Genomic DNA, 52534 nt, shown 5'->3' with positions numbered 1-52534 from the left:
CCTGGCTGAGGTGGCCGGCGACACGCTGGAAACCGGTGCCCTCGGTGGGGTGATGGGCGGCGGCATCGCCGTGGCGCACCGCTGGGCCCAGGCCCAGGGCTTCCGTGATGCCGGCCGCCACGACCTGGCCGAGCAGGCCGAGGCGCAGATGGTGGAAGACGCCGCCAAGGGCGCTGTGAACGGAGCGGTGCGCGGCACCGCTGTAGCCGTGACCCAGGCGGTGCTGGGGGCCAATCCCCTCACCGCCGGCATTGGCCTTGTGGCCCCTGATGCGGTGATGCTGCTCACCCAGAAAGATCAGCTCAGCGAAGCCGAATACAACCAGAAGAGCCTGGAAGTGGTGGGCAAGGGTGCCCTGGCCACCGTGCTGGTGTGCGCTGGCCCGATCGGCTGGTTGGGGCTGGCGGGAATCTCGATCGCCTCGGCCTACAGCAAGGCCAGTGAGCAGGCAGCCGGCAGCCACCGCACGGCTTGAAGCTCCTTGGAATCACCGGCCCATGCCCGGAATCAGCGGGCCAACGCCGGAACGAGAGGAGCTCACGCAGGCGCGCTGCTCCTGCACTCCCTTCCGCAATCACTCTCCCTTTCTTCCCGATTCAAGTCGCACTTCACGTTCCCATGATCTTGTTTCCTGTTTATCTCATGGCCATGCAGCGCCGGATCGAACGGTATCTGCTTGAGGCCCAACTCCAGGACGTCAAGGCCGAGAACGCTCGGCTGCGGTCCCGACTGGCTGACCAGCACAAGCCCGCTTCCCCATCCCACTGAGCGGTCCATGGCCGCAGCGCCAGGAGAACCGCATCCCATTCCCACCATTGCCACCGATGTCCGACACCCACGATTCCTATCTGAGCAACCTCAGCGATGAGTCGCTGCAGGTGCTCAAGCACTTCGGTCCTGAGGCCCCATCCAGGCTGAACACCTACGCCAGCAAGCTCGAAGACTTCCTGCTGGAGGCACTGGAACACAAGAGCCTCGATGAGAAGCAGCTCAAAGCTCTCGAGATCGAGCATCAGGCCATGCAGGCCATTCTCACCGACCCTGATCAGCTGCTCGATTACGTGAGTGGCTTCTTTGCTCCGGGAGGGCCCTGTCCAGGTGGGGCGGTGATCTCACGCTGCCGCAACCAGGCGGCGACGGTGTGACGTCACGCCTGTGGTCCTCCGACCTGTCTTCCTTCTCTTCCCTTCCGACCATTTGTTTCCATGCCCATCTTCAACGACGCCTCCGGCTCCATCTGGGAGAACTGGATGCGTGATCACGGCGAATGGATCAACGATTCCAAAGATCCCCTAGAGGCCATCGGAAAGGTCCTCTGGACACCCTTCGGAGCGGCCTCCACCGGGGTGGCGGCCTACGTCGATGAGTTCGAACGACACCCCGGAGGCACCCTGGCCAAGTCCGCCGGTGTCGCCGTCTCGATGCTGATCCCCGGCGCTGGTGCCCTGGCCGTCGCCGCCGATGCCGCCGCCATCGCCGGTGGCCATGTCGTCGGCGGAGAGATCAACCGTCAGCAGGACGGCCAGGACGCTGACCAGCGCCTGCAGGAGCAGACCCGCTCCTCGGTGCAGCGCAATGCCGGCGCCCGCAACGAACTCGATTCCCTCTTTGGTTGAAGTCATCCCCATGTCCCGTTCCACCTATCCCCTGATCGCAGCGCCCAAGGGCGACCACGCCTCGATCGCGTGGCTGATGGAAAATCCAGCCATCGCCAATGTCGTGACCCAGCAGCCGGACCTGGGCGCGCAGTTTCTCGGGGCCTTTGCCACCAGCGCCCTGCTGGGCGGCCTCGGTGAGCTGTTTGAGCACGTCGACCTTGTGAGCTTCGATCTCAGCGCCCTGGTGGGCGCCAGCGGTGGCCAGATCGCCGAGGCGCTCAACATCGCCAATGGCTGGGATCCATCCCGCACCTTCGCGGCCTCCCAAAGGGTTTTCACCGAGGAGTTCCAGGGCACCCGCCAGGGCCGGACCGTGCCGAACTTCAGCCAGGCGCTGACTGAAACCCTCTCCCGCCTGTTGGGACCCCACAGCCATGTCTACCGGGAAGTGATGTTCCACGGCACCAAAGCCCACAACGATTGGCTGCGCCGCGGCAGCGATCCCACCTATGCCTCCGGCTACGACATCGTGGTGGTGGCGGGCAAGGCGAGCCAGATCCTGGCGATCGAGATCGATGAGCCCTGCAGCATTGACAACGGCCAGAGCTTCCACTCCACCCCGGAGCAGAAGCGCAAGGACGACGCCAAGGACGCCGATGCTGCGCGGCTCGGCATCCCCGTGCTGCGCCTCAGCGAGGCGCAGGTGTGGCGCCAGACCGACGCCTGCCTCGGGCTGGCCCTGCGGCTGCTGGATGTGTTCACCGACCTGGATTTCCCCGAGGAGGTCTACCGCCGGCTGAACTACAAGGCCGTGCCTCGCCATGAGCGCTTCACCGAGGCGAATGTGAACGACCAGCGCGCGCCCCGGGGTTGGCGGCCGGCGATGGCCATCGCCTGATCCCACCAGGAACCGCCGATGACCGCCGATTCACACGTGCGCTCATCACTCCCCGGGATGGGGGATGGCAGCTGCTGCCGTGCCGCAGAGGCTGGAGTCAGAGAGTGAACAGTCATGACAACCCGCTCGCTCGCTTCCCTGGCTGCCACCGGCCTGGTGGCGCTGGCCCTCAACGGCTGCGTGATCGTCGCCGGCGGCGGCCGCGCCCCGGCGGAGTCGTCGGACTGGCGGCAGCCGGCATCCCAGCCGGCCCGGCCAAGAGCGCCAGCGGCATCACCCCGCACAGAGCCTGCCGCCTGCAGCGGTTCAGCCCGCAGCGCCCAGGAGATCTTTGCCGCCTCCCGCGAGGCGGTTGCCGTGGTGCACACGCCCGATACTCAGGGCAGCGCCTTCGTGGTGAAGCACGAGCGTGGCCGCACGCTGCTGCTCACCAACTCCCATGTGGTGGGGCCCTACGGCCAGGTGCAGCTGAACTGGAGCGATGGCCGCAGCGAAGTGGCCGCCGTGGTGGCCGATGCCGGGAACAGTGATCCCGGGGTTGATCTGGCCCTGCTGGAGGTGAGCGGTATCCACGGCACGCCGCTGGCTCTCGCCTCGGCTGCACCCGAGGTGGGCCAGAACGTCTTCGCGATCGGGGCCCCGAAGGGCCTCGAGTTCAGCCTCAGCCGCGGGGTGGTGAGCCAGCTGCGCGCCGATGGCGACCTGGTGCAGACCGACGCCGCTATCAACGGCGGCAACTCCGGCGGCCCTCTGCTCGATGAGCGGGGCTGCGTGATGGGCGTGGCCACCTTCAAACGGGTCGACGCCGAGGGGCTGAACTTCGCCCTCTCCAGCCAGCTGATCGCCCCCTTCCTGGTCGCCTCCGGCAGTGCCCGCGCCCCGGCTCCCGCCTCACCTCCGAGCGGCACCGGCATCGGCTCGGGCCCCGAGGCCGCCAGCAGCCGCTGCGTGTTCCAGAGCTACAAGAAGCCCCGGGCCGAGGAGATCGGCTGCAGCATCAACGCCCGCCTCAACAACAACGGCCACACCGTCTACGACGTGGCCTGGGCCGATGGCTACCGCAGCTCATACGTGTTCTGGCGCGACGGCGACGTGGAGATCCTCAGCAAGGGCGGTGCCGGCCAGCCCGATACCCACCAGGGGGCCTTCGAGTCGTTCCGGGATGGCGTGGCGATCTCCAGCAACGAGGGCAGCGTGACCTTCCTGCCAGGCCTTGAACCTTCCCTCAACTGAGCAGGGTGGGGGGTGTTTGCCGGGTCGGCCATGAAACAGCCAGCAAGAGCCCCCAGACCGTTGCCTCGGAGGTGATCTCGATCTTCACCAGCCTCAGCGGCCGCCGGATGTGAATCACGGCCGGTCCGACGGAACGATCCCTTGGTGTCCGCCCCTTCCGATCCATGAGCCAGACCCTGACCCCCGTTCGTCCCCGCCGCCGTGTGTGCGGGCCGCTGCGCCGCCTTGATCTGGCGGCGCTCCAGGGTGAGGTCCACCGATTCCGAGGCATCGTGGATCGCTTCGGGAACTTCGCCTGCGGCGAGCAGACCGTGCCCACGATCTGCATCCGTTCGCTGCGGATGGAGGAATCGGGTGCGCCGATCCAGCCCGATCACTGGTGGTTCCCCCTCCGCGAGGTCTGGAGCGAGGCCGGTGTGCGGGCCGGTGACACGGTGCTCTTCACCGCCAAGGTGCAGCACTGCACCAAGGGTTCGCTGGATCCCGACGCCGCCGACCAACCCGAGGGCATCAGGGGCCGCCGCTGCTCGCGCCCCCGTGAGCAGGTGATCGGCTTCGGCAGGACTCCCCGCTCGGTGGTCGTCATCGCACGGGCCATCGGCAGCCGCGCCGTGGTGCAGGAGGTGCTGAACGAGAAGGCCGCCATCACCCGCCATCTGGACGATGCCCGCGCCGAGCTGGAGCGAAGCACCCAGCACCGCGATGCCCTGCTCGCGGACATCCAGCACCTGCAGGCTCAGCTCCATGAGCGCGACGACCGCCTGGCGCACAACGCCCGGGCCATCACCCGGCTGCTGCAGCGGATTCAACGCCGTTGCCACAGTGCCCGCCGCAGGGCGGCGCTGGCCGCGCTCCTGGCCCTGGTTGTCGGTCTTGGCGGCGGGCTGGTGATCGGCTCCGGCATCTCCGGCGGCCCGCAACGGCTGCCATCCCCGGACTGGGGGCGCAGCTCCGAGTGAGCGTCGTTGACGAGGTGCCCGTTGTCGAGGAGGTCGCTGCCTAGTGCATCGATGCCGAAGACCAGCAGGAGGACGCATGAGCTTGCATCCATCCCGTTCCCTGTGGCTTCACTCCTCCTCGATTCGGGGATCGAGTGGCGTGATCAATTGTCGTTGGGTCCCTGCTCCTGCCGGCGCGGTGACACCCCGATCCAGCACCAGCTTTTGCTCCGGGTTTGCTCACGTCTCCGCTCCAAGCAGTCCTGGAGGGGGTCCGCCCAGGCCGAGGTTGAGCAGATCACTGATCCACAGGTCAGCGATGACTCAGCGGGTTCGCCAGAGCCCATGTCCGAGGCGGGGACTGGAGCGGGCGACCCAGCCAAGTGAGCACAGCGGCGATTTGCTCACCTGTTTGCTCACATCCCCCTTGGCCAATCCCTGAAAAGTCAGTCGGGGCGACAGGATTCGAACCTGCGACCTAGTGCTCCCAAAGCACCCGCGCTACCAAGCTGCGCCACGCCCCGTCGCCCGGGATCATAGGTGCCGCCCTGGGCAGCGGGCCGGCGGTTGGGGGTGGGCTCAGCCCCTGTTCGCAGAGTTGCCGTCGCTGCCGTGCTGCCCTGGGGAGGGCTCCCCCGCACGGTTTTCACCGCGGCCCTGGGCCTCCGGTCCGAACAGGGGCCCCAGATCCTCCAGGGGGGAGTGGCTGCGGAGGCGCCGCCGCATGGTCTCGAGCGTCCCCTGGAGCGGATCGGGGACTGGGTCCGAGGTCGTTGCCATGGCCTGTCTCAAGCGGAGGGGGCTGAGGGCAGCACCTGGTGAAAGCCGCCGGCGTGGATCACCTGCAGGGGAGTCTCGAACAGAGCGCTCAGTGGCGCATCCTGCAGCAGCTCATCCACCGGTCCATCCCCGACCACCTGGCCCGCTCGGAGCAGCACACAGCGGCTGATCTCCGGGATGATTGCCTCGATCTGGTGGGTCACCAGCAGCAGGGTGGTGCCGCTCCGGGCCAGCTGGCGCAGCAGGGCCAGGAACTGGTGGCGCGCCTTGAGGTCGAGGCCGTTGGTGGGTTCATCCAGCACCAGCACCTCAGGCCCATGGACGAGAGCACGGGCGAGCAGCAGGCGGCGGCGCTGGCCATCGGAGAGATGCCGGAAGGGTTGCCCGGCCAGACCGGTGAGCCCCAGCTCCTGCATCAACTCCGCCACCCGGGCCTGCTGTTCCGCCGTGGGCACCTGGCTGCGGCCGATGCCCACCGAGCCGAAGAACCCGGACAACACCACGTCCCTCCCCAGCACACCGCCGCTGTAGTGGCTCTGCAGGTCCTGGGAGACCAGGCCGATGCGGCGGCGCAGCTCCCACAGGTTGACGCGCTCGCTGCCGAAGATCCGCAACCAGGAGCCCGCCTGGACCACCGGGTAGATCTCGCGGCTCAGCAGCTTGAGCAGGGAGCTTTTGCCGGAACCGTTCGGCCCCAGCACCACGGTGTTCTCGCCCAGATCGAACCGCAGGCTGAGATCGTGGAACACCCGGCGCGGCCCGAGGTGGGCGCTCACGGCCTGCAGCTCGAGATAGGGGGGAGCCATCGGTTGGCGAGCTGGGCCCGGCGCGGCGGCGCCCAGTCTGGCCCGCAGGGTTTCGCGGCTTCCTAGGGTGGGGCTCCGCCTGCTGCGGCCATGGCCCGGCCGAGTCTGCGCCTTGCCGGCAATGCCCCCGGCCCCTTCTACGTCGACTCCAGCTGCATCGACTGCGGCACCTGCTGGCAGTGGGATCCCGACCATTTCGCCCCCACCGGCTCCAGTTCCCAGGTGTCCCACCAGCCCGTCGGAGCGGCCGAGACCCGACGGGCGCTGGAGGCCCTTCAGGCCTGCCCGGTCGCGGCGATCGGGGCCCCACGGCAGGTGTTGGCTCAGACCCCGGCCGACGCCTTCCCGGCCCTGCTCACCGAGCACCCGGCGGGTGCGGTCCACTACTGCGGCTGGGCGTCGCGCCGCAGCTTCGGGGCCAGCAGCTATCTGGTCGTCCGTGCGGGCGGCAATGTGCTGATCGACAGTCCCCGTTTCAACGCCCAGCTGGCCCGGAGAATCGCGGCGCTCGGGGGCCTGGCGGCCATCGTGCTCACCCACCGGGATGACGTGGCCGACCACGACCGCTGGGCTGGTCACTTCGGTGCTCCCCGCTGGATCCACGCCGCCGATGCCGATGCCGCTCCCGACGCCGAGCATCGGGTGATGGGCGCCGCACCGGTGGACCTCGATGCCGATCTGCGGCTCATCCCCACGCCGGGACACACCGCCGGCTCGATGGTGGCCCTGCTGGGCGAGCAGATCCTGTTCAGCGGCGATCACCTCTGGTGGAATCCGGCCCACCGGGCGCTGGTGGCCTCCCGCACCTTCTGCTGGTGGGACTGGCCCACCCAACTGGCCTCGGTGGAACGGCTCGCCGATCTCGACGTGCGCTGGCTGCTGCCCGGTCACGGCGGTCGTCATCGCTTCGAGGCCGGCGGCTGGGCGACGGCGATCGCCGCCACCCTGGCCGAGGCCGGTCGTCACGGCCGTTCATGAAGCTGTTTTGCCCGGCGTGAAGAGCGATGTCGACCCGGCCTCCGCCCCTGGCCACTGGTGCGCCCATGGCCCATGGTGGAGGCATCGGATCTCGGAGGCTCCCTTGGACGACACTCCGCCCAATCAGGTGTAAGGAGCGAACTGACGTTCGGACCCTGCTCCAACAATCTCAAAGGATCACTGGCTTTCTTCGGCCCTCGGACGAGGTCTTCACCTCTCCGCCCCAGCCCTCCAATGCACCGCTCACCGGCAGGATCTGATCCCGCTGCCAGGTGCCCCGGAGTCTTCGGAAAGCCCCACTAGAGCCATGGCCCCAGGTGCCATCGCCAGGCAGCTCCGCCCCCCAACTGAAGACCCCAACATCAGACGATCTGATCGACCGCACAGCTGCGCCCCAACCTCCCGGTGGGCACCACGGCTGAGCAGACAAGAGCCCGGAGTTTCCACTCCGGGCTTTGTTGTGTCCGGCGCCGGGAGCCGCGGCCGGGCCCGGGTCACGCTTTGTTGGCAGCTCTGCCAATCGGGCTGCCGCTGGTAGCGGTGGTCACTGCGTTGCAGCGGTCCGTATGGCCTGACCTGGCCCTTGGGTGCATGACAGTGATCTGGTTCCTGATCCTTGGTGTGGTGGCTGGCTGGCCGGCGTGCTGGTCAAGGGGGGCGGTTGCGGCCTGATCGGTGATCTTGTGGTGGGGATCATCGGCGCCCTGATCGGCGGTCTGCGGCCTCGCCGCTCAGCGGTTGAGGCGCTGCATCTGCCAGGTGACCAGGGTGCCCACTGGGCTCCACAGCAGGTAGGGCACCAGCAGCAGCCAGCCCGGTGCACTCACGGGGCCCACGGCGATGGTGAGGGCCAGGCCCCACACCCAGCCGGCGAACCCCACCACGGTGCCGTTGCGGAGGCTGCGGGTCCGGCAGATCAGCAGCGTGTAGCTCTGCACGAGCAGCAGCAGCACCAGATAGCCCAGCATCAGCGGCCAGCTGCCGCTGGCGCGCCAGCTGAGCAGCGCCGATCCGTAGAAGCATGCGTAGATCGCGATCCAGATGAACGGGATCAGTCCCTCGAAGCTCAGCCAGGCCGGGCGGCGCAGGCGCAGAAACCAGGCGAAGTCCTCGCGGCCGGGGTTCAGCAGGGTGGCCACCAGGGCCATCACGGCCAGGATCGACAGGGGAGCGAGCACGGCGGCTGGCGCGGTGGACCCTCACCCTGCCGGAGCCACCGCCCCACTGTCCGCCCCACTGTCCGGGGGACTGGGCCGGCCTGGTCCCCCGCGTGAGGGTCCATGCAGGCGGTGGGATGGGGAGATCTGCTGCGAACGCGGCGACCAGAGCGACCTGGGCCTGTGACATCGGCATGGCTGTGTCAGCGCGGCATGGCTGTGTCATCGTGAAACCGGCCTGCCGCTGACGGCACGCGCAGAAGCTCGGTGGGGCGGCCACCCCTCCAGCCGATGAACCGTCCCCATCCCATCGCCCTCAGCCTCTGGGGCCGTCTGGTCTTCGCCCTCAACCGGCTGGGGGAGAAGCTCTGGGTCAAGCCCCTGCTGCTCTGCCTGGTGTCCCTGCTGGGGGTGGCCCTGGCGGCGCTGGCCGACCACCTGGCCCCGGCGGCCCCTCTCCCGGAGATCAGCGCCGACACGCTCGAGACCCTGCTCAGGATCATTTCCTCGAGCATGCTCGTGATCGCGGTGTTCGCCGCCGGCTCGATGCTCTCGGCCTACGCCTCCGCCGGCACGGTCGCCACCCCGCGGGCCTTTGCCGTGGTGGTGGCCGATGACATCTCCCAGTACGCCCTCTCCACCTTCATCGGGGCGTTCATCTTCGGCATCGTCGCGCTGATCGCCCTCCTCAACGGTCTCTATGGCCGCACGGGGCGTTTCGCCCTGTTCCTGCTCACGGCTCTGGTGTTCGCCGTGGTCGTGCTCAGCTTCGTCACCTGGGTCGACCGCATCGCCCGACTGGGGCGGGTCACCCACACCATCGCCCAGATCGAGGCCGTGGCCTGGCGGGTGCTGGAGGCGCGGGGATTGCAGCCCAGCCTCGGGGCCCTGCCCACCACCCCCGATCCCGGGATGGCCAGCCCCGCCGGGGTCGGGGCGATTCCCCTCTGGGCCGCCGAGGTCGGTTATCTGCAACGCATCGATCTCGGGACCCTCCAGCTGCTGGCGGAGGAGATCGATGGCCAGGTGGAGGTGGCCTCCCTGCCCGGCGCGTTCGTCACACCGACCCGGGTGCTGGCCTACCTCCACAGCGACCACTCCCCAGCCCCGGCGGATCTCGAGCGGTTGGTGAGCGCCTTCCTGGTCGGAGATCGCCGCACCTTCGATGACGATCCCCGCTTCGCCCTGGTGGTGCTTTCGGAGATCGCCAGCCGTGCCCTCTCCCCGGCGGTCAACGATCCCGGTACCGCGATCCACATCATCGGCACCCTGGTGCGGCTCTTCTGCCGCTGGGCCGAGGTCTGTGCTGAGCGGCAGCGGCAGACCCCGCGGCCGCCGCGCTACGACCGGGTCCGGGTGCCGGAGCTGGACCTGGAGGATCTCTTCGAGGATGCCTTCCAGGCCCTGGGACGTGATGGGGCCTCGACCCTGGAGGTTGGGCTGCGCCTGCAGAAGGGGCTCTACCGCCTCAGCCTGCTGCCCCTGGCGGGTGTGGGCGAGGCGGCCCGGGCCCAGGCCCGGCTCGCCCTGGAGCATGGCCAGCAGGCCCTGCGGATCGCCGCGGAGCAGGAGAGGCTTCGCCAGGCCGCCGGCTGGGCCCAGCCGGGCTGAGCCCCCCTGCTGAGCTCCCTGCATACGCCTGCGGCCCTACCAGGGGGCAGGCCCCCGTCCGGCGCCGACGTTGCAGCCCACCTGGGAGCCGAGCAGGGCACCCAGCGGCACGGCCCAGGCCCTGCCTTCATCCTGGGAGGCGACGTAGCCGGCGCCACCACCCAGCAGGCCGCCCACCAGCCGGCCGGTGTTGCAGCGGCGGGCGTCCTGCTCCAGGTCGGCCTTCAGTTGGTCGATCCGCGATTCGCGCCGGTAGGGAACGGTCTGAACGGCGTAGGTGTCGTAGCGCTGGGGTGCCCTGTTGACGTAGCGCCTGTCGTCGTAGCGCCGGTCGTCATAGCGGGTCTCGACGTAACGGGGCTGCACGTAACGCGGTTGCGCGTAGCCCGGTTGCACGTAGTCAGGTTGCACGTAGCGGGGCTGGGGGTAGCGCTCCACGGTCCGCACCACGGTGCGGGTGGGCACCGGGCGGGCCGGCAGCAGCACATAGGCGGGCTGCTGGGCTGTCCGCCAGCCGCCGGGGCCCGCCAGCGCCGCCGAGGGGGCGGCGATCAGGGCCAGAAGCCCGGTGCCGCCCAGCAGGGCCAGCACACGGGAGCAGAGGGTTGGGTTGGTCATGGTGGCCATCGCGTGAGGACGATCTCCCCGCTTGGGGATGACCCCAATCAAGCCAGCGTGTGTGTCTGCTCCATGACTGGCGCTGAACCGAACTGTGACCAGATGCATCCCTGGAGAAGCACGTCCGCAAACCCCGGAGTCGGTTTAGTGTGGATATCAGGACATGGGCGGATCCATGGATGACCAGCGTCGCCCCCCAGCCGTTCCCGAGCCGGTGGATGGCACCTGCCTCGGCAGCACCTGCATGAAGTGGCAGGGCGATGGCGAGCTCTCGCCGCTCGACCTCCAGGCGATCCTGGCCCGGCTCAGCCAGGTCGATCAGGTGGCCTCCACCCTGATGGAATGCCCGGTCGAGCCCCAGCCCCAGGCCGACGGTTCCTGGGATCCCTCCTGAGCCCTGCTCCCTGGGCTCAGCCCAGCACGGCGATGCAGTCGATCTCCACCCGCGCCCCCTTCGGCAGCGCCGCCACCTCCACGCAGGCCCGTGCCGGCGCGACCGGACCATCGAAGGTGTCGGCGTAGATGGCATTGACCGTGGCGAAGTCGCCCAGATCGGCCAGGAACACCGTGGTGCGCACCACCTGGGCCGGGCTCGCACCCGCCGCGGCCAGCACCGCCACCAGATTGCGCAGCACCTGGTGGGTCTCCAGCGCCACATCGCCATTGCCCACCATCGCGCCGGTGGCAGGGTCGAGGGCGATCTGGCCGGAGCAGAACAGCAGACCTCCGGCCCGGACTGCCTGGTTGTAGGGGCCCACCGGTGCGGGAGCCGCGTCGGTGTTCACAGCAGTGTTCACGGCCGTGTCGACGGGGCTGTGCTCCGCAGGAGTGCTCCGCTGCTCAGAAGAGGTCATGCCACGTCAGGATGGGGCCTGAGCCTATGGTCCGCCGCGGCCGTCCGCCGATCGCCACGCCCCTTGCCGAGCTGATCCCCGCCGATCTGCAGCAGCGCGAGCACGTGCAGCTGCAGGCCCTCTGGCACCGCTATCCGAACAGCCCGGCCGACGGCTGGACCCTCCAGGGCATTGACCTGGCCCTGCGCCAGGGTGAGCTCATGGGGCTCCTGGGCCCCTCCGGCTGTGGCAAGACCACCCTGCTGCGCCTGATCGCGGGGTTCGAGCGACCGGAGCGGGGGGCCGTCCTGATCGACGGCCGCCAGGTGGCGGGGCCCTCCCGCTGGCTGGTGCCCGAGCGACGCGGGGTGGGCATGGTCTTTCAGGACTACGCCCTCTTCCCCCACCTCGACGCCTGGCGCAACGCCTGTTTCGGGCTGCGCCGCGGTCAGGACAGCAGCCGTGCCGCCTGGCTGCTGGAACTGCTGGGGCTGGAGGGCCTGGAGCACCGCTACCCCCATGAGCTCTCCGGCGGCCAGCGCCAGCGCCTCGCCCTGGCCCGGGCCCTGGCGCCGGGCCCTTCCGTGGTGCTGCTCGATGAGCCCTTCTCCAACCTGGACGTGGAGGTGCGTCTGCGGCTGCGCAGCGAGCTGCCGGCCGTGCTCAGCCAGTGCGGGGCCAGCGGCCTGATCGTGACCCACGACCCCGAGGAGGCCCTGGCCATCTGTGACCGGGTGGCCGTGCTCAGGGAGGGCCGTCTCCACCAGTGCGACAGCCCCCGCCAGCTGGTCGATCATCCGGCCACTGCCTTTGTCGGGCGGTTCGTGCTCCAGGCGAACCTGCTGCCCGCCGAGCTGCGGCAGGGTCTGGTGCGCACCGCCCTGGGCGATCTCCACCCTGCGGAGGGCCAGCAGGCGCCCGACGCCGGGCTGGGCGGGCACGGTGACCACGAGGTGCTGATCAGCCCCGAAGCCATCGAGCTGGTGCCGGATTCCATGGGAGAGGCCTGGGTGCTGGGCCGGGAATTCCTGGGCCGCGAGTGGCTGTACCAGCTGCAGTGCGGCAGCGACAAGCTGCGCCTGCGGCTGCCGCTGGAATTCGAGTACGGCCGGGGGCAGCGCTGCCGCCTGCGGCTGCGGCGCGGTCACCCTGCTCTGCTGTTTCCCCTGCGCCTGCCCCTCCAGGTCGCCTGAGCTGGCCCCGGCCTCACCCCCTCCAGTGGTCCTTGTGCTGCCGGAGCGTGGCCAGCGCTTCCGGAGAGGCAGCCCGCACGAACAGGTTGGTAGCCCGCTCTTCGCCCACCCGTGTCGGCACCGTGGCCTGCCCCTGCGCCCGGAGCTGCCGCACCCGTGCCAGGCGCTGGGCAATCGCCGCTGCGGCCCCATCGGCTGGGGAGATCACGGCCCTGGCCCAGCGCAGGTTGGCTTCGGTGTACTCATGGGCGCACCACACCTGGGTGGCCTCGGGCAGGGCCGCCAGCCGCTGCAGCGACCCATGCATCTGCGCGGGCGTGCCCTCGAACAGCCGGCCACAGCCTCCGGCGAACAGCGTGTCGCCGCAGAAGAGGTGGCCGCTGGCCGGCAGCCAGTAGGCGATGTGGGCCCGCGTGTGGCCCGGCACGGCGATGACCTCCACCGGCTCCTCCAGCAGGGTGAAGCGATCGCCGCCCTTCACCCCCCGGGTCTGGAAGGGGATCCGCTCCCGGTCGGCGGCGGCGGCGATCACCGCGCAGTCCGGCCAGCGCCGCAGCAGCGCCGGGGTGCCGCCGATGTGGTCGCTGTGATGGTGGGTGTGGAGGATCGCCTCGAGCTCCAGCCCCCGCCGCTCCAGTTCCGCCACCACCGGTGGGGCGACGGCCGGATCCACCACCGCGGCCCGGCCGCCCCGGGCGAGCACGAACACATAGTTGTCGTGCAGCACCGGCAGCAGCACCACCTCCAGGGGCTCTCGGGGGATCGGGCCCATCGTTAAAGTCCGCTCTGCAGCACCATTCCATGATCCCTGCTGGCCATGACCATCGCTGGAGGGCCGCCATGATCGGGATGCCAGCCATGACCGGGGTGCGAGCCGTGACCCGGGTGCCAGCCATGCCCTGGGTGCGAGTCCTGAACGGAGGGCAGCCATGATCACCGTCGCCCTCGCCAAGGGTGCCCTGCTGAAGGATTCGGTCCGTCGCTTCGCGGCGGCGGGCCTCGATTTCGCGGCGGTGCTCGAGCCTGGCAACCGCCAGCTGATGGTGCCCAGTGCCTGCGGCACCGCCCGCGCCCTGCTGGTGCGCAACGCCGATGTGCCGGTCTACGTGGCCTACGGTCAGGCCCAGCTCGGTGTGGTGGGTTACGACGTGCTGCGGGAGCAGCCGTTGCCCGTGGCCCAGCTGGTGGATCTGGGCTTCGGCGGCTGCCGCATGAGCGTGGCGGTGAAGGCCAGCAGCCCCTACCGACGGGCCGCCGATCTGCCCGCCCACTGCCGCATCGCCAGCAAGTTCACCCGCTGTGCCGAGGCCTACTTCGAGGCCCTCGACCTGCCGGTGGAGCTGATTCACCTCGCCGGCTCGGTGGAGCTGGGCCCGATCACCGGCATGAGCGAGGCCATCGTGGATCTGGTGGCCACCGGCCGCACCCTCGAGGAGAACGGCCTGGTCGCCATCGAGGATCTGTTCCATTCCACCGCCCGGCTGGTGGGCCATCCCCTGGCCCTGCGGCTCGATGGCGGCGAGCTTCAGGCCATCGTCGACCGGATCGCCGCCGTGTCGGTGGCCCCGGTTCCCGCGGCGGTGGCCTGATGGCCCGGCTCGATCGCCAACGGCTGGCCCGCCTGCTGCCCTACCTGGGCCGTGACCGCAAGCGGTTGCTGTTCACCCTGCTGCTGCTGATCCCGGTGGCCACCGCGGCCGCCATCCAGCCCCTGCTGGTGGGGCAGGCCATCGCCGTGCTGCGGGGTGAACCCACCATGGCCTGGCTCACCGGCATGCCGGTGGCCCAGGCCCTGCGCCTGCTGGTGCTGCTCCTGCTGGGGGCGGTGCTGCTGCGGCTGGGCCTGCAGGGTCTTCAGACCTACAGCGTGCAGGCGGTCGGACAACGCCTCACCGCCCGCATCCGCGACGACCTGTTCGCCCATGCCATGGCGCTGTCGCTGCGCTTCCATGACCGCACGCCCGTGGGCAAGCTGCTCACCCGGCTCACCAGCGATGTGGACGCGCTGGCCGAGGTGTTCGGCAGCGGCGCGGTGGGGGTGCTGGCCGATCTGGTCACCCTGCTGGTGATCGCCGTCACCATGCTGAGCATCGAGTGGCGACTCGGCCTGCTGCTGCTGGCCTCCCAGGTGCCGGTGGTGCTGGGCATGCTGTGGCTGCAGCGGCGCTACCGCCGGGCGAACTACCGCGTGCGGGAGGAGCTCAGCCAGCTGAATGCCGATCTCCAGGAGAACCTCCAGGGTCTGGAGGTGGTGCAGATGTTCCGGCGGGAGGCCGTCAACAGCGCCCGGTTTGGCCGCACCACCGATGCGTACCGCAAGGCGGTGACCGGCACGATCCTGTTCGACAGCGCCATTTCGGCTTTCATCGAATGGGTGGCCCTGGTCGCCGTCGCCCTGGTGCTGGCCCTGGGGGGCGCCATGGTGAGCGGCGGACTGATGGGCCTGGGCACCCTCACCACCTTCATCCTCTATTCCCAGCGGCTGTTCGACCCGCTGCGCCAGCTGGCGGAGCGCTTCACCCAGATTCAGGGCGGTCTGACGGCCGTCGAGCGGATCGGCGAACTGCTGGAGCAGCCGATCGAGATCCAGGACCTGCCGGCCGCCGAGCGCTCGGCCGCGGCGGTGCGCTCGAGCCGCCAGCGCAGCAGCGCCGGCGAGGTGGTGTTCGAGAACGTCTCCTTCGCCTACCGGGAGGACGATCCGATCCTCACCGATCTCTCCTTCCGCATCACCCCAGGTGAGCACGTGGCCCTGGTGGGTCCCACCGGCTCCGGCAAGACCACCGTGATCCGGCTGCTCTGCCGCCTCTACGAGCCCCAGCGCGGTCGGATCCTGCTGGATGGGATCGACATCCGCGAACTGGCCATCCCCACCCTGCGCCAGCGGCTCGGGGTGGTCCTGCAGGACACCTTCCTGTTCAGCGGCAATGTGGCCGACAACCTGCGGCTGGATGCCCCGATCACGACCGAGGACCTTGAACGCCTCTGCGCGGAGCTGGGGCTGGTGGAACTGCTGCGCCGCCTGCCCGATGGCCTGGCCACCGAGTTGCGCGAGCGGGGAGGCAACCTCTCCTCCGGTGAGCGCCAGCTGCTCTCGGTGGCCCGGGTGGCGATCCGGGACCCCTCGGTGCTGGTGATGGACGAGGCCACCGCCTTCATGGATCCCGCCACCGAAGCCACCCTGCAGCGGGATCTCGATCGCCTGCTGCAGCAGCGCACCGCCATCGTCATCGCCCACCGGCTCGCCACCGTCGAGGCGGCCGATCGCATCCTGGTGCTCAAGCGGGGGCGGCTGATCGAGCAGGGCAGCCACGGCGAACTGCGCCAGGCGGGCGGCCTTTACGCCCAGCTGGCGGACCTGCAGGAGCGGGGCCTGGCGGCCCTCTGAGCCCCCGCGGGGTCAGCGGAAGTCAGGATCTCCGACCGCGGCCTGCTCCCTGCAGCCGAGCACGGCTTCCCCATGGGTGTAGTGCTTGAACTCCAGCCAGTTGCCGCTCGGGTCCCGCAGAAAGAAGCTGCGGTGCTCGAGCGGGCCTCCCGGATAGCGGCATTTCGGCTCCACCGCAAAGCTCTCCCCGGCAGCCGCCACGGCATCGCGCAGCTGCTCCCACGCCGACAGGCTCGGCAGGACCAGGCCGAAGTGCCGGGGATAGATGCCCCGCTGGTCCTGTTGCGGCGCCTCCACGCAGCGCTGGGCCACCAGCTGGTGACCGCCGAGATCGAGGATCAGGGCGGCCTCGCTGCGGCGTCCCGGCACACACCCGAGCACCCGCCCGTACCAGGCCGCGGTGGCATCCAGGTCTTCGGCCGGGATGGAGAGGTGAAAGCAGGGCAGCTCCATGCGGGCCGGATCGGATCGCCAGGGCTCCATCATGCTGAGCTTCGGCTCAGGGCCGGCCCCCGCCGCCATCCAGCGGGCGCAGGGCACTCCAGGGTGGAGGCAGCTGTTCGAGCCACGGCCGCATGACGTCCCCCAGATCCCGGACCCGCGCCAGCATCGGCAGGTGCCCGGCACCCTCGAGCATCGCCAGGTCGTGCCCCTGGGCATAGCCGGCCAGATGGCGCACGTAGCGCGGTGCCATCACCTGGTCGCGGCTGCCGGCGATCCACAGGCTGGGCACCCGCAGGGCCGCCGTCAGGCCGGGCAGCTGCTGCACGGCGCTGCGGCGCATGCTGCAGGCCAGCAGTCCCTGGGCCGCTCGCCGATCGGCCAGCAGCGGACTCCGGATGGCATCGCTGCCGGGGACATGCAGCAGCCAGCGGGGGCGAAGACGCAGGAAGGCTGCACCGCCGCGACGCACCTGGGCAAAGGGCCGGGGCTGGTACACCCCGCCCCCCACGGCGATCTGGATGACCCCGGCGAGCTGACCATCCAGATGCCCCGCGGCATGGAGGGCGACACTGCCCCCCAGGGAGTGGCCGATCAGCACGATCGGCCGTCCGTCGCCAGCCCTGCGGCGGCTTTCCGTGGCCGCCCAGGCGCCGTAACTGGCCAGGCTCGGCTGCAGACCCTTCGGCCGCTCCCGACCCCCGAATCCGGGAAGGTCGGGTGCCCACAGCTCCCAATCGGGTTCGAGCTCGGCGGCCAGCCGATCCCAGAGGCGGCCGGCCAGCAGCCAGCCGTGCAACGCGACCAGCAGGGGCCGCTGCCCGGCCGGAAACCGCCCTTCGGCGATCTGCAGTTGCGCGGAAGCTGCTGCCATCAGGCAGGATCGTGGCATCCCGCCCTCCACTTGTCCGTGGTTCCGGCCGAGCTCCTCACCACTCTCTACGGGGAGCAGCATCGGCTCTGTCCGACGCCCAACCCCCAGATCGATCTGGTGCTCAGTGCCGAGCGGGAGATCGATCTGTACGAGCTGGAGCAGCTCTGTGATGCGGTGGGCTGGAGCCGCCGCCCCCTGCGCCGGGTGAGCAAGGCCCTGCAGCACAGCCTGCTGAGGGTGGGGCTCTGGCGCCATGATCCCCGCCTGCCGAAGCTGGTGGGCTTTGCCCGCTGCACCGGCGATGGCGTGGTGGAGGCCACCGTCTGGGATGTGGCGGTGCACCCCCACTACCAGGGCGTCGGGCTGGGCAAGGCGCTGATGGTCTACGTGCTCGACCAGCTCCGCGCCCTCGAGCTGGATCGGGTCAGCCTGTTCGCCGATCCTGAGGTGGTGGGCTTCTACCAGGCCCAGGGCTGGGAACTGGAGCCCCTGGAGCGCCGCTGCGCCTTCTGGTACGCCCCCTGATCTGGTACGCCCCCTGAGTCCAGCTCCCTTCAAGGGTCCCGGCCGTCACGGTGTCCCGTAGTAGCGCCGGGCGAGGGCCTCCGGATCTTCGCCCCGCCGCCAGGCCCTGCGCAGCCGGGCGTTGGAGAGGGTCGTGGTCCAGATCCCCCGCTGCCGCCAGCGCCGTCCGTCCACCTGCAGGGCGGTGCCGAGGCTGAGCAGCCGGCCCCGCCGGCGCAGGCGCTGCACCAGGTCCAGATCCTCCATCAGCGGGATGGGGCGGATGCCGCCGCAGGCCCGGTAGTGCGCCAGGGGGAGCAGCAGACCCTGGTCGCCATAGGGCAGTTGCCGCAGTCGGCTGCGCAGGGCCACGGCCCCCTCCACGAGCCGGAGGGCGGGGTGGCGGTTGCCGATCGCCAGGTCGAAGTACCAGACGACGCCGCTGCGGCGACCCCGCGCCCGGCCGACCCGCGGGGCCCAGTCGGGCGGCAGGCGCACGTCCGCATGGAGCAGCAGCAGCCAGGGCCCCTGCGCCTCGCGGGCCCCCAGGGCCAGCTGACGGCCCCGACCGGGCGCACAGCGCAGCAGCCGCGCGCCGGCGAGTCGGGCCAGCTGCTCGGTGCCATCGCTGCTGCCCCCGTCCACGACCAGCACCTCCCGCACCAGCAGGGACTGGTGGGCCAGCTGGGCCAGCAGGGCCGGCAGCCGCTCGCGTTCGTTGCGGGCCGCGATCACCACGCTCAGCCAGGGCTGGGGAGTGGCCATGGCTCAGCGCCAGGGAGCCAGGTCGATGGCCCGGTCCAGGTCGTGCCGCTGGCGCAGCAGCCGCGGGCTGAGCTCCAGATCCCGCGCCGCCGCCAGGGTGTGCGCCAGCACAGCCGGGCTGCCCCAGGGCATCCCCGCCATCAGGCCGGGCCGCGGTCGGTCCAGGCCGATCAGCCAGTAACCCCCATCCGCCGCCGGTCCGAGCACCAGGGAGGCGGCCGTGAGCGCCTCGAAGGCCGCCTCCAGATCGGCACTCTCCAGGCAGGGCAGGTCGCTGCCGATCAGCACCACCCGCCCCGCCCCCTCGCCCTGGGCGCGCAGCATCTGCCGCTGCATGCGCAGGCCCAGCCCGCCGCGGCCCTGGGCCACAGCCCGATCGCAGCCGAGCTCCAGGCCCCAGCGCCGGCTCGCCCGGGCACCCAGGCCATGCACGGCCAGCACCAGCTGGCAGCCGATCCGCTCCCGGGCCCGGCGGGCGACCGCCAGGGTGTGGTCGCTCAGCTGCCGCTGGATGGCGGCGGCGCGGCCTGCTCCGAGGCCTGCCGCCAGCCGGCTCTTGCACCGCCCCGCGGCCGGCCAGCGGGCCATCACCACGAGCTGGGGGCCCCCCAGGCGGGCCCGTGGGCCCGTTGTGATCACTCCTGGCGGGGCAACTCGGCGGGCCGCAGGGTCAGGGTGGTGGTGCCGCTGCCGCGCCGCACCACCACGGCCAGCGGTTCGCCGACCCGGCCCTGATCCACCGCCAGCTGCACCTCCGAGGGGTTGCGCACGCCGCGGCCGCCCACCTTCTCGATCAGGTCGCAGGGCTTGAGCCCCCCCTGGGCGGCGGGGCTGCCGCGCATCACATCCACCACCACCACCCCGTTCACCTCGGGCAGGGTGCACTCGTCGGTGGTGGCGTTGATCTCGCGGGCGAGCTGGGGCGTCAGCGCCTGGAGCCGGACCCCGATGTAAGGGTGACTGGCGTAGCCCCGCTCCACGATCTGGGCGGCGATCTGCTTGGCGACGTTGATCGGGATGGCGAAGCTGAGTCCCGCCCCCGGGGCCTGGCGGATCGCCGTGTTGATGCCGATCACCTTGCCCCGGTCATTGATCAGCGGGCCGCCGCTGTTGCCGGGGTTCACGGCGGCGTCCGTCTGGATGTAGGGCACCCGCTGGCCCTCGCCCACGGCGTTGGTGCGCTGGATGGCGCTGATGATCCCGGCCGTGACGGTGTTGTCCAGGCCGAGGGGGTTGCCGATGGCGATGGCCCATTCCCCCGGCCGCACCCTGGTGGAATCCCCGAGCGGCGCGACGGGCAGATCCGTGGCCACCACCTTCACCACCGCCACGTCCGTGAGCGGGTCGCTGCCCAGCACCTTGCCCGTGAAGCTGCGACCGTCGGGGAGGGTCACGCTCACCTCGCTGGCACCCTCCACCACGTGGGCATTGGTCAGCAGCACCCCGTCGGAGCGGGTGATGAAGCCGGAGCCCTGCCCCTGCTGCTGCTGGATGGTGGGCCCCCGGCCGAACAGGCCGCCCAGGGGGTTGATCACCCGCTTGGTGGTGTCGATGCGCACCACCGCCGGGCCCACCTTCTCGACGGCGTCCACGATGACGTTGTTGCTGGGCTGCAGCGGCGGTGCCGGCGGGGCGTCGCTGATGCGCACATTTCCCCGTTCCTGCCGCCCCGGCAGGCCTGGCAGGTCCGGCAGTCTGGGGAGGCCATTGGCACAACCCGACAGCAGCAGCAACGAGGCGATCAGACCGGCGCTGGGCCAGTGGGGACGGCGGTGCATCGGGGGTGGGACGTCCGGGTGGGATTGCGCCATTTAAGACCGCTCAGGCCCGCTGATCTGCGTATATTCGGCACCCGGGAAGGGGGCCGTCGGTGCAGCAGGGAGATCAGCTGTGGCACCAGGTTCAGGAGGCCCTCCAGGGCCGTTTCAGCAAACCCACCTTCGAGACCTGGATCCGGCCCGCCCGCTGCCAGGGCCTGGAGGGCAGCCGGCTCCAGCTGCTGGCACCCAACAGCTTCGCCTGCGGCTGGCTTCGCAAGAACTACCTCGACACGATCGAGGCGGTGGCCAGCGAGATCGCCGGGCGTCCCCTCCAGGTCACCGTGGCGGCGGCGGCGGATCCCGACGCCTCCGCCGGCCTGATCGTTCCCCCCCCGGCCATCGGCACGCCCTCCGGCAGTGGCCATGCAGCCGGCAGCGGCCATGCCCCCGGCAGCGGCAATGGCCATGGCGGTGTCAACGGGTCCGCCGGCCGCCGGGTTGGCGAGGGGCGCCCGGCACCCGGCTCGGGCCTGAACGGCCGCTACGTGTTCAACCGGTTCGTGGTGGGCCCCAACAGCCGCATGGCCCATGCCGCTGCCCTGGCGGTGGCCGAGGCTCCCGGCCGGGAGTTCAATCCCCTGTTCATCTGCGGCGGCGTCGGTCTGGGCAAGACCCACCTGATGCAGGCGATCGGCCACTACCGCCTGGAGATCAATCCGGAGGCCAAGGTCTTCTACGTCTCCACCGAGACCTTCACCAACGACCTGATCCAGGCGATCCGCCAGGACGGGATGCAGGCCTTCCGGGATCGCTACCGGGCCGCGGACCTGATCCTGGTCGATGACATCCAGTTCATCGAGGGCAAGGAGTACACCCAGGAGGAGTTCTTCCACACCTTCAACGCCCTGCACGAGGCCGGCCGGCAGATCGTGATCGCCTCGGACCGCCCCCCCAGCCAGATCCCCCGCCTGCAGGAGCGCCTGATCTCCCGCTTCTCGATGGGCCTCATCGCCGACATCCAGTCGCCGGACCTGGAGACCCGCATGGCCATCCTCCAGAAGAAGGCCGAGCAGGAGCAGATGGCCCTGCCGCGGGAGCTGATCCAGTTCATCGCCGGCCGCTTCACCTCCAACATCCGCGAACTCGAGGGGGCCCTGACGCGGGCCGTGGCCTTCGCCTCGATCACCGGGCTGCCGATGACGGTGGAATCGGTGGCCCCGATGCTCGATCCCGCCGGCCGCGACGTGGAGGTCAAGCCGGAGCAGGTGCTGGAGAAGGTTTCCGATGTCTTCGGTGTGGGCCCGGACGAGATGCGCAGTGCCAGCCGCAAGCGGGCCGTGAGCCAGGCCCGCCAGGTCGGGATGTACCTGATGCGTCAGAACACGAACCTGTCGCTGCCCCGCATCGGTGAGGTCTTCGGCGGCAAGGACCACTCCACCGTGATGTACGCGGTGGAGCAGATCGAAAAGAAGCTCAATGCCGATCCGGTGCTGGCCCGGCAGGTGCAGCAGGTCCGCGACCTGCTGCAGATCGACTGCCGCAAGCGCCGCTGAGCCCGCCGGGCGCGCTCAGGCCGGCCCGCGGCCCGCCTTCCTCAGAGGCAGCCCTGCACCGAGATGCGGTAGCTGAACCCGAGGGCACCGGGATCGCTGCTCGCCCCCACCTTGAAGTTCATCTGGCTGGCCTGCTTTTCCGGCACGGCCTGGAAGGGACCGAACTCCTGCCCTTTGCCGATCGGCGGATTCATCGTGGTGTTGATCACCTGCAGGTTGGAGCCATCCGTGAACTTCATGTACCCCTCCACCGGGTATTCCGCGCTCGCATCGGAGGAGTTGGCGGTGAAGAAGAACTTGTAGCTCGTGTAGGGCTGGTCCACCACGAAGTCGGTGTTCCAGTTCGTCTTGCCGAGCAGCTTGGCCCTACCCACGGTCTTGGACACGATGGGACTGGTGCCATCGCCACCGATCGGCTGCAGGAAGGTGCAGGTTTCCGCGTGGGAGGCTGCTGCGCCGGTCAGGACGACGGAGGCGCCGGACAGGGCCACGGCCAGCACCAGGGAGAGGCGGGACGGCTGGAACACAGGACTGTTGGAAAATCCTCCCGACCCTAGAGGCCCTTTCCGGCCGTGCAGGCGGGTAAGGTCAAACCCCGTTTTTCCCTTCTATGCGCAGCCTCGCGACCGTGCTGTTGGCCTGGGCCGGCCTGGCCCTGTGCCCACTCAGCCTGCTGGCCCAGAGCCAGACCTGGCAGCGCCGTGGCGCGCCGCCACCGGCCGGCGCCCGGGTGGAGCCCGAGAATTGCCGTACGAACAGTGATGGCGGCATCACCTGCGGTACCCGCATCGAAGGGGGCACCCGCCGGCCGCCCGCCTATCCGAGCGTCAATCCCTTCCCCAACTGATCCGTCAGCTCAGGTCAGCGGTTGGGCGGGGTCGAGCCCCTCCACCTCGCCCTGAAACACCCGGGAGGCGGTGATGTCTTCGGCTTCCAGGGTCATCAGATCCTGCCGGGTGAGTGCCGTTCCCATCCGGGAGAACAGACGGTTGGCCTGGCGCATCCGGGCCCGGTCGATGGCGTTGCGGATCGAGCGGGCATTGGCGAAGAAGGGGAGCTGCATGCGCCGCTGGATGTATTCGGCGAAGGCGGCCCGGGCGGAGTCACTGAAGCGATAATTTTCCGAGGCCAGGATTAGCTGGGCGATCGCCAGCAGTTCCCCGGCGGTGTAGTCCGGGAAGTCGATGTGGTTGGCCACCCGCGAGGAGAGCCCCGGGTTGGAGTGGTAGAACACGTCCATCCTGTCCTTGTAGCCCGCGAAGATCACCACGAGGTCATCGCGGTTGTTCTCCATCACCTGCAGCAGGATCTCGATCGCCTCGGCGCCATAGTCCCGCTCGTTCTCCGGTCGGTAGAGGTAATAGGCCTCATCGATGAACAGCACGCCGCCCATGGCCTTCTTGAGCATCTCCCGGGTCTTGGGTGCCGTGTGGCCGATGTACTGGCCCACCAGATCATCCCGGGTGGCCGTCACCACATGCCCTTTGCGCACGTAGCCCAGGCCGTGCAGGATCTTGCTCATCCGCTCGGCCACGGTGGTCTTGCCGGTGCCCGGTCGCCCCGTGAAGGACATGTGCAGCGAGGGGGGCGCCGTCTCCAGCCCCACCTGCTGGCGCGCCCGGTTCACCACCAGCAGTGCCGCAATCTCGCGGATGCGGGCCTTGACCGGCCGGAGACCGATCAGGTCCCGGTCGAGTTCGTCGAGCACCTCCTGGACACCGGCCCCCTCGTAGGCCTCGCGCAGATCCACGCACCTGCCGGGGTCGGGCGGCTGGGCGGCGCTGGGGCGGGGGGCTCCGTCAGTGTCCATGGGTGGGCCCAGCGGTGGTGTCAGGGGCAGTGTCAGGGAGTGGTCAGGGCGTCGATGGCGGCGGCGAAGCGGTGTTCCTCCTCTCCGATGGGCACGTCGTCCCCATCCGGCCGGAGCGTGAGGTTCACGTAGGTCCGGCCGAAGCTGATGTCCGGAAAGCGCTGTTCCGCCTCGCAGAGGTCGTTCAGCCGCTCCAGGAAGTCACGGGTGGCCGGATAGTCCGCGAATTCAATGCGCCGCTCCAGCCGCTCGGCACGCTCGGGTTTGGGACGGGGAGTCCAGGTCTGGTCCATTCCGAGACCCTAGGCCAGCGTTCGGGTCAGGCCCGAGAGGCAGTTGGTGCGGCTGGAGGCGAGCCGGGCAGCCCAGGCGGCGGCATGGGCGCGATTGGCGGCCCGGTGGGCCGGATCGGGACTGTCCAGCGGATGGGGCATCGTGCCGTTGATGGCGGCATTGGTCACGCAGAACATCGATTTCTGGAAGCTGCAGCAGATCTTGACCCGGATGTCACCTTCCCCCCGGGTGCGCTCGAGGTACCAGTCATGCAGCGGCTTGGGCAGGTGGCGGTACATGTCCTGCATCAGCAGGCTCGGCGGGATGCCGGCGCCCATCGTGGGCAGGGGATCGGCGTAGAGGGCGCCGTAGGCGAACTGGGCCTGGTCGGGGGAGATCTGCTGGGCCTGGGCGTTGAAGCTCACCGTGCCGAAGAAGGGGGTGCCGCGCAGGAACACCGCCTCCACGTAGGGCACGGCCACGTCCACCAGGAAGGTCAGGCCGGCCTCGGGCGGCAGCACCCACAGCCGCTCCCCGTCGAGCTCCACCGCGTAGGTGATCGGATGGGCGGCCGCTGCCACCAGTCCGTCACGGATGAAGTCCACCACCGCCGCGATCGAGCGCACCGTGCCCTGGCGCTCGGCCCGGGCCAGGTCGAGGAACAGATCGCTCATCACCCGCCAGAACTGGCCCAGGGCATGGGTGGTGGCCGCCGTGCGGATCAGTTCGGGCAGGAAGGCCGGAAACAGCGGATCGAGCAGGGCCAGCAGCGGATCCCGCCGCCGCTTGCGGGCGATGATCATGCGGCAGCTGGCGGCGAACGCCTCCGAGTCGAGGTAGCCGTCCAGGCCTCCGGTGCCATGCCAGAGCATGGTCTTCATGCAGTATTCGGCGTATTCGAAGTTGATCCGGTCGTGGTTGAGGTTCCGCCAGATCCGCCGGGGACTGGGATCGCCATCGAGATACTTGAAGATCGGGAAGGGGTTGAGGAACTGCCGCTCTGCCTGAAAGATCAGGTTGATGCTGTAGGCATCCAGCACCTCGCCATAGCTCTCCAGCACCCCCACCACCTCCAGCAGGTGATCGCCACGCTCGGCCAGCAGGGTTTCGCCGCTCAGCAACTGACGGGTGAGTTCGGCGGCCGTGGGCATGCCCCCATCGAAGGTGAGCTTGGCGGGAATCACCGGCATCAGCCCACGCCTCCGGTGCTGAGGGTCGCCGCCAGGGAGGGCAGGGCGGCCATGGCGGCCGTGGTGGCCTCACTTAGCCGGCCCAGGGCGGCGGGGGCCAGGCCGATCACCACAACCCCGGTGGCGAGGGCAATGGCGGGCACCGTCTCCCGGGGGGCCACCGGTACCAGCTGCACGTCCAGCCGCGCGTCCTGGACCGGATCCCCGGGGGGGGTGATGGCCAGGCGTCCGAAGAAGGCTCGGTTGACCAGCAGCAGGAAGTACACCGCCGTCAGGCCCGATCCCACCATGCAGACCAGGGTGGGCAGCGGATAGGTGGCGATGCTGCCGCGGAACACCAGGAACTCCGAGATGAAGCCGGCCATTCCCGGCATGCCGGCGCTGGCCATCACCCCGAGGATCATCAGCGACCCGGTCAGCGGCAACCCCCGCTCCGGGTTCAGCAGTCCGCGCAGCACCTCCAGATCGCGGGTGCCGGTCTTGCGGTAGACGATGCCCACCAGCAGGAAGAGCAGGGCGGAGATCAGCCCGTGGCTCACCATCTGAAACTCGGTGCCCAGCAGGCCCACCGGGCTGGCGGCGGCCGCCGCCAGCAGGATGTACCCCATGTGCCCCACCGAGCTGTAGGCCACCATCCGCTTCATGTCGCGCTGGGCGATGGCCGCCAGCGAGCCGAACACCACCGAGACCGCCGCCCAGATCGCCAGGGAGGGGGACAGGGCTGCCCAGGCCTCGGGGAACAGGCCCATGCCGAAGCGCAGCATCCCGTAGGTGCCGAGCTTGAGCAGCACCCCGGCCAGCAGCACCGACACGGGGGTGGACGCCTGGGTGTGGGCGTCGGGGAGCCAGGTGTGGAAGGGAACCAGCGGCATCTTGATGCCGAAGCCCACCAGCAGCGCCACCAGCAGCACCAGCTGGCTGCCCATCGCCAGCCGCTCCGTGGTGACCGGCGTGAGGCTGAAGTCGACGTTGCCGGTGAACAGCGCCAGCCCCAGAAAGGCACCCAGGATCAGCATTCCGGACACCGCCGTGAAGATCAGGAACTTCGTGGCGGCATAGGCCCGCTGGGCCCCGCCCCAGATGGAAATCAGCAGCCAGAGGGGGATCAGTTCGAGTTCGTAGAACAGGAAGAAGAGCAGCAGGTTGTCGGCCAGGAAGGCCCCGTTGACCGCCCCGCTGATCAGCAGCAGCAGGGCGAAGTAGAGCCTGGGGCGCCGGCTGAACTCCCGCGTGCACACCGCCGAGACCAGGGTGAGCCCCGCGTTGATGATCACCAGGGGCAGGGAGAGCCCATCCACGCCCAGCCGGTAGTCCAGGCCGATGCCCGGCACCCAGCGGTGCACCTCCTGGAGCTGCAACCCCCCCATGGCGGGGTTGAACCACAGCAGCAGCGCCAGGCTGAGCAGGAGCTGGGCCACCAGCAGGGCGATGCAGCCTGCGCGCAGCCTGGCGGCGCTGACCTGGCCGGGCCAGGCCAGCAGGGCGAGGCTGCCGAGGAAGGGCAGCAGCAGCAGCAGCGTCAGCAGTGGAAGTGGTGGTGGGGTCATGGCAGCCCCCCGGCCAGCCAGCTCAGCGAGGCCAGCAGCAGCACGATCGCCACGATCACCGTGAGCACGTACGACTGCAACTGGCCGCTCACCCCCAGCTTGAGGTTCTCGGCGCTCTGGAGCGAGAGCCGCCCCACGCCGTTCACCAGGCCGTTGACCAGCCGCTGGTCCACCCAGTCGGTGAGCCGCGCCAGCCCGCTGACCAGGGCCACGATCGTGGCCCGGTAGAAGCGCTCGGTGTAGAAGTCGAAGGCCAGCAGGTCCTGAACACGGCGCAGCGGCTGCACGATCGAGCGTGACCAGAACTGGTCCTGGGGGATGGCGGTGCCGATGCCCACCCCCAGCAGACCGCTGCCGGCAACGGCGACCCCCACGGCCGGGGAGAAGGAGGCGATCCCCGGCACCGGATCGAGCCGGGCGATCAGCAGGGGCGTCAGCAGCACCAGGACCGTGAGGCTCACCATGGGTAGGGCCATGAGCCAGTTCACCTCCGGAGTCCGGCGGGTCTTGGGCAGCGGGTCCCCCAGGAACACCGAGCGGTAGACCCGGGTGAGGTTCAAGGCCGTGAGCAGATTGGTGAGCAGCAGCACGCCGGCGAACGGAGCGGCACTCGCCAGCAGGGCCTGGACCCCAAGGCCATAGCACCAGAAGCAACCGAGCGGCAGCAGGCCCACCAGACCGGCCGAGGCGACCAGGTAGGCACTGCAGGTGGCCGGCATGCGGGTTCCGATCCCCCCCAGCTCGGTGAGGTCCTGGCAGTTCGTGGCGGAGATCACGCTGCCCACGCTCATGAACAGGAGCGCCTTGGCCAGGCCATGGGAGAACAGCAGCAGCACGGCGATGCCGGGCTGCTGGAGGGCGATGGCGATGAACACCAGCCCCAGGTAGGAGGTGGTGGAGTAGGAGAAGGCCCGTTTCAGATCGACCTGGGCCAGGGCCACCAGCGCCCCGGCGATCGCGCTGATCGTGCCCACCGCCAGCAGCACGTCGGTGGCGACCGGCGAGAGCTGCAGCAGCGGCATCAGTTTGAGCAGCACCAGGGCGCCGGCGGTGACCACCACCGAATTGCGCAGGATCGAGGCGGGGTTCGGACCCTCCATGGCCTCATCGAGCCAGAGGTGCATGGGGAACTGGGCGCACTTGCCCATCGGACCGGCGATCAGTCCCAGGCCCACCAGCGTGCCCGCCAGGGGGGTGATGCCGCCCGTGGCCCGGGCTTCGGCCGCCCAGCTGTACAGGTCGGTGAACTCCATCGAGCCCGCCCAGGCGGAGAGGGCCACCACCCCCATCAGCAGCAGCACATCCCCCACGCGCTTGGTCAGGAACGCATCCCGTGCCGCCGTCACCACCAGGGGCTGGGCGTACCAGAAGCCCACCAGCAGGTAGGTGGAGAGGGTGAGCATCTCCAGCAGGAAATAGCTCATGAACAGGTTGCTGCTCAGCACCACACCGGAGAGGGCCCCCTCGAAGAATCCGACCAGGGCGTAGAAGCGGGCCAGGGCCCACTCCTTGTCGAGATAGCCCAGGGCGAACACCTGGGCGATCAGGCTCATCAGCGTGACCAGCTCCAGGGCAGCCAGGTTGGTGAGCGAGAGATCGATGCCGATGGCCAGGTGGAGATCCCCCGCCGTGAACCAGGGGATGCTCAGGTGGGCAGGGCCCTGCAACTGGACCATCCGGGCCACCACGCTGCCGTGCAGCACGGCCAGCAGGGTGACGAGAATGTTGAGGTAGGCCGCCGGCCGCGGCCCATTGCGCTTGATCCAGCCGCTGGCCCAGGGCAGCGACAGCGCCATCCCACTGAACCCGTAGAGGGGGATCAGCCAGGCCAGCTGAACGGGAAGGGGCAGGGGGGCGTGCAACGGCGTGGGAGGGGAATCCTCAGGGTCCGAGGTGCTTCCGAGGTGCTGGCGAGCGGCGGGGCCGGCCGGAAGGCGCCATCAGCGGCACCGGGACCTAGAAGGTGGCGCGTTCCAGAACGCGGTAGGCCTGGCTCTGGAGGCTGCGGAGCCAGGCCTCGAGCTCCTCGCCATGGTGCTGTTCCTCAGTCCAGAGGGTGCGGAAGAAGGACTCATTCTCGCTGTCGCCGATCAGCAGACAGAACCGGACCGCCTCGGCGTAATGATTGATCAGCTCCGCTTCCAGCACGGCGTCGTGGCGCAGCAGGCCCGCCAGATCACGGGCATGGGCCACGGGCTTCAGCTGGGAGGCGGCCGGAGCCACCCCCAGGGTCAGCATCCGCTGCACCAGCTGTTCGGCATGGCGCATCTCCTCGACGGTCTCCTCGCGGAAACGGCCGGCTGACTCGGTGTCTCCCCAGAGCTCCAGCAGGGAGGCCTGGGTCATGTACTGCTGGACCGCGGAGAGTTCAAGGCTCAGGGCGCGGCCCAGATAACCCAGGACGCGCGGATGCACGGCGTCCATGGGGATCACAGGCGACGGGTGGCGTCAGTGCCGCGGATCGCAGGCTCCACTTCGGTGTGGGGGCGGGCAATGATGTGGGCGGCCACCAGCCCGTCGCCCACCCGTTCACAGGCGTCGGCGCCGGCGCGCACCGCGGCGTTGACCGCGCCGGTCTCGCCCCGCACGAGCACGGTCACGTAACCGCCGCCCACGAACTCCCGGGCCACCAGGGTGACTTCCGCTGCCTTGGTCATGGCGTCAGCCGCCTCGATGGCCGGCACCAGGCCCCGGGTTTCGATCATGCCGAGGGCGATGCCGTGTACGGAAGGGGCCATGGAGGTGGGGGCGGTGTTGGAGGGAGGACGGTTGGAGCCTGAGCCTGAGCCAGAACGGCTGGACCGACCGGCGGAGGCCCCGCTGGCACGGGGTGTCGCAGACGAGCGGCGGGTGGTGGTGCGTGTCGGGCGGCTGGAACTGCTGCTGCGGGCAGTGCTGGAGGCCGGAAGGGCCTTGGCGGGCGCCGGGGCCGGAATGGCTGCTGGTGCTGGCGTGGCCGCTGCGGCGCTGGCCGGCGGTGGGGCCGGCGTGGTGGCCGGCGGTGGGGGCGCGGCGCCTGCCGCTGCAGCGGTGGCCTTGGCGCTGGAGCTGGGTGTGGGTGTGGCCATGGCGGTTCGCGAAGGGGACGGGAAGGGTGACTGGGGAGAGCTGGAGGGCAACGGGAGCGACCAGCTGGGAGGGGGTCAGTCAGCCATCGGGTTCCCAGAAATCGATGATTCCTCCGATGGTGAGATCGGTGTGGGTTTCAGGGTCACCGCAGGCGAAGCGGGCGGCGGACCCACTGGCGGTGAACACCCAGTTGCCGGGTGAAGCTCCGACCGGGTCGACCGCGACGCTCAGTTTGCCCTTGACACTGCGCAGAACCCTGAGGTTCCAGTGCATCAGGCCGCTGACCCGCTGGGTGCAGATCAGGGAGCCGGTGACCTGCATGATCTCCATCAGCTGCCACCTCCGGCCCTGGGGCTCTGGGACGGTGGAACCTGCTTGCCGGCGTCGGGATCCCAGTGGTCGATGATTCCCACGATGGTCAGATCACTGGGATAGGACTTGCTGCCCGCCGCTTCCCTGGCGGCCGAGCTTCCCACACAGATGACCCAGTCGCCCGGGATGCAGCCCACGGCATCGACGGCCACCTTCTGGGTGCTGCCATCCAGCACGACCTGCAGATGCTTGTGTTCGAAGTCCGGGATCCGGTTGGTCGAGACCAGCGGCTTCACCACCTTGCAGATCAGCATCTCAGTGCCCTCCTCCGGTCGCGAAGGTGATCGTGGAACCTACCGCTTCGGGCGGGGTGTGGCGATCCTGGTCCCGCACGGTGAGCAGGGCATGGAGCAGGCCCTGCTGGAACAGCTCGGCGTAGCGGTTCTCGATCGCCGCCTGGACCCGCTGGCAGTGGCGCACGGCCCGTTCGCGGGCGCCGGGCACCTGGCCGTGGTAATCGAAGCGCACCACCACCGGGACCGGCAGGCCGCGGGAGACATTGAGGCCGGTGAAGATCTTCACCCCCACGTCGAGGTCGGCTGCCCCCTCCTCCACGGTGTCCATGTAGGCGAAGTAGGTGAGATTGCGCAGGTGGATCTCCTTGAAGCCGATGCCCACACCGATGAACCGCTCCGCATGGCCCGCATCGCTGTAGGAGCCGCCATGGAACCGGCGCACGTAGTCGATCTGGGAGAGGTTGTGCTCGAGCAGCCGGGCCACCAGCGTCACCATGCCCGGATCCGGTGCGGAAGCCGCCGCCTGCCGCACCATCTCGGTGATCCGCTCGCGCGCCTCGGCGGCGCCGAGCCGGCGGGTGGTGGCATAGACCTCCTGGGCATCGAGCCAGCGCTCCAGGTTGGTGCTGCCGTCCATGCCGGGCACGTGGACCCGGATCGCATCCGTGTCGGTGTCGATGCCGATCAGCAGGAGATCCACCGAGGCGCCGCAGCAGAAGCTGTTCTCCACCGCCTGCTGGAAATCCTGCAGTCGGCTCAGGCCGCAGGAGGCTGCCAGGGCGTCGTTGCTGCCATGGGCCGCACAGCCCTCGTGCTGGGGATCACGGGAGCTGAAGTGGTACAGCACCACCTTGAGGTAGCGGGTGTCGGCGTGGGCCGGGTTGGGCTGGGCCTCGCGGTAGCGGAGGTGTTCGGTCTTGACCCAGCGGTTGACGGTGTTCTCCACATCGAACAGCGCACCGGCATGGGGCCGGCGGCGCACCGAGCTGAAGGGCAGTCGCAAGGAGAAGGCGATGGCATGGGCCAGGCGGCCATCGGCGCAGGGGGTGATGTCCAGCAGGTGGAACCCGCAGGCGAGCAGGAAGCTGTTGAACGCTTCGGCCGAGGGGCTGCCGGGTTGACCCTCGAGCGGGTCCTGGCAGAAGAAGCCCTGGCTCACCTGCTCGTAGGTCTGGAAGACGCACCAGGCGAACAGGGTGCGCATGTCGAGCTGGCTGACCCAGGCCGTTTCCAGGATCGGCAGGGGCAGATCGAACCCGAGCTCGCGCCGGGCGATCTCCTGGGCCTTGGTGACGAAGTCATCCTCGTGCTGCACCGCCGAGAGATGCTTCAGCACCGGGACGATGCGATCGAAGGCGTCCTTGACAGCCGTGTCGTAGGCCTGGAGGGCCAGGTTGCCGCGGCTGTCGGTGAGGGGGTGGTCACCGCCATCGGCCCCAGCCAGGCTCTGCTGCCGGGGTGCGGACGCTGCGGCCCGCGACGGGGTGCCTGGCTCGTCGCGTCGGGCCACGGCCGCGCTCCGCAGCACCCGGCGGCGACCCATCGGCCGGGCTCCGGGTGCGCTCAAGGAGCGCTCCGACTGAATCGCCGCCTGCATGGCGGCCCGGGCTCGGGTTCCTCGCAGCACGGGGCCGGCTGCGGAGAGATCTGCGGCACCGACCGGATCGACGGGGCCGGGTTGGGCCTCGGCCATCACCGGGCGGCGACGCGGTGCCGTGGGGGCCAGCGGCTGGGGAGCGGTGGTTCGGGTGCGACGGGGCATGGGCTGATCAGCCTCGTGCGCCGCCGGAGACCGTGATCAGGGAACCGGCCTGGGTGTTGCCGCTGGAGCCGGTGACGCGGCTCACCGGTTCGGGTACCTCTTCGTTGCGCTTGGGCTGGTAGCCGGGCATCGCGCTCATCGGGCCCACGCGGGTGGGGTTGCGACGACGGGCGGAACTGCCTTCGGTGCCGGTGACCCGTTCGCCGCGGTCCCAGTCATCCCCGGTGATCTTGAGGCCGGCTGAAATGCCTTCGCCCGTGACCCGTGAGGTGGGCCTGGCGTCTTCATCGACGCTCACCGGCGCCGGGGACATGACGCTGGTCTGGATGGGACCGCGGGAGAGCTGAGGGCCGCGGCGATCGAAACGGAACTGCTCGGTGCCGGTCACCTTGTCACCGGCCATGTCAAAAGGGCCGGTGATCCTCCCCCCCTGCTCGTAGCTGTTGCCGGTGACTCCGGATCTCGACTGGCGGGCGATCTGCGCTGCGCGAGCGGGGGACTGAACACTGAACTGCTGCCAGGGCGCACTCTCGAGCGGCTGGGGGAAATCGGCGTCGCCGGCACCGGCGGCGCCACAGGCGGCGGCCTGCTGGTCGGCCCCCACATAGGGCGTTCCGGTGACGGCTTCACAGGCGCCGCGCTCGGCTCCGGTCATCACACCGCCGATGCCGGGCTGGATGCCACTCATGCGGTTGGAGCCACGTACCGGCGTGCGCTCCCGGATGCTGCGCACCGCGGGCGTGGGGCAGTGGTCCGAGGCCTGCTCGAGGCCGGCGTAGGGGGTGCCGGTCACGGCCTTGCAGGTGCCTGGCTCGTCACCGGTCACCTTGTCGCTGCGGCCGGTGCGGGTGCCGCTCACCACCTGGGCCCGGTTGGTGATGCTGAAGCCCACCTTGGGGGCTTCAGGCTGGGGCTTGGTGCCGCAGAAGCCGGCGTACTGCTGTGTTCCGATGTACTCATCGCCGGTGATCAGACGGCAGCTGCCCGGTTCATCGCCGGTCACCCGCTCGCTCCGGCCCACATGGGTTCCGGTGATACCTGTGCCGCGCAGGGTCTGGAGACTGGCCACCTTGGTGGGGGCCCGACCGGGGGCCGGCGGTTCGGCCCCGAGGTACTGGTCACCCGTGAGCTGGAGACCGGACCCCGGCTCGTCGCCGGTGACCCGCTCGGAGCGGCCCACCATCACACCGGACACGGGTTGGCCGCCCAGTGTCTGGCTGCGACCCACCTTGCGGGGGGCTGGGTTGGTGCCGCCGCAGTAGCTCGCCGACTGGTTGGCGGACACGTACTCGGTACCGGTGACGTTCTTGCAGGTACCGGGCTCATCCCCCGTCACCTTCTCGGAGCGTCCCACCTCATTGCCGGTGACCCGGTTGCCGTGGCTGGTGGCGGTGACACGCACCTTGGCGGGCTGGAGTTTGGGGGCTTCGCTCTGGCAGAAGGTCTGGAACACCTCGGCACCCAGATACTCCGTGCCGGTGATGGCGCGGCAGGTGGCGGCCTCGTTGCCCGTGGTCTTGGGCGAGCGGTTCGCCTGGGTGCCCGTCACCACCTGACCGGCACTGGTTTCACTGGTGCCCACCTTCCAGTGGGCATCGGCGGCTGCGGCCTGGCGGGCGCCATGGCGGTTCGGGCCGCTGGGGCGGCTGCAGCCGCTGCGGCTGGATCCGGCGCTGCCCACCTTGGCCTTGAGCTCCCGCACCTTCCGGGCGAGATCGCGGGTGCTGATGTCGGGATTGCCCTGACGCGCCACCGAGGCGGCCGTGGTGTTGGTGGGGGCGTTGGCGGACTTGCCGCGCTTGGAGAGGGCCTCACGGCGGGCCAGCACCAGCGACCGGCTGGGGTTGTGTTGAGCCTGCACCTTCCGATGGGTCGGACGCTGGCCTGCCTGGCTGCGGCCTGCGGCGCCGCGGGCGTCCCCAAGGCTGAGGCTGAGCGTGTCGCCCCGGCTGGCCCTGCGGCCTGCGGAAGGGGTTTCACGTTCACGGTCCTTGCAGCCGCAGGGCTTGTCGGAGCTGGCGGGGGTGGCGGCTGCCTCGCTGGAGCCGGTGCCCCGTGTGACCGCACGGCCCAGGTCGGTGCGGGTTCGGTCGCGGGAGGTGTCAGCCCGCTTGCCCTTCTGGGTGAGAGCTTCTCGGCGTGCCAGCACGAGCTCGCGGCTGCGGTTGATCACGCGCTTGGGCTCGCTGCGGTGATTCGGGGATGGGGCGCTGAGGCTCAGGCTGCTGCGGCTTCGCGACGCGGCGGCCGGGGGGCTGGCTGCGGCGGAGGCAGTGGTGGCTGAGGAAGCGGCGGCGGCGGTGGCGGTGGGCTCGCCAGCAGGGCGGCTCAGGCGCACATCAGCGGCGGTGCGCACCCGGCTCGGGCTCGAGATGAACCGGCCTGCGGCTTTCTTGCCGCCGTTGGTGAGAGCCCGGCGGCGCTCGAGTGCTGCTTCCCGGCTGGATGTGCTGGCCATGTCCGCCCGTCGTCGAAGGTCGCTGTGGTTAGGCCGCAGTTCCTGAGGCGATGCCGACAGATGACGTCTGTGGGCGTTCGTGATTCGGAGTGCCTGAAACCCTGGCTGTGAGCGGATTGGCTCACCGCCAGGGGGTCAGACCTGCGGGGGGAGGGGAGCGGTTCCGGAAGATTCAGGAACCGCCGGTGGTGATGATCCGAAAGGGCTCAGCGGCCCTCGAACACCACGAAGCAGGCACCCTGGCTCTGGGTGTAGGCGTCGTAGCCCACCAAGCGCACGTGGTGGTCGGGGTAGGCGCGGTGGCAGGCCTCGAGTTCGTTCACGATCACGCCGAGATCCTTCTCACCGAAGAAGGGCAGCTTCCAGTACGACCAGTAGGTCGCCATGGCGCGGCTGGGGTGCACGTGCTCGATCAGCGGGCTCCAGCCCTGGGCAATGATGTAGGCGATCTGGTCATAGATCTCGTCCTGGGTCATCGGCGGGAGGAAGCCGAAGGTCTCCAGGGTGGCGACTGTTTGGTAGTCACCCACGGTGCTCTTGAAGGGCATGGGGATCCTGAGATGGATGGGATGGATGAAGGCTGTTGCCGATCACGTGGGGAGGCAGGTGAGCCAAGGCCCTCCTGCCGATCCCCTCAGTGCACGATCACTGGACGTCGAGCTTGTCGACGGTGTCGAACTCGAACTTGATTTCCTTCCAGGTTTCGAGAGCGATCGCCAGCTCGGGGCTGTGCTTGGCGGCTTCCATCAGGATGTCGCGGCTCTCCTTCTCGATTTCACGGCCGGCGTTGCGGGCCTTGACGCAGGCCTCCAGGGCCACCCGGTTGGCGGCAGCACCAGCGGCCGAACCCCAGGGGTGACCGTGGGTACCACCACCGAACTGGAGCACCGAGTCGTCGCCGAAGATCGCCACCAGGGCCGGCATGTGCCACACGTGGATGCCGCCGGAGGCCACGGCGAACACGCCGGGCATCGAAGCCCAGTCCTGATCGAAGAAGTTGCCGCGGCTGCGGTCTTCGGGCACGAACGATTCACGCAGCTGGTCGATGAAACCGAGCGTGGTCTGGCGGTCGCCTTCCAGCTTGCCCACCACGGTGCCGGTGTGGAGCTGGTCACCACCGGAGAGGCGCAGGCACTTGGCCAGCACCCGGAAGTGGATGCCGTGCTTGGGATGGCGGTCGATCACCGCGTGCATGGCGCGGTGGATGTGGAGCAGCATGCCGTTCTTGCGGCACCACTTCGCCAGGCCGGTGTTGGCCGTGAAGCCACCGGTGATGTAGTCGTGCATGATGATCGGCTGGCCCAGTTCCTTGGCGAACTCGGCCCGCTCGTACATCTCCTCAGGAGTGGCGGCGGTGCAGTTGAGGTAGTGCCCCTTCTTCTCGCCGGTTTCTTCCTGAGCCAGCTGCACAGCTTCCGCCACGAATTCGAAGCGGTTCTGCCAGCGCTGGAAGGGCTGGGAGTTGATGTTCTCGTCGTCCTTGGTGAAGTCGAGACCACCACGCAGGCATTCGTAGACCACCCGGCCGTAGTTCTTGCCGCTCAGGCCGAGCTTCGGCTTGATGGTGCAGCCCAGCAGGGGACGGCCGTACTTGTTCATCCGGTCGCGCTCGACCTGGATGCCGTTCGGGGGACCCATGCAGGTCTTGATGAAGGCCAGCGGGAAGCGGATGTCTTCCAGGCGCAGGTGGCGCAGGGCCTTGAAGCCGAACACGTTGCCGACCAGGGAGGTCAGCACGTTGGTGACGGAACCCTCTTCAAACAGGTCGAGGGGGTAGGCGATGAAGGCGTAGAACGACTCCTTGTCGCCGGGCACGTCTTCGATGCGGTAGCAGCGGCCCTTGTAGAAATCGAGGTCGGTGAGGAGCTCGGACCACACGGTGGACCAGGTGCCGGTGGAAGATTCAGCGGCCACGGCGGCAGCCACTTCTTCCTTGGGCACACCTTCCTGGCCGGTGCACTTGAAGCAGGCCAGCAGGTCGGTGTCGAGGGGGACGTAGTCAGGAGTCCAATACGTGTCGCGGTACTCCTTGACCCCGGCGTCGTACTTCTTGCTCATGGAGATTCTCCGGTTGGGTCGGTAAGGGAAAGACGAGGGGAACGCCTCAGGCGCTCATCGGCCTCAGTCCTTGGAACCCACGAAACCGGCGCTGCCGCTCAGAGCAGGCTCCACTTCGCGGTGGGGGCGGGCAATGATGTGGGCGGCGACCAGGCCGTCACCGACCCGCTCGCAGGCGTCGGCACCAGCACGGACGGCAGCGTTGACAGCGCCGGTCTCGCCGCGCACCATCACCGTCACGTAGCCGCCGCCGACGAACTCGCGGGCGATCAGACGCACTTCGGCGGCCTTGGTCATGGCGTCCGCCGCTTCGATGGCGGGCACCAGACCGCGGGTTTCGATCATGCCGAGGGCGATGCCCATGGTTTCGTTAGCCATTACCTGCTCCTGGAGGAGGGGGTGGAATGTTCGGAGGTAACCATGCTCCGTCGCGAAACCCCCCGTCAAGCGATTGGGCCCGGCTGGGTCATCACCGTTTGCATCGTCGCTGATAAGCGAAGCTGATCAGAGCAACACATTTCGTTAGCTTTTGCTTGGCGTTCCAGTGCTGGCCGGCGTTTGGCCTGCTTGTCAGGGCTTGGTGATGCGGCTGCCCGGGTCGTGGAGGCCGTCCGCCGTTCTCCCTACCCTTGCCGCGGAACCGGCACCCCTGGAGTTTCTCCTGGGGGTGGAATGTTCAACCCGGCCGGTTCCACCCCTTTCGGTAGCCCCGATCGCCGACCCACTTCAACGTCGACCGAGCCCTCCCCTCGCCTGGGTGCCGCTGCCCGCAGACGGCGGTCCTCCGGATCGGGAACCCTGCTGCGACACAATGCCCGTCGCGAGCCCTGCCTGCCCTTGCCGACCCTGGTGATCGCCAGTGGCAACCCCCACAAGGTCGCCCAGATCGGCGCCATGCTCGACAGCCTCGCTCTCGAGGTGGTCAGCCAGCCCCGTGACCTGGCGGTCGAGGAGACGGGCAGCACCTACGCGGCCAATGCCCGGCTCAAGGCCGAGGCCGCAGCCCGACGCACCGGGCACTGGGCCCTGGCCGACGATTCCGGCATCGAGGTGGATGCCCTTGGCGGGGCTCCAGGTCTGTATTCGGCTCGGTACGCCCCCACCGACGCCCAGCGGATCCAGCGGCTGCTCCACGAACTCGGCGACAGCCTCTACCGCGGGGCCAGTTTCCGTTCGGCCATGGCCCTGGCGGATCCCTCCGGGCAGACCGTTCTGGAGTCCGAGGGGATCTGCCGCGGCCTGATCCTGCGGCGCCCCCAGGGGCACGGCGCCGGTTACGACGCAATCTTCTACGTGCGGGAGGCGGGCTGCTCCTACGCCGAAATGCCGGACCACCTCAAGAGCAAGCTGGGCAGCCGAGGCAAGGCGGCCCGCCAGCTCGCCCCCGAGCTCCTGGCCCTACTAGGTGTCGCCTGAAGAGTTCCCCTGGGGGCTTTTGCTTGCTTGAGACTCCCCTGAGCGCTTGCTTGGGGCTCCCGGGGCCCTTCCTGCCCCCGCCGGCCGCTGGGTTGGTGCCCCTTCTCAGCCCTTGGCCGACGCGTTGATGTGGTGGATGGCCCGCATGGCCGCCGCCGCCGCCTCCTCCACGTCCCCCTCCCGGCCCGCCAGGGTGAGGCGGCCAAAGGCTCCGACGGCCTTCACGTCGACCACGGTGATGTTGGAGGCCTTCTCGGCCTCGTTGGCGGCGATCAGCACGTAGCCCGCCGGTTCGGTCTCCAGGATGAACATGCTCATCCCGGCCTGGATCATCGAACCGCGCCGGTTCTGGCGGTTGATCAGCACCGCGTGGTCGGGCGTGATCGCTCGGATGATCTCCGTCCAGCTCACTTCGCAGCGGCTGCGCTGTTCGACGCTGCTGGCGATGGCCTCGAGCACCACATCACCGGAGTGGAGCACGTTGCTCTGGTCGCGGTGGTAGAGGGCCAGCGACCCGAAGGCCCGCTCCACGATCATCTGGCCGAGGCGCACGGTGCTCGCCTTGAGGGCGATGTCGGTCACCCGATGCACGGCCATGCCGGGGGAGACTTCCAGCCACAGGCAGGCGTCCCCGGGAATCGGCAGGAACCCCTGGCTCACCGTTCCCATGTAGGCGGCCAGCTGGGGCTGCAGGGAGTCGAGAAAGACGTAGGTGCGCAGCTCGATCGACTGCACGTGGCTGGACTGGCGTGCCAGCCGGGTGCCCTCACTGTCGGTGGTGATCACACAGCTCGCCCCGGAGCTGTCCGGATCCACCGCCGTGCCGGTGATCAGGCGTCCTGCGCCCGTGGCAATCCCATCCATGCGGGAGGTCCGCCGCTGCCGAAAGGCCCGATCGTCTGGATTGAGCGGGCTGGAGGGCATCAGGAGGGCAGAACTCCTCAGACGGTGGTGGAGGGAAGAGGGGTGGAGGGAGAGGACTGAAGGGGCCGGGCTGGGTTCGTCGGCAGGGCGGGCGGTTGCAGAACGCTTCCGGGCAACCGACGGCGTTGGGCTGGAGCTTGGGGCGCTTGAGCCAGCCGCTCGGGACCGGGGTGCGCCCTGTCGGCCACCTGGAGCCTCGGTGGGGCTGACTTTACCCTCACCGCCCCCTGGCAGGGCCGGGAGGCTGGCCTGCCAGGGGCTTGCCCGCCTCCCGGAAGCCGATACCGTCCGGGCACCGTTGATGCGACGTCCATGGCCCCCAAGAGCACGTCCTCCACAACCGCCTCCCCCGCAGCCTCTGCCAAAGCCTCGGCCGCAACCTCGGCCCAGGTCGATCAGGCCGATCCCAGCCCCCGGGGAGACCAGCCGCGTACGGCGATGGGCGACTGGATGGCGGCCGCCTCAGCTCAGGGGGTCAAGCCCGAGCAGGCCCTGGCCTTCATCGGCCTCGGGCTGATGCAGAAGATGGCGGCCTCGGGCCAGGACCTTCCCTGGATCTGGAACGAGGTTGAGGATGGTGGCAGCGCCGACCTCCCGGGCCTGCGTCAACGGCTCGAGCTGGTGCAGCTGGCCCTGGAGACGGGAGCACCGCTGAGCACCGCCGAGGTCACGGCCCTGCTCGGTGCCCGGCCGGGAGCCGCGGTGGTGGAGCGTGGCGGTCTGAGGGCCAGGCGGCTCAGCCGCAATGTGTGGAAGCTCAGCAGGGCCGACAGCGCGTCCAGCAGCTTCGGCGACGGTTTCCGCCGTCGTCTCTGATGGACCCTCTCTGAAGGAGCGTCTCTGATCGACTGTCTCTGATTCTCAGACGCTTTCTCAGACGCCGATCCGCGGCCCCGCATTCCGTCCAGCCGACGGGGCCTGGCTCAGGCCAGGCCCACCAGCTGCATGGAGTGCTCCCATACCTTGCGGGCGGTTTCGGGGTTGCTCGCCTTGTCGGAGAGCTCCTGGCTGAACTGTTTGCCCCCCCGCTTCTGGCGGTTGCCCCAGCTCCAGTGCACCCCGGACACGGCGAATTCGGGATCCGCCACCACCTGGGCCACCCGTTCGCCGGCCAGGGCCTGGGTCACGTAGCCCCCGGTGATGTTCTTCTGGAACCAGGGGAAGATCTTCTGGAAGAGCCTCGGCGTGTTGCGGAACAGGGGGGTGTCCGCCACACAGCCGGGATACAGCGAACTGAACACGATTCCGGTCTCCCTGTGCAGGCGCCGGTGCAGCTCCTGGGTGGTGATCATGTTGCAGAGCTTGCTGTCCTTATAGGCCTTGCCGGGCTTGAAGGGCTTGCCGCTCGCCATCGCGATCGGTGCCTGGAAGCCGGCTGCGAAGCCCGAGAGGTCGCCCAGATCGGCCGGGGCGGGAATCGGGATCTTGCCGCCCAGCTCCTTGGAATTGGCGGTGACGGTGCCGAGGATCACCACCCGGCGGGACGGGTGGCTCGAGCGCTGCAGATCCGGCAGCAGCAGCTGGATCAGCAGGAAGTGGCCCAGGTGGTTGGTCGCCATCGAGAGCTCGAAGCCCTGGGGCGAGCGCTCCGGTTGCTTGAGCCTCGGCTTGTACACCGCCGCATTGATGACCAGGGCATCGAGGGGCTGCGCCAGGGAGGAGACCAGGGTTTCCACGCCGACCCGGACGCTCTCCAGGTCACCGAGGTCGATCCGCAGGTGATGGAGTCGGCTGGCGTCGATGCCGAGGGTCTCGGCAGCGGCAGCGGCGCGCACCGGGTCCCGGTTGGCGGTCACCACGGTCCAGCCGCGCTCCACGAGGGCCTTGGTGGCGTTGAGCCCCACTCCGGAGGTGGTGCCGGTGATCAGGACCGTTCCTGGCGAAGCGGCATCGGCCATGGGGCTGGGCATCAGGGCAGGCGCCCCAACCTACGGAGCGGGGCCTCGATTGCTGGAGGCTGATCAGCGCTGCTCAACAGACGGAAACGGGACGCTTGGCGACGTTCCTGTCGGTTGCCACACCACCCTCAGGCGGTTGGGGGCGATCCACTGGTTCTGCTCGCGGAGCAGACGCTGCTCCCCTTCGACCGAGAACAGCTGGTCGAAGCGCTCGCGGGCCTTGCCGAGCTTGGCCTCCTCGATCTGGAGCACGGCCGCCAGCTCTCCCTGACGCTCCATGCGGTCCTGGTAGGCGATGGCGAGGCGGGTCAGGCTGACCCCGGCCACGATGGCCAGCCCGGTCTTGACGGTGAGGCCGATGACGCTGCAGATCAGCTCCCGCCGCTCCACGGAGAGGTTGGCGGCGGACCCGGTGACCAGCAGCGGTTCGCGCATCGGCGACGGCAGCGGAGCCGCTGTGCTGTCCGGCCTGGCCGCCTGGCTCGATGCGGGCCAGGGATGCCTGGATGGCTCCACCGGCCTTGCGGGGGGAGCCGGGGCCCGGGCGGGGCTGGGGGCGGCAGGGCGTCCCGTCACCGATCGGGACTGAGTGGCTGGCCGGGAGGGGATTGCCAACGGTGGAGGGGCTTGGTTGTTGATCGCTTCTAGCGGGCCGACGGCTGGCTGCCAAGGGCGGCGGGCCATCGGCCGGAATCCCGGCCCGGCGATCAGGCCTTGTAGAGGCTGAAGCAGAGACGCACGGCCAGCACGCCGGCGTGGGCGGCCACCACGAGAGCGATCAGCACCTGGGCCTGGCTGAGGGTCGAAACCATGGTGGAAGGTCCATGCACACAACGGCACCATTCTTTGCCGTGGCCTCGCTACGGTCCAGCCCCGCACGCCCTGCTGTCACAGCTCTTGATGCCCAACACCCCGCTGGCCGGCAACCCCAGTCCCGCTCCCGTGCTGGTGAGCTCCACGGCGATCGGCAGCCTGGATCTCTCCCCCCTGGCGGCCTGGGCGGCGCTGGCGCCGGAGCAGCTGCTGACGTTCACGGGCACGCTGGAGATCAGCCTGGACTGGCCGCGGGCCGATGACGATCCCCGGGAGCTCTCGGAGATTCCCGAGGTGCGGCTCTGGTGTCTGCGCGCCGACGCCGTCCTGCCCTGGCTTCCCCTGCTGATCGAACGCAGCACGGGCCAGCTCACCCGCCATGTCGCCATGCTTCTGCCCCATGGCTTCAGCCGTGGGGAGGGCATCCGTTTCGCCCCGGAGGCCCTCGAGCTCTGGATCACCCACCGGCTGTTCCTGCTGGACGACTGGGCCAGCAGCCGGCAGCTCAACTGCCGCCAGGGGTTGGTGCAGATGGCGGCTGTCCTGGGTCTGGAGGTCGATGCCGCCTTCTGGGATTCCCTCGGCCCCGGCGTGAGCCTCCCCCGCTAGAGCCCCGGCGACACCAGGCCGAAGGCCCGGCGACCGCTGTCGATCGCCAGGATCACGGTCAGGCCGCGCAGCATCCAGACCAGTCGCCCCTCCCCGACCCTGTTGAGGCGCCGGGCAGACCACTGGGCCGCCAGGGCCGCCGTGGCGCCGAGCGCCAGGCCGATCGGCCAGATGGCCCGTCCATCCGCCAGGAACGTCAGCGAGGCCATCGCCGCGGAGGTCAGCACGGCCAGGGTGCTGAACCGGATCGCCAGGTGCACGGCCACTCCGAGCCCCTGCACCAGCAGGGGCACCATGACCAGGCCGCCCCCGACCCCCAGCATGCCGCTGGCCAGTCCGGCGACGCCACCGACGCCACCCAGGGCCGCCCAGGAGGGTGCCGGGCCGGCCGGCAGGGCAGCGTCTCGGGGGCGGATCAGCAGGGCCAGCAGCGCGTACATCAGCGCCTGCAGCGTCAGCAGCAGCCAGCCCGGCAGGCTGAAGCCGATCCGGCTGCAGGCTGCCCCGGCCAGCCCCGCGCCCAGGGCGATGGCCAGCGCCCCCCTGCCGGGCAGGCTGCGGCTGCGCACATGGGCCCAGGTGCCGCCCAGGGTGGTGGGCACGATCGCCAGGGTGCTGGTGGCAAGCGCCTGGTGCGGCTCCAGTCCCATCAGCAGCAGCAGGGGCGAGAACACCAGCCCACCGCCGATCCCCAGCAGCCCCGAGAGGAGGCCGGCCACCAGCCCCAGGGGCAGGAAGGGCAGCAGCTCCAGCGGGGCAGGCATCAGGCTGGGGAGATGGCCAGCGCCCCAGCATCCCCCATCGCTCCGGCCCGCTGGCTGCCCACCTGCCGTCTCGGGGGGGGCTGGCAGATGGCGATCGACAGCTGGTTGCTGGATCAGGGCCGTCCGGCCTTCCGGCTGTACCGCTGGCAGCGGCCCACCCTCTCCCTGGGTCAGCATCAGCACGCCCTGCCGCCCCACTGGGGTGAGCTGGCCCGCGCCGGGGTGATCGATGTGGTGCGACGGCCCAGCGGCGGGCGGGCCGTGCTGCATGGCGGCGACCTCACCTATGCCCTGGTCTGGCCGACTCCGCCGGCCTCCCGGGTGGAGGCCTATGGGACAGCCTGCCGGTGGCTGCAGCAGGCCTTCGAGCGGCTGGGCCATCCGCTGAGCTTCGGGTCCCAGCGGGCCGTCCCCTCCAACCCCAGCTGCTTCGCCCTCAGCACCGCCGCCGATCTGGTGGAGAGCGACGGGGCCAAGCGCATCGGCAGCGCCCAGCTCTGGCGCCGGGGCCGTCTGCTCCAGCATGGCTCCATCCTGCTGGCCCCCTCGGCGGAGCTCTGGGAGAAGGTCTTCGGTGATCCTGCCCCGCGGTTGCGTCCTCTGCCGCTGGAGGGCCAGGACCTGGAAACCGAGCTCCTCGCCGCGGCCCGGAGGGCCCTGCCCTTTCCGCTGCAGGCTCAGCCGGAGCCGTTGCGGGCGGCGGAGCTGGCGGCGATCGCCGCAGGCCTGGACGCTCAGCGGCCCGGGTCCGGGCGGGCCGTCGCCACGCGGGGATGGGCTTCGCCCGCGGAGACCATGCCGCGGACCACCATCGGCAGGGCCAGTCCCAGCGGGTAGGTGTTCTGTCGCCGCGCCGCCTCGAGCAGGGGGGCCGGCAGCTTCAGGCCCAGCTTCTGGAGCACGGCCTCGCCCAGGTCGGGGCGCTCCAGGGTGCCGCTGGGCAGGCCTGCGGGGCTGAGCACCAGCAGGCGCACGTTCTGCCCGTCCTCCAGGAGCTGCACCGCCTGCCAGAGCGGCGCCGACTCGCTGATCGCCGGCAGGCTCGCCAGGGGCTGGAGATGGTCGCCGAGCCGATCGGTGTCCCAGCGCTGCACCGGGACCTGCTGGAGGGCCTGATCATCGATGACCCCCTTCCAGCGACCCCGATCGCAGACCAGCAGCCAGTCGGCCGCACCCACGGGACTCTCGTCGTTGAGGCGGATCCGGCTGATGTCCCGCAGGGTGGCGCTCGCTTCGAGCACCCGGAAGCGTCGGGCGGCCGCGTCCTTCACCTGCAGGGTGTTCAGGGCGTTCTGCAGGATCAGCACCTGCTGCTGATTGCGGACGGCCCCCAGGCCGAACCAACCCAGCAGCATCAGCCAGGCTCCCCCGATGCCCCCTCCCCGCAGCAGCAGGACCGCCCCCAGCCCTATGGCCAGGTAGGCCAGAAAGCGGCCGCAGCCATTCGCCACTTCGGTGCCTCGCCGCTGGCTGCCGCTGGCCTGCCACACCAGCGCCTTGACGATCAGGCCCCCGTCGAGGGGCAGCCCCGGCAGCAGATTGAACAGGGCCAGCACCATGTTCAGGGTGCCGAGCTCCGCCACCATCGCCCCGAGCCAGGGGGCCAGATGGGCGGCCGCATGGGTGCTGGCCAGCAGCCCCCCCCCGAGCAGCAGGCTGACGGCCGGACCAGCCGCGGCGACCATCAGGGCGCCGATCGCTGTGCTGCATTCCCGCTCGACGCTGGCCACACCCCCCAGCAGGAACAGCGTGATGCTGCGCACCTTCACCCCCTGGCTCAGGGCGACCAGGGAGTGTCCGAGCTCGTGCAGCAGGACGGACACGAACAGAAGCAGGGCCGTGGCCAGTCCCAGGGCCCAGATGGCCCCCTCCCCCAGCTCCCCCCCCTTGAGGCTGAGGGCGTAGTGCTGCTGGAAGGCGGCGGTGGCCACCAGCAGGATCACGAACCAGCTGGGATGGATGCGCAGGGGGATGCCGCGGATCTTCAGCAGCTGCCATCCCTCACCCACGTCGTCGCTCTCCCGGGCCGGCTGCGCACCGGCTGATGATGGAGCTGATCCTAGAAAGCCCCCTCTCCGCCCGCCCGGCATGGCCTCGTCGACCCAGCTCAAGATCTGCGGGTTGCGGAATCCTCAGCAGGCAGCTGCGGTGGCCCGGCTGGGGGTGGAGGCCATCGGTGTGATCGGCGTCCCCTCCTCCCCGCGCCATGTGCCTCCTGAGCTGCGCCCGGCGCTGTTCGAGGCGATCGCCGCCGTGGCCCCGCCGTGCGCCGGGGTCCTCGTGGTGGCGGATCCCGGTGATGACGACCTGCCGGCGTTGCGGCCTGAGCGGGGACATCGGGTGGTTCAGCTCCACGGTGGCGAGACGCCCGAGCGCTGCCGGGAGCTGCGTCAGCGCCTGGGCTGCACGGTGTGGAAGGCCCTGCGCATCCGCTCGCCCGACGACCTCAGCCGGGCCCAGCTCTACGGCGACCACGTGGATGCCCTGGTGCTCGATGCCTGGGTCCCCGATCAGCTGGGCGGCACCGGCCACCGCATTCCCCTCGAGTGGCTGGAGGGCTGGATCCCGCCGCGGCCCTGGTGGCTCGCCGGGGGCATGGCGCCGGAGCGGGTGGCCGAGGTGCTGGAGCGCGTCAGCCCCACGGGGCTCGACGCCTCGAGCGGCGTGGAGCGGGCCCCAGGGGACAAGGACCTGGCCCGGGTCGCCGCCCTGGTTGAGGCGGTGCGCGCGGCGGCGCGCGTCCAGGGCTGATCGCCTTGGCCAAGGCAGGATTGGCCGATCAGCTGACGCACCATGACTCCACGGGCTCGCTTCCTGCCTGCGCTGTTGACGGCCCTGGCTCTGGGGATGGCCGGCGCGAGCGCCAGGGCTCAGGATCTCGTCGGCTGCGCGCTGGTGGAGGGCCAGCTCTCCTGTGTGCCGGGGGTCAGTGCCGATCCCCAGGCCCAGATCCGCGCCCTGCGCCGGGAGATCTCCGGAACCCTTGAGCTCGAATCGGGCGTGCAGCAGACGATCGACGGCCTGGAGTCGCTCGTGGTGGAGGGTGAGCTGACGGAGGGATCCCTGCTCAGCGTCAGGGCGACCGGCACGCTGCTGGCCGCGTTGCCGCCCTCGGCGTTCCACTGGTATCGGCTCCTGCCGGGCTCCAGCCACTGGCTGCTGATCGCTGGGGCCTCAGGACCCTCCTACAACCTCCGCAGCGCGGATGTGGGCAGTCAGTTGATGGTGGTGGTCGCGACGGCGACTGGAGCGGGGACGGGCAGCCGCCGGCAGGTCAGCCCCCCTGTTGGACCGATCGGGCGATGAGGCCGGAGCGTCGGCTGCGTCAGATGCAGAGCGTTCAGATGCAGAGCGTCAGGTGGAGAGCAGGGCTTCCTGTTGCTTCACCAGTTCGAAGAATTCGGATTTCAGGCTTGGATCGTGGCGGAAGTCTCCTCGCACGATTGAGTTGACCATGCTGGTCTGGGGTTCTTTCACGCCGCGCCACTTCATGCAGTAGTGCTGAGCCTTGACGAGAATCGCCAGTCCCTGAGGCTTGCAGAGCCGCTCGATTTCGTCGGCCAGAATCATTACGGCCTCTTCCTGAATGTGGGGGCGGGAGAACACCCAGTCGGCCACCCTGGAGAACTTCGAAAGGCCGATCACCTGGTCCCCAGGCTTGATGCCGATCCAGCAGTTGCCAAGGATGGGAACCAGGTGGTGGGAGCAGGCGGAGCGCACGGAAATGGGCCCAACGGTGTAGATCTCGTCGAGCTTCTTGACGTTCGGAAAGCTGGCGATCTTCGGCTGATGGTGGTAGCGGCCCTTGAACACCTCATGCAGGTACATCCGGGCGACCCGCTCGGCCGTTTCCTCGGTGTTGTGGTCGTTGTCGATATCAATGACCAGGCTGCGCAGCAGCTCCCGCACCTTGCCCGCCACTTCGATCTCCAGCTGATCCAGCTCACCATCCAGCAGGTGCTCGGCGATGTTGTCGTTGGCGAGGAACGACACACCGGCCTTTTCGAGCCGGTCGCGGAGGCGCAGGCTCACCGGCAGGGGAGCTGCATCGGGGGCGGACCCGGCAGGACTGAAGCTGGAAGGAAGCGTGGAGGTCATGGAGAGGCTCAGAGCGCGCCGGCGGCCGGCATGAGAGTGAGATCTTCCACCACCTGGGTGGCGGGCTGTTGGGCCAGGTACAGCAGGGCTTCGGAGGCCCGCTCAGGGTCAAGCATGGCACGCCGGTCGAATGAACTGTGGACGGTTTCGCTGTCCCACAGTGGTGTATTCACCGCACCAAGAGTGAGCGTGCTGACCCGAATCCCGTGGCTGCGCTCTTCAGCGGCCAGGCATCGGCTCAGCGAGACCAGCGCGGCTTTGCTGACGCAGTAAGCCCCCCAGTCGGGGAACGCCTGGTGCGCCGCATGGCTGCTCACGTTGATGATGTGCCCCCCGCCGCGCCTGCGCAGCAGGGGCAGGACTGCCTGGCAGATCTGGAACACGGCTGTGAGATTCAGCTGCATCAGCTGCTGCCAGCGCTCCAGCGGCATCTCCGCCAGGGCGCCGGTGTAGGCCATGCCGGCATTGTTGATCACCACCTGCGGTTCCAGGCCCCGGGAGAGCAGGTCCTCGAGGGCAGGCCCGATCCCGGCGGGGGCGGTCAGGTCGAGCCCGGCCGTCTCCACCCGACGTTCACCAGTCCCCAGGTCGCTTGCCAGCTCCTCGAGGGCTGTGGAGGCCCTGGCGACCAGCAGGAGATCGAACCCTGCCTGGGCAAACCGTCGGGCCGCTGCTGCGCCGATGCCCCGCGAGGCTCCAGTGATCAGAACGGCAGGCAAACGGCGCAGTGCAGGAAACAGGCTGGAACGAGGTCCATTGTGAACCTTAAAGGTTCGTGGAGGGATCTGGGGCGCCCGGCTCCAGGAACTGCCCCATGCGGCGGAACTTGGCATAGCGCTGATCCTGCAGCTCCCGCTCGCTGAGCGGCGCCAGCTCCTGAAGCTGCTGCAGCAGGGCCGCCTTGAGCGCTTCGGCGGCCTGCAGCGGGGCCCAGTGGTTGCCGCCGGAGGGCTCGCGCAGCACCAGGTCGACGATGCCCAGCTTCAGCAGGTCGGCGCCGGTGATCTTGAGAGCCTCCGCCGCCACGGGACCCTTGGCCGCATCACGCCACAGGATCGAAGCGCAGGCCTCCGGCGATGCCACCGTGTAGACGCTGTGCTCAAACATCAGCAACCGATCGGCGACACCGATGCCGAGGGCACCACCGGATCCCCCTTCGCCGATCACGGTCGCCAGGATCGGGACCCGCAGACGGAACATCTCACGGAGATTGACGGCGATCGCCTCCCCCTGACCCTGCTCTTCGGCCAGCACCCCCGCGTAGGCCCCGGGGGTGTCGATGAAGCTGATGATCGGCAGCCGGAAGCGGTCGGCATGCTCCATCAAGCGCATGGCCTTGCGGTAACCGCCGGGGGAGGCCATTCCGAAGTTCCGGGCCACATTCTCCTTGGTGTCCCGCCCCTTCTGGTGACCGAGCATCACGACGTTGGTTTCACCGATGCGGCCGATCCCGCCCACCATGGCGCGATCATCGGAACCACGTCGATCCCCATGCAGTTCGATGAACTCGTCACTGATCAGCTGGATGTAATCCAGGGTGCTCGGGCGCTGGGGGTGACGGGCGACCTGAATCTTCTGGGCCGGCGTGAGGGACTCGAAGATTTCGGTGCGTCGACGCGTGGCAAGGCTTTCCAGCTGGAGCAGTTGCTGGCTCACATCCACTTCCGAGTCGCGCGCCAGCTGACGGATCTGCTCGATCTGGTCCTCCAGCTCGACCAGGGGCTTCTCAAAGTCCAGCAGGGCACGACGGGCCATGGGCGGCGGAGGGGCAGGGTGTAAGGGGGGAGAGGAGGATCAGGCCACCGCCATCGCGTGGGCCTGGGAGGTCGCCGGCTCCAGCCCGAGGGCCTGGAAGCCGTGGCGGCGTGAGGCCTCACCGATCTGATCCATCAGGGCCAGGGTGATGTTGTTGCGTCCCCAGCTGAAATTCGTGTGGATGTCCTCGAAGTCGAGGATCATCGCTTCGGCGAAACAGGCAAACATCTGGCGCTGGGGCTTGGCCATTTCCGCCACTTCCATCATCTGCCAGCCGATGTCCTGCCAGAACTCCACGATGCCGCCCTTCAGCACATGCACGCCGTCGGCCGCGGCCTTGCTGTCGAGGTTCTTGGGATAGCCGCCGTCAATCATCAGGCATGGCTTCCTCAGGGAGGCGGTGTCGATCTGGAGGCTCTGGGGCAGGCTGGCCACCCAGACCACCACATCCGCTTCGCGCAGGGCCTCGTCGAGGTCAAGAATCCGACCCTCCCCCAGGCTGGTCTGGAGATCCACCAGGGGCTGGGGGCGGCGGGCCACCAGCAGCAGTTCGCCAACGCCACGCCGCTGCATCCAGCGGCACACGGCGCTGCCGATGTCACCGCTGGCTCCCACCACGGCCACCCGGGCCTGGGCCAGGTCGATGCCCAGCTTCGGGGCGTTCTCCTCCACCTGCTGACAGACGACCCAGGCGGTGTGGGTGTTGCCGGTCGTGAAACGCTGCCAGTCCAGCTGCACGGCACTGACCCGCTCCTCGCGCAACAGGTTCATGTCCTCGAAGATGATCGAGGTGAAGCCCCCCAGGGCCGTGATGTCGATGCCGGACCGCTGGGCCAGTTCCATGGCCTTCAGCACCTTGCGCTTGGCCGTCTTGAAACGGCGGAGCATCTCGGGCACGAAGACCGAGTCGATGTAGGCCCCCTGGATGGTCTTGCCGGTGCGGCTGGTCACCTGCACCTTCTCCACCAACTGGGGCGGGGCGGCGCACCACATGTCCAGGTCCCCGTCGGCGTACTCGTCGTAGCCGAGGGAGCGGGCCTTGGCTCTGGCCTCCTCGAAGCTGGTGGAGTGACCGATCAGGCCGAACATGCGGAAACCCGGAGGATGTCGCGGACGCTACATCCTCCCACGGTTGGCTGGGGCGCCTGTCAGCCGACCAGAGCGGCCGCCGCCAGCTTGGCGATTTCGCGGCCCGTGAAGCCGATGTCTAGCAGGGCTTCCTGGTAGGAGCTGAGGAAATCGGCCATCAGATCTTCCTTGTCCATGTGCAGGACAGCGGCATCGTCGGCCACCTGCTCCAGCATCCGCCGCACCAGGGGGAGGTTCTCGCGGTTGGCCTGCTCCAGCTCTTCGCGCACGTTGTCCAGGTTGGCCTTGAGCCACTCCTGGCCATAGTTCAGATGGGTGTATTCGTCCTTGACCACGCCTTCGGTGATCTTGCGGGCGAAGGGATCCGCCACGGGGATGTAGATGTGGTAGGCCGAGATCGCAAACGCCTCGATCAGGATCGCCTGAATCAGCAGGCAGGTGGTCACCTTGCCTTCGGCCAGGGCCTTCTGGAAGTTGCCGTGGAGTGGGGAGAAGAACTCCTTGGCGAAGGGCATGTCGGCGGTCACCCCCAGATTGTTGGCACAGGCGGTGAAGCCCTTCATGTGCTTGAGCTCCATGCGGGCCAGCCTGGCGAGCTCGTCGGCCTGCTCGGGGATGAGGGTGCCGAGGGCGATGTAGTTGTCGTGGGCTTCCTGCTCGCCCTCGATCACGATGGCGTTGATGCGGCTGTAGGCATCCTTGTAGGTGGCGGCGCTGAAATCGGGAAGCGCCTCAGACCCGGCGGCGCCAGGGTTCGCGGCGGGTTCGGTGACAGCAGGGTTGGCCAGGGTCGCCATGGTTGCCGCAGCACAGGTCATGGGGCGACTGTAACCACCTTCACCGGTGCTCAGCCGCACCGTTCGGTGGCCAGTCGCTGACGAGCAGCGCCTCCAGCCGCCGGGTCCAGCCGTCCACCAGCCGCTCGAACAGCTGCTCTCCGAGCGTCGCTTCGGCGCCGCGGCTGTCGCCCACCACCCCCGAGCGGCTCAGGTCCTGGGTGAGCCAGGCGCAGGGGGCCTCCCGCTCCAGGCTCCAGCCGGTGGGAGGGAGAGGGCCATCCAGGCCATCCCGCGGCCGGTCGCTTCCCACCAGTTCCGGGGCCAGATGGAGCATCAGGCTGGTTTCCGCCAGTCCGGCGTGGAGTCCGTCACGTCGTTCGGGCTCGGGAAGCAGGTCGGCCAAACCCTCGGGTCCGCTCCAGAGAAAACAGGGCAGCACCCCCATCCGCGGGGCGGTGGCCCGCAGCTGGCGGGCTGCCGCCTGGAGCAGCGCGATCTGGCCGCCGTGGCCGTTGAGCAGCACCAGTCTCTGGAATCCGGCCTCCGCCAGCTGGCTGCCCAGGGTCATCACCAGGTCGATCAGCTGACCGGCCGTGATGCTCAGGGTGCCCGGAAATCCGTGGTGCTCCGGCGAGAAGCCCACCGCCTGCAGGGGCAGGCGCCAGATCGGCCGCTCGGAGGGCAGGCGGGCCAGCACGGCGTCGACCACCCGCTCGGCGAACAGGGCATCGGTGCCCAGCGGCAGCTGGGGACCGTGCTGCTCCACTGCCCCCCAGGGCCAGATCACGGTGCTGCCGGGGTGGGAGGCAGCCTCCTGAACCTGGGGCCATCGGAGGGCCATGAGGTGGTGCTGGCGCTCCATGGAAGGCGGCTGGGCGATGGAACCGATCCCTACAGTGTGCTGCTGTCAGCACCTCTGCAGATGGCCGGATCCGGCAAGCAACCGCCCGCCCCGTCGGCACGGCCGGTGCCCCCGGCCAGCCCGCGGCCCCCAGCCAGCCCGCGGCCCCAGGCCGGCCCATCCCCGCAGGCCGGCCCACCGCTGCGCAAGCCTCCGCAGGTGCTCATGATCAAGAAGGATGAGCCGGCAGCCCCCGTGACCGGCGAGATCCAGCCCGACACCTCCGCCCAGGTGGAAGCTCCCGTGGCTCCGGGCACGGCCGCCCCGCCGCCCCGCTCCCCGCAGCCGTCACCCCGGCGCACGGACGAGGAGCTCTTCGACATGGGGTCCCTGGAGGGCCTCACCATGGCGGACCTGCTCGGCCCGGACACCACCCGCAAACGTCAGCAGGGAACAGCCAGGCCAGCGGCGAGCCAGCCCACGCGCAGTGTCGATGAGTTCGATTTCGATGAGCAGGCCTTCCTGGCGGCCCTCGATGAGCAGGATTTCGTCGGCACCACCGGTGAGGTGGTCACCGGTGAGGTGGTCGGTGTGGAAAGTGATGGGGTTTACGTGGACATCGGGGGCAAGGCTCCGGGGTTCATGCCCAAGAAGGAGGCGGGCCTGGGGGTGATCACCAACCTCAAGGAGCGCTTCCCCCGCGGCACCCGCGTCGAGGTGCTCGTCACGCGGGAGCAGAACGCCGAGGGGATGGTGACCGTCAGTGCCCGCGCCCTGGCGCTGCGGCAGAGCTGGGAGAAGGTCCGCGGCATGGAGAAGGACGGCAAGGTGGTGCAGGTCAAGGT

61 protein-coding genes and 1 tRNA gene (2 of these 62 cut by a window edge) are annotated in these 52534 nt (G+C 69.4%); 23 read left to right on the top strand and 39 right to left on the bottom strand.

The features are described 5' to 3' along the window. The 6 genes from ACLNEE_RS10435 to ACLNEE_RS10410 all read left to right on the top strand — a co-directional run. Positions 1-475: the final stretch of a hypothetical protein gene (locus ACLNEE_RS10435; protein WP_412007067.1), read on the top strand. 488 nt of this gene lie to the left of the window's left edge; 475 of the gene's 963 nt are visible here — the last part of the coding sequence; its start codon lies beyond the left edge, outside the window; it ends in the stop codon at positions 473-475. Positions 476-824: 349 nt separating this feature from the next. After that, positions 825-1145: a hypothetical protein gene (locus ACLNEE_RS10430; protein ID WP_411423406.1), complete on the top strand. Its 321-nt coding sequence runs from the start codon at positions 825-827 to the stop codon at positions 1143-1145. Positions 1146-1205: 60 nt separating this feature from the next. Continuing rightward, positions 1206-1616, top strand: a complete 411-nt coding sequence (locus ACLNEE_RS10425; RefSeq protein WP_412007066.1) for a hypothetical protein — start codon at positions 1206-1208, stop codon at positions 1614-1616. Positions 1617-1626: 10 nt separating this feature from the next. Further along, on the top strand, positions 1627-2496 hold the full coding sequence (locus tag ACLNEE_RS10420) for a hypothetical protein (protein ID WP_411423404.1): 870 nt from the start codon (positions 1627-1629) through the stop codon (positions 2494-2496). 114 nt (positions 2497-2610) lie between these two features. Then, entirely contained in the window at positions 2611-3729 is a 1119-nt protein-coding gene (locus ACLNEE_RS10415) for a S1C family serine protease (RefSeq protein WP_411423403.1), read from the top strand. Positions 3730-3893: 164 nt separating this feature from the next. Beyond that, the gene (locus ACLNEE_RS10410; protein ID WP_411423402.1) at positions 3894-4688 is read left to right on the top strand and encodes a hypothetical protein; all 795 of its coding nucleotides are present in this window, start codon (positions 3894-3896) and stop codon (positions 4686-4688) included. A 429-nt stretch (positions 4689-5117) separates the two neighbouring features. On the opposite strand, the gene ACLNEE_RS10405 is transcribed toward ACLNEE_RS10410, so the two are convergent. The 3 genes from ACLNEE_RS10405 to ACLNEE_RS10395 form a co-directional block, all read right to left on the bottom strand. Further along, positions 5118-5191, bottom strand: a tRNA-Pro gene (locus ACLNEE_RS10405). 55 nt (positions 5192-5246) lie between these two features. Continuing rightward, entirely contained in the window at positions 5247-5447 is a 201-nt protein-coding gene (locus ACLNEE_RS10400) for a hypothetical protein (RefSeq protein ID WP_411423401.1), read from the bottom strand. Between the two features lie 8 nt (positions 5448-5455). Then, positions 5456-6253, bottom strand: coding sequence for an ABC transporter ATP-binding protein (locus ACLNEE_RS10395; protein ID WP_411423400.1), 798 nt, complete (start codon positions 6251-6253; stop codon positions 5456-5458). Positions 6254-6343: 90 nt separating this feature from the next. Here ACLNEE_RS10395 and ACLNEE_RS10390 point away from each other — a divergent pair, with 90 nt between their 5' ends. Then, positions 6344-7231, top strand: coding sequence for an MBL fold metallo-hydrolase (locus ACLNEE_RS10390; protein ID WP_411423399.1), 888 nt, complete (start codon positions 6344-6346; stop codon positions 7229-7231). A 731-nt stretch (positions 7232-7962) separates the two neighbouring features. Here ACLNEE_RS10390 and ACLNEE_RS10385 read toward each other — a convergent pair. Beyond that, positions 7963-8409 carry a TspO/MBR family protein gene (locus tag ACLNEE_RS10385; RefSeq protein ID WP_411423398.1) on the bottom strand — a complete coding sequence of 149 codons (447 nt, stop codon included), beginning with the start codon at positions 8407-8409 and terminating at the stop codon, positions 7963-7965. A 270-nt stretch (positions 8410-8679) separates the two neighbouring features. On the opposite strand from ACLNEE_RS10385, the gene ACLNEE_RS10380 reads away from it, so the two are divergent. Further along, positions 8680-9999: a DUF2254 domain-containing protein gene (locus ACLNEE_RS10380; protein WP_412007065.1), complete on the top strand. Its 1320-nt coding sequence runs from the start codon at positions 8680-8682 to the stop codon at positions 9997-9999. Positions 10000-10035: 36 nt separating this feature from the next. Here ACLNEE_RS10380 and ACLNEE_RS10375 read toward each other — a convergent pair whose 3' ends face one another. Next, positions 10036-10617: a hypothetical protein gene (locus ACLNEE_RS10375; RefSeq protein WP_411423396.1), complete on the bottom strand. Its 582-nt coding sequence runs from the start codon at positions 10615-10617 to the stop codon at positions 10036-10038. 175 nt (positions 10618-10792) lie between these two features. Here ACLNEE_RS10375 and ACLNEE_RS10370 point away from each other — a divergent pair, with 175 nt between their 5' ends. Continuing rightward, positions 10793-11011 carry a hypothetical protein gene (locus tag ACLNEE_RS10370; RefSeq protein WP_412007064.1) on the top strand — a complete coding sequence of 73 codons (219 nt, stop codon included), beginning with the start codon at positions 10793-10795 and terminating at the stop codon, positions 11009-11011. A 16-nt stretch (positions 11012-11027) separates the two neighbouring features. Here ACLNEE_RS10370 and ACLNEE_RS10365 read toward each other — a convergent pair whose 3' ends face one another. Further along, complete coding sequence (locus ACLNEE_RS10365; RefSeq protein WP_411423394.1) at positions 11028-11471, bottom strand: Rid family detoxifying hydrolase; 444 nt, start codon at positions 11469-11471, stop codon at positions 11028-11030. Positions 11472-11497: 26 nt separating this feature from the next. On the opposite strand from ACLNEE_RS10365, the gene ACLNEE_RS10360 reads away from it, so the two are divergent. After that, positions 11498-12643, top strand: a complete 1146-nt coding sequence (locus ACLNEE_RS10360) for an ABC transporter ATP-binding protein (RefSeq protein WP_411423393.1) — start codon at positions 11498-11500, stop codon at positions 12641-12643. A gap of 13 nt (positions 12644-12656) precedes the next feature. Here ACLNEE_RS10360 and gloB read toward each other — a convergent pair whose 3' ends face one another. Further along, complete coding sequence (gene gloB, locus ACLNEE_RS10355) at positions 12657-13415, bottom strand: hydroxyacylglutathione hydrolase (protein WP_411423392.1); 759 nt, start codon at positions 13413-13415, stop codon at positions 12657-12659. Positions 13416-13572: 157 nt separating this feature from the next. Between gloB and hisG the strand changes: the two genes are divergently transcribed. Further along, positions 13573-14232, top strand: a complete 660-nt coding sequence (gene hisG, locus ACLNEE_RS10350; RefSeq protein ID WP_411423391.1) for an ATP phosphoribosyltransferase — start codon at positions 13573-13575, stop codon at positions 14230-14232. Then, positions 14232-16031 (top strand): ABC transporter ATP-binding protein, encoded by a 1800-nt coding sequence (locus ACLNEE_RS10345; RefSeq protein WP_411423390.1) that lies wholly within the window; start codon positions 14232-14234, stop codon positions 16029-16031. The genes hisG and ACLNEE_RS10345 overlap by 1 nt, the downstream gene beginning before the upstream one ends. Before the next feature lie 12 nt (positions 16032-16043). Here ACLNEE_RS10345 and ACLNEE_RS10340 read toward each other — a convergent pair whose 3' ends face one another. Further along, positions 16044-16553 (bottom strand): VOC family protein, encoded by a 510-nt coding sequence (locus ACLNEE_RS10340; protein WP_412007063.1) that lies wholly within the window; start codon positions 16551-16553, stop codon positions 16044-16046. After that, positions 16531-17346, bottom strand: a complete 816-nt coding sequence (locus ACLNEE_RS10335; protein ID WP_411423388.1) for an alpha/beta fold hydrolase — start codon at positions 17344-17346, stop codon at positions 16531-16533. Before ACLNEE_RS10335 ends, ACLNEE_RS10340 begins: the two co-directional genes overlap by 23 nt. A gap of 36 nt (positions 17347-17382) precedes the next feature. Here ACLNEE_RS10335 and ACLNEE_RS10330 point away from each other — a divergent pair, with 36 nt between their 5' ends. Further along, on the top strand, positions 17383-17871 hold the full coding sequence (locus ACLNEE_RS10330) for a GNAT family N-acetyltransferase (RefSeq protein WP_411423413.1): 489 nt from the start codon (positions 17383-17385) through the stop codon (positions 17869-17871). Between the two features lie 45 nt (positions 17872-17916). Here ACLNEE_RS10330 and ACLNEE_RS10325 read toward each other — a convergent pair whose 3' ends face one another. Genes ACLNEE_RS10325 through ACLNEE_RS10315 form a run of 3 tightly spaced genes read right to left on the bottom strand, consistent with a single transcriptional unit; the run spans position 17917 to position 20426 of the window. After that, positions 17917-18615: a TIGR04283 family arsenosugar biosynthesis glycosyltransferase gene (locus ACLNEE_RS10325; RefSeq protein ID WP_411423387.1), complete on the bottom strand. Its 699-nt coding sequence runs from the start codon at positions 18613-18615 to the stop codon at positions 17917-17919. A gap of 3 nt (positions 18616-18618) precedes the next feature. Further along, complete coding sequence (locus ACLNEE_RS10320) at positions 18619-19254, bottom strand: TIGR04282 family arsenosugar biosynthesis glycosyltransferase (RefSeq protein WP_411423386.1); 636 nt, start codon at positions 19252-19254, stop codon at positions 18619-18621. After that, positions 19251-20426, bottom strand: coding sequence for a trypsin-like peptidase domain-containing protein (locus tag ACLNEE_RS10315; RefSeq protein ID WP_411423385.1), 1176 nt, complete (start codon positions 20424-20426; stop codon positions 19251-19253). The genes ACLNEE_RS10320 and ACLNEE_RS10315 overlap by 4 nt, the downstream gene beginning before the upstream one ends. Before the next feature lie 59 nt (positions 20427-20485). Here ACLNEE_RS10315 and dnaA point away from each other — a divergent pair, with 59 nt between their 5' ends. Next, positions 20486-21928 carry a chromosomal replication initiator protein DnaA gene (gene dnaA, locus ACLNEE_RS10310; protein WP_411423384.1) on the top strand — a complete coding sequence of 481 codons (1443 nt, stop codon included), beginning with the start codon at positions 20486-20488 and terminating at the stop codon, positions 21926-21928. A gap of 41 nt (positions 21929-21969) precedes the next feature. On the opposite strand, the gene ACLNEE_RS10305 is transcribed toward dnaA, so the two are convergent. Further along, a complete protein-coding gene (locus ACLNEE_RS10305; RefSeq protein WP_411423383.1) occupies positions 21970-22455 on the bottom strand; it encodes a hypothetical protein in 486 nt (161 codons plus the stop codon). An 83-nt stretch (positions 22456-22538) separates the two neighbouring features. On the opposite strand from ACLNEE_RS10305, the gene ACLNEE_RS10300 reads away from it, so the two are divergent. Next, on the top strand, positions 22539-22775 hold the full coding sequence (locus ACLNEE_RS10300; protein ID WP_412007062.1) for a hypothetical protein: 237 nt from the start codon (positions 22539-22541) through the stop codon (positions 22773-22775). A gap of 9 nt (positions 22776-22784) precedes the next feature. Here the strand turns inward: ACLNEE_RS10300 and cbbX are convergent, their stop codons facing one another. The 14 genes from cbbX to ACLNEE_RS10230 form a co-directional block, all read right to left on the bottom strand. After that, positions 22785-23738, bottom strand: a complete 954-nt coding sequence (gene cbbX, locus ACLNEE_RS10295; protein WP_411423381.1) for a CbbX protein — start codon at positions 23736-23738, stop codon at positions 22785-22787. A gap of 32 nt (positions 23739-23770) precedes the next feature. After that, positions 23771-24031 carry a 4a-hydroxytetrahydrobiopterin dehydratase gene (locus tag ACLNEE_RS10290; RefSeq protein ID WP_411423380.1) on the bottom strand — a complete coding sequence of 87 codons (261 nt, stop codon included), beginning with the start codon at positions 24029-24031 and terminating at the stop codon, positions 23771-23773. A gap of 9 nt (positions 24032-24040) precedes the next feature. After that, positions 24041-25201 (bottom strand): CO2 hydration protein, encoded by a 1161-nt coding sequence (locus ACLNEE_RS10285; protein WP_411423379.1) that lies wholly within the window; start codon positions 25199-25201, stop codon positions 24041-24043. Continuing rightward, entirely contained in the window at positions 25201-26748 is a 1548-nt protein-coding gene (locus tag ACLNEE_RS10280; protein ID WP_411423378.1) for an NADH-quinone oxidoreductase subunit M, read from the bottom strand. The genes ACLNEE_RS10285 and ACLNEE_RS10280 overlap by 1 nt, the downstream gene beginning before the upstream one ends. Continuing rightward, the gene (locus ACLNEE_RS10275; RefSeq protein WP_412007061.1) at positions 26745-28610 is read right to left on the bottom strand and encodes an NAD(P)H-quinone oxidoreductase subunit F; all 1866 of its coding nucleotides are present in this window, start codon (positions 28608-28610) and stop codon (positions 26745-26747) included. Before ACLNEE_RS10275 ends, ACLNEE_RS10280 begins: the two co-directional genes overlap by 4 nt. A gap of 94 nt (positions 28611-28704) precedes the next feature. Continuing rightward, on the bottom strand, positions 28705-29163 hold the full coding sequence (locus ACLNEE_RS10270; protein WP_412007060.1) for a ferritin-like domain-containing protein: 459 nt from the start codon (positions 29161-29163) through the stop codon (positions 28705-28707). Between the two features lie 14 nt (positions 29164-29177). Further along, positions 29178-29816, bottom strand: coding sequence for a BMC domain-containing protein (locus tag ACLNEE_RS17175; protein ID WP_425625269.1), 639 nt, complete (start codon positions 29814-29816; stop codon positions 29178-29180). A gap of 79 nt (positions 29817-29895) precedes the next feature. Further along, positions 29896-30138 carry a carboxysome peptide B gene (locus ACLNEE_RS10260; RefSeq protein ID WP_412007059.1) on the bottom strand — a complete coding sequence of 81 codons (243 nt, stop codon included), beginning with the start codon at positions 30136-30138 and terminating at the stop codon, positions 29896-29898. Between the two features lie 8 nt (positions 30139-30146). Continuing rightward, entirely contained in the window at positions 30147-30443 is a 297-nt protein-coding gene (locus ACLNEE_RS10255; RefSeq protein WP_411424347.1) for a carboxysome peptide A, read from the bottom strand. Position 30444: 1 nt separating this feature from the next. After that, positions 30445-32187, bottom strand: coding sequence for a carboxysome shell carbonic anhydrase (locus ACLNEE_RS10250; RefSeq protein WP_412007058.1), 1743 nt, complete (start codon positions 32185-32187; stop codon positions 30445-30447). 7 nt (positions 32188-32194) lie between these two features. Continuing rightward, the gene (gene csoS2 / locus ACLNEE_RS10245; RefSeq protein WP_411424345.1) at positions 32195-34645 is read right to left on the bottom strand and encodes a carboxysome assembly protein CsoS2; all 2451 of its coding nucleotides are present in this window, start codon (positions 34643-34645) and stop codon (positions 32195-32197) included. A 206-nt stretch (positions 34646-34851) separates the two neighbouring features. Beyond that, positions 34852-35193 carry a ribulose bisphosphate carboxylase small subunit gene (locus ACLNEE_RS10240; RefSeq protein ID WP_411424344.1) on the bottom strand — a complete coding sequence of 114 codons (342 nt, stop codon included), beginning with the start codon at positions 35191-35193 and terminating at the stop codon, positions 34852-34854. Between the two features lie 97 nt (positions 35194-35290). Next, the gene (locus tag ACLNEE_RS10235; RefSeq protein WP_411424343.1) at positions 35291-36703 is read right to left on the bottom strand and encodes a form I ribulose bisphosphate carboxylase large subunit; all 1413 of its coding nucleotides are present in this window, start codon (positions 36701-36703) and stop codon (positions 35291-35293) included. Positions 36704-36766: 63 nt separating this feature from the next. Further along, positions 36767-37081 (bottom strand): BMC domain-containing protein, encoded by a 315-nt coding sequence (locus tag ACLNEE_RS10230; protein ID WP_006909739.1) that lies wholly within the window; start codon positions 37079-37081, stop codon positions 36767-36769. Positions 37082-37540: 459 nt separating this feature from the next. Between ACLNEE_RS10230 and rdgB the strand changes: the two genes are divergently transcribed. Next, complete coding sequence (gene rdgB, locus ACLNEE_RS10225) at positions 37541-38119, top strand: RdgB/HAM1 family non-canonical purine NTP pyrophosphatase (RefSeq protein ID WP_412007057.1); 579 nt, start codon at positions 37541-37543, stop codon at positions 38117-38119. A gap of 105 nt (positions 38120-38224) precedes the next feature. Here the strand turns inward: rdgB and ACLNEE_RS10220 are convergent, their stop codons facing one another. Further along, entirely contained in the window at positions 38225-39043 is an 819-nt protein-coding gene (locus ACLNEE_RS10220) for a hypothetical protein (protein WP_412007056.1), read from the bottom strand. A 312-nt stretch (positions 39044-39355) separates the two neighbouring features. Between ACLNEE_RS10220 and ACLNEE_RS10215 the strand changes: the two genes are divergently transcribed. Next, positions 39356-39859 (top strand): hypothetical protein, encoded by a 504-nt coding sequence (locus ACLNEE_RS10215; RefSeq protein WP_412007055.1) that lies wholly within the window; start codon positions 39356-39358, stop codon positions 39857-39859. Between the two features lie 107 nt (positions 39860-39966). Here ACLNEE_RS10215 and ACLNEE_RS10210 read toward each other — a convergent pair whose 3' ends face one another. Together ACLNEE_RS10210 and ACLNEE_RS10205 are read right to left on the bottom strand one after the other, a co-directional pair. After that, complete coding sequence (locus ACLNEE_RS10210) at positions 39967-40953, bottom strand: protochlorophyllide reductase (protein WP_411423735.1); 987 nt, start codon at positions 40951-40953, stop codon at positions 39967-39969. Positions 40954-41004: 51 nt separating this feature from the next. Then, the gene (locus ACLNEE_RS10205; protein WP_412007054.1) at positions 41005-41376 is read right to left on the bottom strand and encodes a hypothetical protein; all 372 of its coding nucleotides are present in this window, start codon (positions 41374-41376) and stop codon (positions 41005-41007) included. On the opposite strand from ACLNEE_RS10205, the gene ACLNEE_RS10200 reads away from it, so the two are divergent. Then, complete coding sequence (locus tag ACLNEE_RS10200; protein WP_412007053.1) at positions 41354-41530, top strand: hypothetical protein; 177 nt, start codon at positions 41354-41356, stop codon at positions 41528-41530. The two genes, ACLNEE_RS10205 and ACLNEE_RS10200, sit on opposite strands and share 23 nt — an antisense overlap. 118 nt (positions 41531-41648) lie before the next feature. On the opposite strand, the gene psaM is transcribed toward ACLNEE_RS10200, so the two are convergent. Then, entirely contained in the window at positions 41649-41753 is a 105-nt protein-coding gene (psaM, locus tag ACLNEE_RS10195) for a photosystem I reaction center subunit XII (RefSeq protein ID WP_411423737.1), read from the bottom strand. A gap of 88 nt (positions 41754-41841) precedes the next feature. Between psaM and ACLNEE_RS10190 the strand changes: the two genes are divergently transcribed. After that, positions 41842-42363 carry a CRR6 family NdhI maturation factor gene (locus ACLNEE_RS10190; protein WP_411423738.1) on the top strand — a complete coding sequence of 174 codons (522 nt, stop codon included), beginning with the start codon at positions 41842-41844 and terminating at the stop codon, positions 42361-42363. Here ACLNEE_RS10190 and ACLNEE_RS10185 read toward each other — a convergent pair. Then, positions 42360-43127, bottom strand: a complete 768-nt coding sequence (locus ACLNEE_RS10185; RefSeq protein WP_411423739.1) for a TSUP family transporter — start codon at positions 43125-43127, stop codon at positions 42360-42362. The genes ACLNEE_RS10190 and ACLNEE_RS10185 overlap by 4 nt on opposite strands. A gap of 12 nt (positions 43128-43139) precedes the next feature. Here ACLNEE_RS10185 and ACLNEE_RS10180 point away from each other — a divergent pair, with 12 nt between their 5' ends. Then, the gene (locus ACLNEE_RS10180; RefSeq protein WP_411423740.1) at positions 43140-43964 is read left to right on the top strand and encodes a lipoate--protein ligase family protein; all 825 of its coding nucleotides are present in this window, start codon (positions 43140-43142) and stop codon (positions 43962-43964) included. Here ACLNEE_RS10180 and ACLNEE_RS10175 read toward each other — a convergent pair. Continuing rightward, positions 43862-45136 carry a site-2 protease family protein gene (locus ACLNEE_RS10175; protein WP_412007052.1) on the bottom strand — a complete coding sequence of 425 codons (1275 nt, stop codon included), beginning with the start codon at positions 45134-45136 and terminating at the stop codon, positions 43862-43864. The two genes, ACLNEE_RS10180 and ACLNEE_RS10175, sit on opposite strands and share 103 nt — an antisense overlap. 79 nt (positions 45137-45215) lie before the next feature. On the opposite strand from ACLNEE_RS10175, the gene ACLNEE_RS10170 reads away from it, so the two are divergent. After that, positions 45216-45878, top strand: a complete 663-nt coding sequence (locus tag ACLNEE_RS10170) for a phosphoribosylanthranilate isomerase (RefSeq protein ID WP_411423742.1) — start codon at positions 45216-45218, stop codon at positions 45876-45878. A 42-nt stretch (positions 45879-45920) separates the two neighbouring features. Then, a complete protein-coding gene (locus ACLNEE_RS10165; RefSeq protein ID WP_411423743.1) occupies positions 45921-46433 on the top strand; it encodes a hypothetical protein in 513 nt (170 codons plus the stop codon). A 48-nt stretch (positions 46434-46481) separates the two neighbouring features. Here ACLNEE_RS10165 and folE read toward each other — a convergent pair whose 3' ends face one another. Genes folE through ACLNEE_RS10135 form a run of 6 tightly spaced genes read right to left on the bottom strand, consistent with a single transcriptional unit; the run spans position 46482 to position 51635 of the window. Further along, complete coding sequence (folE, locus tag ACLNEE_RS10160; RefSeq protein WP_411423744.1) at positions 46482-47225, bottom strand: GTP cyclohydrolase I; 744 nt, start codon at positions 47223-47225, stop codon at positions 46482-46484. Between the two features lie 8 nt (positions 47226-47233). Beyond that, positions 47234-47944, bottom strand: a complete 711-nt coding sequence (locus ACLNEE_RS10155) for an SDR family oxidoreductase (RefSeq protein WP_411423745.1) — start codon at positions 47942-47944, stop codon at positions 47234-47236. Positions 47945-47990: 46 nt separating this feature from the next. Beyond that, entirely contained in the window at positions 47991-48980 is a 990-nt protein-coding gene (locus ACLNEE_RS10150; RefSeq protein WP_411423746.1) for an acetyl-CoA carboxylase carboxyltransferase subunit alpha, read from the bottom strand. Positions 48981-49019: 39 nt separating this feature from the next. Next, entirely contained in the window at positions 49020-50069 is a 1050-nt protein-coding gene (locus ACLNEE_RS10145) for a long-chain acyl-[acyl-carrier-protein] reductase (protein WP_411423747.1), read from the bottom strand. A gap of 59 nt (positions 50070-50128) precedes the next feature. Next, complete coding sequence (locus ACLNEE_RS10140) at positions 50129-50866, bottom strand: aldehyde oxygenase (deformylating) (RefSeq protein WP_411423748.1); 738 nt, start codon at positions 50864-50866, stop codon at positions 50129-50131. Positions 50867-50906: 40 nt separating this feature from the next. Beyond that, complete coding sequence (locus ACLNEE_RS10135) at positions 50907-51635, bottom strand: creatininase family protein (RefSeq protein ID WP_412007051.1); 729 nt, start codon at positions 51633-51635, stop codon at positions 50907-50909. A gap of 12 nt (positions 51636-51647) precedes the next feature. Between ACLNEE_RS10135 and ACLNEE_RS10130 the strand changes: the two genes are divergently transcribed. Further along, a protein-coding gene (locus ACLNEE_RS10130; protein ID WP_411423750.1) for a S1 RNA-binding domain-containing protein crosses the window boundary here: on the top strand, positions 51648-52534 show its 5' portion. The gene runs 538 nt beyond the window's last position; the window shows 887 of its 1425 coding nt (coding positions 1-887); it begins with the start codon at positions 51648-51650; the stop codon falls past the right edge of the window.

Source organism: Aphanothece stagnina RSMan2012 (assembly GCF_046764815.1).
Taxonomy (GTDB): domain Bacteria; phylum Cyanobacteriota; class Cyanobacteriia; order PCC-6307; family Cyanobiaceae; genus NIES-981.
Note: the sequence above shows the minus strand (reverse complement) of the source record. Positions and strands in the feature narration are given on the sequence as shown.

What these genes read in the sequence shown, in the direction of transcription:
- ACLNEE_RS10430 (WP_411423406.1), top strand. Translation starts at nt 825, where the DNA reads ATGTCCGACACCCACGATTCCTATCTGAGCAACCTCAGCGATGAGTCG.
- ACLNEE_RS10425 (WP_412007066.1), top strand. Translation starts at nt 1,206, where the DNA reads ATGCCCATCTTCAACGACGCCTCCGGCTCCATCTGGGAGAACTGGATG.
- ACLNEE_RS10420 (WP_411423404.1), top strand. Translation starts at nt 1,627, where the DNA reads ATGTCCCGTTCCACCTATCCCCTGATCGCAGCGCCCAAGGGCGACCAC.
- ACLNEE_RS10415 (WP_411423403.1), top strand. Translation starts at nt 2,611, where the DNA reads ATGACAACCCGCTCGCTCGCTTCCCTGGCTGCCACCGGCCTGGTGGCG.
- ACLNEE_RS10410 (WP_411423402.1), top strand. Translation starts at nt 3,894, where the DNA reads ATGAGCCAGACCCTGACCCCCGTTCGTCCCCGCCGCCGTGTGTGCGGG.
- ACLNEE_RS10400 (WP_411423401.1), bottom strand. Translation starts at nt 5,447, where the DNA reads ATGGCAACGACCTCGGACCCAGTCCCCGATCCGCTCCAGGGGACGCTC.
- ACLNEE_RS10395 (WP_411423400.1), bottom strand. Translation starts at nt 6,253, where the DNA reads ATGGCTCCCCCCTATCTCGAGCTGCAGGCCGTGAGCGCCCACCTCGGG.
- ACLNEE_RS10390 (WP_411423399.1), top strand. Translation starts at nt 6,344, where the DNA reads ATGGCCCGGCCGAGTCTGCGCCTTGCCGGCAATGCCCCCGGCCCCTTC.
- ACLNEE_RS10380 (WP_412007065.1), top strand. Translation starts at nt 8,680, where the DNA reads ATGAACCGTCCCCATCCCATCGCCCTCAGCCTCTGGGGCCGTCTGGTC.
- ACLNEE_RS10375 (WP_411423396.1), bottom strand. Translation starts at nt 10,617, where the DNA reads ATGACCAACCCAACCCTCTGCTCCCGTGTGCTGGCCCTGCTGGGCGGC.
- ACLNEE_RS10370 (WP_412007064.1), top strand. Translation starts at nt 10,793, where the DNA reads ATGGATGACCAGCGTCGCCCCCCAGCCGTTCCCGAGCCGGTGGATGGC.
- ACLNEE_RS10365 (WP_411423394.1), bottom strand. Translation starts at nt 11,471, where the DNA reads ATGACCTCTTCTGAGCAGCGGAGCACTCCTGCGGAGCACAGCCCCGTC.
- ACLNEE_RS10360 (WP_411423393.1), top strand. Translation starts at nt 11,498, where the DNA reads ATGGTCCGCCGCGGCCGTCCGCCGATCGCCACGCCCCTTGCCGAGCTG.
- gloB (WP_411423392.1), bottom strand. Translation starts at nt 13,415, where the DNA reads ATGGGCCCGATCCCCCGAGAGCCCCTGGAGGTGGTGCTGCTGCCGGTG.
- hisG (WP_411423391.1), top strand. Translation starts at nt 13,573, where the DNA reads ATGATCACCGTCGCCCTCGCCAAGGGTGCCCTGCTGAAGGATTCGGTC.
- ACLNEE_RS10345 (WP_411423390.1), top strand. Translation starts at nt 14,232, where the DNA reads ATGGCCCGGCTCGATCGCCAACGGCTGGCCCGCCTGCTGCCCTACCTG.
- ACLNEE_RS10340 (WP_412007063.1), bottom strand. Translation starts at nt 16,553, where the DNA reads ATGGCGGCGGGGGCCGGCCCTGAGCCGAAGCTCAGCATGATGGAGCCC.
- ACLNEE_RS10335 (WP_411423388.1), bottom strand. Translation starts at nt 17,346, where the DNA reads ATGGCAGCAGCTTCCGCGCAACTGCAGATCGCCGAAGGGCGGTTTCCG.
- ACLNEE_RS10325 (WP_411423387.1), bottom strand. Translation starts at nt 18,615, where the DNA reads ATGGCCACTCCCCAGCCCTGGCTGAGCGTGGTGATCGCGGCCCGCAAC.
- ACLNEE_RS10315 (WP_411423385.1), bottom strand. Translation starts at nt 20,426, where the DNA reads ATGGCGCAATCCCACCCGGACGTCCCACCCCCGATGCACCGCCGTCCC.
- ACLNEE_RS10300 (WP_412007062.1), top strand. Translation starts at nt 22,539, where the DNA reads ATGCGCAGCCTCGCGACCGTGCTGTTGGCCTGGGCCGGCCTGGCCCTG.
- cbbX (WP_411423381.1), bottom strand. Translation starts at nt 23,738, where the DNA reads ATGGACACTGACGGAGCCCCCCGCCCCAGCGCCGCCCAGCCGCCCGAC.
- ACLNEE_RS10290 (WP_411423380.1), bottom strand. Translation starts at nt 24,031, where the DNA reads ATGGACCAGACCTGGACTCCCCGTCCCAAACCCGAGCGTGCCGAGCGG.
- ACLNEE_RS10285 (WP_411423379.1), bottom strand. Translation starts at nt 25,201, where the DNA reads ATGCCGGTGATTCCCGCCAAGCTCACCTTCGATGGGGGCATGCCCACG.
- ACLNEE_RS10280 (WP_411423378.1), bottom strand. Translation starts at nt 26,748, where the DNA reads ATGACCCCACCACCACTTCCACTGCTGACGCTGCTGCTGCTGCTGCCC.
- ACLNEE_RS17175 (WP_425625269.1), bottom strand. Translation starts at nt 29,816, where the DNA reads ATGGCCACACCCACACCCAGCTCCAGCGCCAAGGCCACCGCTGCAGCG.
- ACLNEE_RS10260 (WP_412007059.1), bottom strand. Translation starts at nt 30,138, where the DNA reads ATGCAGGTCACCGGCTCCCTGATCTGCACCCAGCGGGTCAGCGGCCTG.
- ACLNEE_RS10255 (WP_411424347.1), bottom strand. Translation starts at nt 30,443, where the DNA reads ATGCTGATCTGCAAGGTGGTGAAGCCGCTGGTCTCGACCAACCGGATC.
- ACLNEE_RS10250 (WP_412007058.1), bottom strand. Translation starts at nt 32,187, where the DNA reads ATGCCCCGTCGCACCCGAACCACCGCTCCCCAGCCGCTGGCCCCCACG.
- csoS2 (WP_411424345.1), bottom strand. Translation starts at nt 34,645, where the DNA reads ATGGCCAGCACATCCAGCCGGGAAGCAGCACTCGAGCGCCGCCGGGCT.
- ACLNEE_RS10240 (WP_411424344.1), bottom strand. Translation starts at nt 35,193, where the DNA reads ATGCCCTTCAAGAGCACCGTGGGTGACTACCAAACAGTCGCCACCCTG.
- ACLNEE_RS10235 (WP_411424343.1), bottom strand. Translation starts at nt 36,703, where the DNA reads ATGAGCAAGAAGTACGACGCCGGGGTCAAGGAGTACCGCGACACGTAT.
- ACLNEE_RS10230 (WP_006909739.1), bottom strand. Translation starts at nt 37,081, where the DNA reads ATGGCTAACGAAACCATGGGCATCGCCCTCGGCATGATCGAAACCCGC.
- ACLNEE_RS10220 (WP_412007056.1), bottom strand. Translation starts at nt 39,043, where the DNA reads ATGCCCTCCAGCCCGCTCAATCCAGACGATCGGGCCTTTCGGCAGCGG.
- ACLNEE_RS10215 (WP_412007055.1), top strand. Translation starts at nt 39,356, where the DNA reads ATGGCCCCCAAGAGCACGTCCTCCACAACCGCCTCCCCCGCAGCCTCT.
- ACLNEE_RS10210 (WP_411423735.1), bottom strand. Translation starts at nt 40,953, where the DNA reads ATGCCCAGCCCCATGGCCGATGCCGCTTCGCCAGGAACGGTCCTGATC.
- ACLNEE_RS10205 (WP_412007054.1), bottom strand. Translation starts at nt 41,376, where the DNA reads ATGCGCGAACCGCTGCTGGTCACCGGGTCCGCCGCCAACCTCTCCGTG.
- psaM (WP_411423737.1), bottom strand. Translation starts at nt 41,753, where the DNA reads ATGGTTTCGACCCTCAGCCAGGCCCAGGTGCTGATCGCTCTCGTGGTG.
- ACLNEE_RS10190 (WP_411423738.1), top strand. Translation starts at nt 41,842, where the DNA reads ATGCCCAACACCCCGCTGGCCGGCAACCCCAGTCCCGCTCCCGTGCTG.
- ACLNEE_RS10185 (WP_411423739.1), bottom strand. Translation starts at nt 43,127, where the DNA reads ATGCCTGCCCCGCTGGAGCTGCTGCCCTTCCTGCCCCTGGGGCTGGTG.
- ACLNEE_RS10180 (WP_411423740.1), top strand. Translation starts at nt 43,140, where the DNA reads ATGGCCAGCGCCCCAGCATCCCCCATCGCTCCGGCCCGCTGGCTGCCC.
- ACLNEE_RS10170 (WP_411423742.1), top strand. Translation starts at nt 45,216, where the DNA reads ATGGCCTCGTCGACCCAGCTCAAGATCTGCGGGTTGCGGAATCCTCAG.
- ACLNEE_RS10165 (WP_411423743.1), top strand. Translation starts at nt 45,921, where the DNA reads ATGACTCCACGGGCTCGCTTCCTGCCTGCGCTGTTGACGGCCCTGGCT.
- folE (WP_411423744.1), bottom strand. Translation starts at nt 47,225, where the DNA reads ATGACCTCCACGCTTCCTTCCAGCTTCAGTCCTGCCGGGTCCGCCCCC.
- ACLNEE_RS10150 (WP_411423746.1), bottom strand. Translation starts at nt 48,980, where the DNA reads ATGGCCCGTCGTGCCCTGCTGGACTTTGAGAAGCCCCTGGTCGAGCTG.
- ACLNEE_RS10145 (WP_411423747.1), bottom strand. Translation starts at nt 50,069, where the DNA reads ATGTTCGGCCTGATCGGTCACTCCACCAGCTTCGAGGAGGCCAGAGCC.
- ACLNEE_RS10140 (WP_411423748.1), bottom strand. Translation starts at nt 50,866, where the DNA reads ATGGCGACCCTGGCCAACCCTGCTGTCACCGAACCCGCCGCGAACCCT.